Origin of the sequence: Algibacter pectinivorans, from assembly GCF_900112595.1 — a bacterium.
GTDB classification, from domain to species: Bacteria; Bacteroidota; Bacteroidia; order Flavobacteriales; family Flavobacteriaceae; genus Algibacter_B; species Algibacter_B pectinivorans.
Genome location: NZ_FOMI01000003.1, coordinates 461,369 through 508,928, shown reverse-complemented (window position 1 = coordinate 508,928; position 47,560 = coordinate 461,369). Strand labels below are relative to the sequence as shown.

Annotated in this window: 46 protein-coding genes (1 of these 46 only partly in view); 13 read left to right on the top strand and 33 right to left on the bottom strand. The window is 32.1% G+C overall.

Annotated features, from left to right (window positions below; translation table 11 throughout):
* On the top strand, positions 1-652 hold a 652-nt coding region (locus BMY96_RS07210), incomplete at its 5' end, for a T9SS type A sorting domain-containing protein (RefSeq protein WP_139205230.1).
* Between the two features lie 238 nt (positions 653-890).
* On the opposite strand, the gene leuB is transcribed toward BMY96_RS07210, so the two are convergent.
* From leuB to leuC, 4 genes are all read right to left on the bottom strand, one after another.
* On the bottom strand, positions 891-1,949 hold the full coding sequence (leuB, locus tag BMY96_RS07205) for a 3-isopropylmalate dehydrogenase (protein WP_092850894.1): 1,059 nt from the start codon (positions 1,947-1,949) through the stop codon (positions 891-893).
* Between the two features lie 309 nt (positions 1,950-2,258).
* Positions 2,259-3,779: an alpha-isopropylmalate synthase regulatory domain-containing protein gene (locus BMY96_RS07200; RefSeq protein WP_092850892.1), complete on the bottom strand. Its 1,521-nt coding sequence runs from the start codon at positions 3,777-3,779 to the stop codon at positions 2,259-2,261.
* Positions 3,780-3,782: 3 nt separating this feature from the next.
* Entirely contained in the window at positions 3,783-4,379 is a 597-nt protein-coding gene (gene leuD, locus BMY96_RS07195; protein ID WP_092850891.1) for a 3-isopropylmalate dehydratase small subunit, read from the bottom strand.
* A 118-nt stretch (positions 4,380-4,497) separates the two neighbouring features.
* A complete protein-coding gene (leuC, locus tag BMY96_RS07190; RefSeq protein WP_092850890.1) occupies positions 4,498-5,892 on the bottom strand; it encodes a 3-isopropylmalate dehydratase large subunit in 1,395 nt (464 codons plus the stop codon).
* Between the two features lie 435 nt (positions 5,893-6,327).
* Between leuC and BMY96_RS07185 the strand changes: the two genes are divergently transcribed.
* Positions 6,328-8,160, top strand: a complete 1,833-nt coding sequence (locus BMY96_RS07185) for a phage tail-like protein (protein WP_092850889.1) — start codon at positions 6,328-6,330, stop codon at positions 8,158-8,160.
* 114 nt (positions 8,161-8,274) lie between these two features.
* On the opposite strand, the gene BMY96_RS07180 is transcribed toward BMY96_RS07185, so the two are convergent.
* Positions 8,275-8,661, bottom strand: coding sequence for an acyl-CoA thioesterase (locus tag BMY96_RS07180; RefSeq protein WP_092850887.1), 387 nt, complete (start codon positions 8,659-8,661; stop codon positions 8,275-8,277).
* A 120-nt stretch (positions 8,662-8,781) separates the two neighbouring features.
* On the opposite strand from BMY96_RS07180, the gene BMY96_RS07175 reads away from it, so the two are divergent.
* Complete coding sequence (locus BMY96_RS07175; RefSeq protein ID WP_092850885.1) at positions 8,782-9,198, top strand: glyoxalase; 417 nt, start codon at positions 8,782-8,784, stop codon at positions 9,196-9,198.
* A 53-nt stretch (positions 9,199-9,251) separates the two neighbouring features.
* On the opposite strand, the gene BMY96_RS07170 is transcribed toward BMY96_RS07175, so the two are convergent.
* The 5 genes from BMY96_RS07170 to BMY96_RS07150 form a co-directional block, all read right to left on the bottom strand.
* The gene (locus BMY96_RS07170) at positions 9,252-9,935 is read right to left on the bottom strand and encodes a DUF2461 domain-containing protein (protein ID WP_092850883.1); all 684 of its coding nucleotides are present in this window, start codon (positions 9,933-9,935) and stop codon (positions 9,252-9,254) included.
* 83 nt (positions 9,936-10,018) lie between these two features.
* Positions 10,019-10,582, bottom strand: coding sequence for a hypothetical protein (locus BMY96_RS07165; RefSeq protein WP_092850881.1), 564 nt, complete (start codon positions 10,580-10,582; stop codon positions 10,019-10,021).
* Positions 10,583-10,631: 49 nt separating this feature from the next.
* Positions 10,632-11,534: a mechanosensitive ion channel family protein gene (locus BMY96_RS07160; protein WP_092850879.1), complete on the bottom strand. Its 903-nt coding sequence runs from the start codon at positions 11,532-11,534 to the stop codon at positions 10,632-10,634.
* A gap of 52 nt (positions 11,535-11,586) precedes the next feature.
* Positions 11,587-12,090, bottom strand: a complete 504-nt coding sequence (locus BMY96_RS07155; protein WP_092850877.1) for a Dps family protein — start codon at positions 12,088-12,090, stop codon at positions 11,587-11,589.
* 202 nt (positions 12,091-12,292) lie between these two features.
* Positions 12,293-13,069 (bottom strand): tRNA pseudouridine synthase A, encoded by a 777-nt coding sequence (locus BMY96_RS07150; RefSeq protein WP_092850875.1) that lies wholly within the window; start codon positions 13,067-13,069, stop codon positions 12,293-12,295.
* Between the two features lie 96 nt (positions 13,070-13,165).
* On the opposite strand from BMY96_RS07150, the gene BMY96_RS07145 reads away from it, so the two are divergent.
* Positions 13,166-13,585, top strand: coding sequence for a hypothetical protein (locus BMY96_RS07145; RefSeq protein ID WP_092850873.1), 420 nt, complete (start codon positions 13,166-13,168; stop codon positions 13,583-13,585).
* 44 nt (positions 13,586-13,629) lie between these two features.
* Here the strand turns inward: BMY96_RS07145 and hisIE are convergent, their stop codons facing one another.
* The 18 genes from hisIE to BMY96_RS07055 form a co-directional block, all read right to left on the bottom strand.
* A complete protein-coding gene (hisIE, locus tag BMY96_RS07140; RefSeq protein WP_092850871.1) occupies positions 13,630-14,223 on the bottom strand; it encodes a bifunctional phosphoribosyl-AMP cyclohydrolase/phosphoribosyl-ATP diphosphatase HisIE in 594 nt (197 codons plus the stop codon).
* Positions 14,224-14,276: 53 nt separating this feature from the next.
* Positions 14,277-15,032, bottom strand: coding sequence for an imidazole glycerol phosphate synthase subunit HisF (gene hisF, locus BMY96_RS07135; RefSeq protein WP_092850869.1), 756 nt, complete (start codon positions 15,030-15,032; stop codon positions 14,277-14,279).
* Positions 15,032-15,766 carry a 1-(5-phosphoribosyl)-5-[(5-phosphoribosylamino)methylideneamino]imidazole-4-carboxamide isomerase gene (hisA, locus tag BMY96_RS07130; protein ID WP_092850868.1) on the bottom strand — a complete coding sequence of 245 codons (735 nt, stop codon included), beginning with the start codon at positions 15,764-15,766 and terminating at the stop codon, positions 15,032-15,034. Before hisA ends, hisF begins: the two co-directional genes overlap by 1 nt.
* A 1-nt stretch (position 15,767) precedes the next feature.
* Positions 15,768-16,349: an imidazole glycerol phosphate synthase subunit HisH gene (gene hisH / locus BMY96_RS07125; protein ID WP_092850866.1), complete on the bottom strand. Its 582-nt coding sequence runs from the start codon at positions 16,347-16,349 to the stop codon at positions 15,768-15,770.
* Entirely contained in the window at positions 16,349-17,485 is a 1,137-nt protein-coding gene (gene hisB / locus BMY96_RS07120; protein ID WP_092850865.1) for a bifunctional histidinol-phosphatase/imidazoleglycerol-phosphate dehydratase HisB, read from the bottom strand. Before hisB ends, hisH begins: the two co-directional genes overlap by 1 nt.
* Positions 17,486-17,495: 10 nt before the next feature.
* Positions 17,496-18,548 carry a histidinol-phosphate transaminase gene (gene hisC, locus BMY96_RS07115; RefSeq protein WP_092850864.1) on the bottom strand — a complete coding sequence of 351 codons (1,053 nt, stop codon included), beginning with the start codon at positions 18,546-18,548 and terminating at the stop codon, positions 17,496-17,498.
* The gene (gene hisD, locus BMY96_RS07110; protein WP_092850862.1) at positions 18,545-19,828 is read right to left on the bottom strand and encodes a histidinol dehydrogenase; all 1,284 of its coding nucleotides are present in this window, start codon (positions 19,826-19,828) and stop codon (positions 18,545-18,547) included. The genes hisC and hisD overlap by 4 nt, the downstream gene beginning before the upstream one ends.
* 9 nt (positions 19,829-19,837) lie before the next feature.
* A complete protein-coding gene (gene hisG / locus BMY96_RS07105) occupies positions 19,838-20,695 on the bottom strand; it encodes an ATP phosphoribosyltransferase (protein WP_092850842.1) in 858 nt (285 codons plus the stop codon).
* A gap of 322 nt (positions 20,696-21,017) precedes the next feature.
* Positions 21,018-21,830, bottom strand: a complete 813-nt coding sequence (locus BMY96_RS07100; RefSeq protein ID WP_092850840.1) for a prohibitin family protein — start codon at positions 21,828-21,830, stop codon at positions 21,018-21,020.
* 9 nt (positions 21,831-21,839) lie between these two features.
* Positions 21,840-23,873 (bottom strand): hypothetical protein, encoded by a 2,034-nt coding sequence (locus tag BMY96_RS07095; RefSeq protein WP_092850839.1) that lies wholly within the window; start codon positions 23,871-23,873, stop codon positions 21,840-21,842.
* A gap of 61 nt (positions 23,874-23,934) precedes the next feature.
* Entirely contained in the window at positions 23,935-24,681 is a 747-nt protein-coding gene (fabG, locus tag BMY96_RS07090) for a 3-oxoacyl-[acyl-carrier-protein] reductase (protein WP_092850838.1), read from the bottom strand.
* Positions 24,682-25,039: 358 nt separating this feature from the next.
* Entirely contained in the window at positions 25,040-25,912 is an 873-nt protein-coding gene (sucD, locus tag BMY96_RS07085; protein WP_092850836.1) for a succinate--CoA ligase subunit alpha, read from the bottom strand.
* Between the two features lie 56 nt (positions 25,913-25,968).
* Entirely contained in the window at positions 25,969-26,910 is a 942-nt protein-coding gene (locus tag BMY96_RS07080; RefSeq protein ID WP_092850835.1) for a UDP-3-O-(3-hydroxymyristoyl)glucosamine N-acyltransferase, read from the bottom strand.
* Positions 26,911-26,994: 84 nt separating this feature from the next.
* Positions 26,995-27,561 carry an elongation factor P gene (efp, locus tag BMY96_RS07075; RefSeq protein WP_092850834.1) on the bottom strand — a complete coding sequence of 189 codons (567 nt, stop codon included), beginning with the start codon at positions 27,559-27,561 and terminating at the stop codon, positions 26,995-26,997.
* A gap of 46 nt (positions 27,562-27,607) precedes the next feature.
* Positions 27,608-28,393 carry an acyl-ACP--UDP-N-acetylglucosamine O-acyltransferase gene (gene lpxA / locus BMY96_RS07070; protein ID WP_092850833.1) on the bottom strand — a complete coding sequence of 262 codons (786 nt, stop codon included), beginning with the start codon at positions 28,391-28,393 and terminating at the stop codon, positions 27,608-27,610.
* Positions 28,394-28,395: 2 nt separating this feature from the next.
* Positions 28,396-29,802: a bifunctional UDP-3-O-[3-hydroxymyristoyl] N-acetylglucosamine deacetylase/3-hydroxyacyl-ACP dehydratase gene (locus BMY96_RS07065; RefSeq protein ID WP_092850832.1), complete on the bottom strand. Its 1,407-nt coding sequence runs from the start codon at positions 29,800-29,802 to the stop codon at positions 28,396-28,398.
* Positions 29,789-30,814: a UDP-3-O-(3-hydroxymyristoyl)glucosamine N-acyltransferase gene (gene lpxD, locus BMY96_RS07060; protein WP_092850830.1), complete on the bottom strand. Its 1,026-nt coding sequence runs from the start codon at positions 30,812-30,814 to the stop codon at positions 29,789-29,791. Before lpxD ends, BMY96_RS07065 begins: the two co-directional genes overlap by 14 nt.
* Positions 30,815-30,871: 57 nt before the next feature.
* Complete coding sequence (locus BMY96_RS07055) at positions 30,872-32,092, bottom strand: HD domain-containing protein (RefSeq protein WP_092850829.1); 1,221 nt, start codon at positions 32,090-32,092, stop codon at positions 30,872-30,874.
* Positions 32,093-32,191: 99 nt separating this feature from the next.
* Between BMY96_RS07055 and porX the strand changes: the two genes are divergently transcribed.
* From porX to BMY96_RS07040, 4 genes are all read left to right on the top strand, one after another.
* On the top strand, positions 32,192-33,739 hold the full coding sequence (gene porX, locus BMY96_RS07050; protein WP_092850828.1) for a T9SS response regulator signal transducer PorX: 1,548 nt from the start codon (positions 32,192-32,194) through the stop codon (positions 33,737-33,739).
* Positions 33,740-33,833: 94 nt separating this feature from the next.
* A complete protein-coding gene (gene tsaE, locus BMY96_RS07045; protein ID WP_092850827.1) occupies positions 33,834-34,247 on the top strand; it encodes a tRNA (adenosine(37)-N6)-threonylcarbamoyltransferase complex ATPase subunit type 1 TsaE in 414 nt (137 codons plus the stop codon).
* A 192-nt stretch (positions 34,248-34,439) separates the two neighbouring features.
* Complete coding sequence (locus BMY96_RS15980; RefSeq protein WP_175473531.1) at positions 34,440-34,583, top strand: hypothetical protein; 144 nt, start codon at positions 34,440-34,442, stop codon at positions 34,581-34,583.
* 13 nt (positions 34,584-34,596) lie between these two features.
* Positions 34,597-35,067 (top strand): hypothetical protein, encoded by a 471-nt coding sequence (locus tag BMY96_RS07040; protein WP_245750555.1) that lies wholly within the window; start codon positions 34,597-34,599, stop codon positions 35,065-35,067.
* A gap of 3 nt (positions 35,068-35,070) precedes the next feature.
* On the opposite strand, the gene BMY96_RS07035 is transcribed toward BMY96_RS07040, so the two are convergent.
* Positions 35,071-37,497, bottom strand: coding sequence for an outer membrane beta-barrel protein (locus BMY96_RS07035; protein ID WP_092850823.1), 2,427 nt, complete (start codon positions 37,495-37,497; stop codon positions 35,071-35,073).
* A gap of 174 nt (positions 37,498-37,671) precedes the next feature.
* Here BMY96_RS07035 and BMY96_RS07030 point away from each other — a divergent pair, with 174 nt between their 5' ends.
* From BMY96_RS07030 to BMY96_RS07015, 4 genes are all read left to right on the top strand, one after another.
* Positions 37,672-38,874 carry an alanine dehydrogenase gene (locus tag BMY96_RS07030; protein ID WP_092850821.1) on the top strand — a complete coding sequence of 401 codons (1,203 nt, stop codon included), beginning with the start codon at positions 37,672-37,674 and terminating at the stop codon, positions 38,872-38,874.
* A 32-nt stretch (positions 38,875-38,906) separates the two neighbouring features.
* Entirely contained in the window at positions 38,907-39,281 is a 375-nt protein-coding gene (locus BMY96_RS07025) for a hypothetical protein (protein WP_092850819.1), read from the top strand.
* A 1-nt stretch (position 39,282) separates the two neighbouring features.
* Positions 39,283-39,876: a sugar transferase gene (locus BMY96_RS07020; RefSeq protein ID WP_092850817.1), complete on the top strand. Its 594-nt coding sequence runs from the start codon at positions 39,283-39,285 to the stop codon at positions 39,874-39,876.
* 100 nt (positions 39,877-39,976) lie between these two features.
* A complete protein-coding gene (locus tag BMY96_RS07015; protein ID WP_092850815.1) occupies positions 39,977-41,041 on the top strand; it encodes a polysaccharide biosynthesis protein in 1,065 nt (354 codons plus the stop codon).
* On the opposite strand, the gene BMY96_RS07010 is transcribed toward BMY96_RS07015, so the two are convergent.
* On the bottom strand, positions 41,034-42,209 hold the full coding sequence (locus tag BMY96_RS07010; RefSeq protein ID WP_092850813.1) for a proline dehydrogenase family protein: 1,176 nt from the start codon (positions 42,207-42,209) through the stop codon (positions 41,034-41,036). The two genes, BMY96_RS07015 and BMY96_RS07010, sit on opposite strands and share 8 nt — an antisense overlap.
* Positions 42,210-42,302: 93 nt before the next feature.
* On the opposite strand from BMY96_RS07010, the gene aroB reads away from it, so the two are divergent.
* Positions 42,303-43,370: a 3-dehydroquinate synthase gene (aroB, locus tag BMY96_RS07005; protein ID WP_092850812.1), complete on the top strand. Its 1,068-nt coding sequence runs from the start codon at positions 42,303-42,305 to the stop codon at positions 43,368-43,370.
* A gap of 80 nt (positions 43,371-43,450) precedes the next feature.
* Here the strand turns inward: aroB and BMY96_RS07000 are convergent, their stop codons facing one another.
* The 3 genes from BMY96_RS07000 to BMY96_RS06990 form a co-directional block, all read right to left on the bottom strand.
* Positions 43,451-45,832 (bottom strand): GumC family protein, encoded by a 2,382-nt coding sequence (locus tag BMY96_RS07000; RefSeq protein WP_092850810.1) that lies wholly within the window; start codon positions 45,830-45,832, stop codon positions 43,451-43,453.
* Positions 45,833-45,841: 9 nt separating this feature from the next.
* Positions 45,842-46,630 (bottom strand): polysaccharide biosynthesis/export family protein, encoded by a 789-nt coding sequence (locus BMY96_RS06995; protein ID WP_245750554.1) that lies wholly within the window; start codon positions 46,628-46,630, stop codon positions 45,842-45,844.
* 69 nt (positions 46,631-46,699) lie between these two features.
* Positions 46,700-47,560, bottom strand: the final stretch of a protein-coding gene (locus BMY96_RS06990) for a nucleoside-diphosphate sugar epimerase/dehydratase (RefSeq protein ID WP_092850808.1). The gene runs 1,092 nt beyond the window's last position; only the last 861 of its 1,953 coding nucleotides appear in the window; its start codon lies off the right edge, out of view; it ends in the stop codon at positions 46,700-46,702.

Below are 47,560 nucleotides of genomic sequence, written 5' to 3'. Positions count from 1 at the left end.
TTGTAATGGAAGTTCTAATGGAGCTGCAACAGTTAATGTAACAGGAGGAACTACGCCTTATACTTATGTATGGAGTAACGGTGCAACTACGGCAACAATTACAGGTGTTAACGCAGGAACTTATAATGTAACAGTTACTGATGCTAACGGATGTACTTCTGATACTTCGGTAACAATAACAGAACCAATTATAATTGATAATAATATTACTCAAAACGCAAATATATTAACAGCAGATCAAGAAGGTGCTAGTTACCAATGGTACTCATGCCCAAACACTTTATTAACAGGAGAAACAAACCAAAGCTATACTGCGACAAGTAATGGTGATTATAAAGTAGTAATTTCTAATGGAAGTTGTTCGGCAGAGTCTTTATGTGTTAGTGTAACTTCTTTAAGTATTGATTCTTTCACTAACAACTTTAAATTCTCAATGTACCCTAACCCTAGTAGTAATAATGTAACAATTAAAACAACTACAGGTGGAGATTTTAATATTACAAATCAATTAGGTCAAATAGTTAAAAGCTTTAAGGCAAATGTTGGTGTTGAAACTAATGTTTATGTAGGTGATTTAAGTGAAGGTATGTATTTTGTAAGATCAAACAATACAAATGCATTCTCTAAAAAGTTAGTTATTAAAAAGCAGTAATAGTTGTTTTATTAAAAGACAATTAATGCATAAAAAAAAGCGTGGATTCTAAACTAGAATTCACGCTTTTTAATTTGGATATCCTTTTAAATGCAGACTAATTTTAGGCAATAACATTATTTTATTACATAAAAAAATACGACTACAAGGTTTTATTTTTAAAAAAAATAGTTAAGGATATATAACAAAAAAAAAGGTGAATTATAAAATTCACCTTTTTTTTATTGTATTAAACTAATTAAATATTAACAGCTAAAAAGTCACCAACTTCTTTAGTTCCGTAGGCTTTACCACCATTGGCTAAATCTTCAGTAACAACACCTTCAGCTAAAGCTTTATTTACCGCATCTCTAATCGCTTTACCTTCTTCAGGTAAATTAAAAGCAATCTCAAACATCATGGCTGCCGATAAAACCATAGCCATTGGGTTAGCAATATTTAACCCCGTTGCTTGTGGGTAAGATCCGTGAATAGGTTCAAATAAAGAAATAGATTCTCCCATAGATGCCGATGGCATTAATCCCATAGATCCAGAAATAACCGAAGCCTCATCCGTTAAAATATCACCAAATAAGTTTTCAGTAATTAATACATCGTAGCTATTTGGCCATTGTACCAAACGCATAGCAACTGCATCAACCAACTCATAACTTACTTCAACTTCAGGATAATCCTTTTCCATGGCCTGTACAGTTTCTCTCCATAAACGAGACGTTTCCATAACGTTGGCCTTATCAACACAACATAATCTTTTAGAACGGGTCATGGCTAATTCAAAACCTTTTTTAGCCAAACGTTGTACTTCAGCACGTGTATAAACACAGTTGTCAAAAGCCGTTTCTCCACCATCTCTTCTACCCTTTTCACCAAAGTAAATACCACCAGTTAACTCACGTAAAAACACCAAATCGGTACCTTCAATTCGCTCTTGTTTTAACGGCGACTTATCCAATAACGACGGAAACGTAAATGTCGGACGTAAATTAGCAAATAAACCAAGTTGTTTACGCATTTGTAGCAAACCATTTTCTGGTCTCACTTTTGCCGAAGGATCATTATCAAATCTTGGCAAACCAATAGCACCAAATAAAACAGCATCCGAAGCCAAACAAACTTGATGCGTACTATCTGGGTAAGGTTCTCCAACCGCATCAATTGCCGCTGCACCTGTTAATGCTGGTTTCCACGTAATTTCATGTCCAAATTTCTTTGCAACCGCTTCACTAACTTTTTGAGCTTGATCCATTACTTCAGGTCCAATGCCATCACCTGCTAAAACTGCAATATTAAATTTCATCTTTATTTATTTTAATCTTTAATTTATAATTTTTGTTATTTTAAGTGTCCCGATTTTATTCGAGCATTTGGGCGTTCCTTTTTACTCATACCTACAAGGTTTTAAAAACCTCGCAGGATCGCAAAAAGTCGGGCTTTCACTACTCGCTTCCTCCTACCGTCGGCGAGCTCAAACATGCCGTTCAATACCTAACGCGGGCAAGTTTACAGGCTTCAGTTATAGCCCCCGATTTTCAGTAATCCGTCTTCAGTCATTTCTTCAAAATCAAGATAACTTCCGTCTTCCGTCACCCGTCTTCGGTCATTAAACTTAACTCACAATAATATTCAGCATCTTCTCTGTTGCCTTTATTGCCGACACCGTTTGGTCACTATCTAAACCACGTGTTTTAAATTCGCCATTACTATTTCGCCATGTAATAATTGTTTCACATAAGGCATCCGAGTTACTTCCTGGTGGAATTCTAACCGCATAATCAATTAAAGCGGCCAGCTCCAATTTCTTCTTTTTAAACACCCTTTTTATGGCATTCATAAAAGCATCAAATTGTCCATCGCCTTGCGAGCTCTCTTCAAAAGTCTCATTATTTATGGTAATAGAAACTGTTGTAGATGGCTTTAAACCTTTAGAGTGTGTTAAAACATAGCTATTTACCTTAACTTTTTCTTCGTAAGTTCTATCTAAAACATCCGAAATAATATATGGTAAATCCTCCTTGGTAACCACTTGTTTTTTATCGCCCAACTCAATAATACGTTGGGTGACTTTCTTTAAGTCTTCATCATTAAGCTGAAGTCCTAATTCCTGTAAATTCTTCTGTATATTGGCCTTTCCAGACGATTTTCCTAACGCATATTGGCGTGTTCTACCAAAACGTTCTGGCATTAACTCGCTAAAATACAGGTTGTTTTTATTATCGCCATCGGCATGAATACCGGCTGTTTGCGTAAATACATTAGCACCAACAACTGGTTTGTTAGATGGAATCATTACACCAGAAAACGTTTCAACCAATTTACTAATGGTAAATAAAAACGTTTCGTTTACACCAATTTCTATCTCTGGCATAAAATCGTTAATTACAGCAATACTACTTGCCATAGGCGCATTTCCTGCACGTTCGCCCATACCGTTTACAGTTAAATGTAAACCATCGGCACCAGCTTTTAAACCTTCCATTACGTTCGATACGCCTAAATCATAATCGTTGTGCGCATGGAAATCAAAATGTAAGTTTGGATATAAATCCTTTATTTCTTTTATAAAATCGTAAGATTCCTGTGGTGTTAAAACACCCAAGGTATCTGGCAGCATTATACGCTTAACGGGTTGCGTAGATAAAAACTCTAAAAACTCAAAAACATAAGCTTTAGAGTTGCGCATACCGTTACTCCAATCTTCCAAATAAACGTTGGTAGCTATACCATGCTTTTTAGCTAATTGAATATTCTCTTCAATTTCACTAAAGTGCTGATTAGGTGTTTTTTTAAGCTGATGAGTTAAATGATTTAATGAACCTTTGGTTAATAAGTTTTGAACCTTTGCTCCCGCCTCAAGCATCCAATTAATCGACACGCCTTTATCTACAAAAGTTAAAACTTCAACCGCCTGTAAAAGATTGCTACTAGATGCCCAATTGGTAACGGCTTTAACCGCCTGAAGTTCACCTTCACTCACACGTGCCGATGCAATTTCAATACGATCTACCTTTAACTCTTCAAGTAAAAGTTTCGCAATTGTAAGTTTCTCAGAAGCAGAAAACGACACGCTCGAGGTTTGCTCACCATCGCGCAATGTCGTATCCATTATTTCAATTCGTTTTACCGCCATTATTTAGAAAGGACGAGATTCAGTAAATGTTTCAATCTCACTTTTCATGTTTTGTAAATAGTCGATATCATCAAAACCATTTAACATGTTCTCTTTTTTGTACCCATTAATATCAAAAGATTCAGATGTACCAGAAGATAATAATGTAATGGTTTGTTTCTCAAGGTTTACCTCTAATTCTGTGTTAGCATCGGCATAAATAGCCTCAAAAATTTCGTTAGAAAATTCTGGACTAATTTGCACTGGTAAAACACCAATATTTAAACAGTTATTTTTAAAAATATCTGCAAAGAAACTAGATACTACACAACGGAAACCATAATCGTATACCGCCCATGCAGCATGCTCTCTAGAAGATCCAGAACCAAAATTCTTTCCTCCTACTAATATTTTTCCTTTGTAAATAGGGTTGTTTAAAACAAAATCTTGTTTTAATGTATTGTCTCCATTGTATCTCCAATCACGAAATAAGTTATCTCCAAAACCTTCACGTTTTGTAGCTTTTAAAAAACGTGCTGGTATAATTTGATCGGTATCTACATTCTCAATTGGCAATGGAACTGCAGTACTCGTTAATGTTGTAAATTTATCGTAAGCCATAATTTTTAGTATTCAGTTGCCAGTCTTCAGTTGGCAGTCAATAATATGTTTTAATAATTTTGCTACAGTATCAATTTTCCTCTATTTGACTGAAAACTGCCTACTGCAAACTGAGAACTTATAAAAGCTCTCTAGGATCTGTTACCACACCCGTTACCGCAGCAGCCGCAGCTACTAATGGACTGGCTAATAATGTTCTAGATCCTGGTCCTTGACGTCCCTCAAAGTTTCTGTTTGATGTACTTACTGCATATTTTCCAGCAGGTACTTTATCATCGTTCATTGCTAAACAAGCCGAACAACCTGGTTCTCTTAAAACAAAACCAGCTTCTTCAAAAATATCAAGTAAACCTTCTTCTTTAATTTTAGCTTCAACTATATGCGAACCTGGAACTAACCAAGCGGTTACATTATCGGCCTTTTTTCTTCCTTTAACAATAGATGCAAACGCTCTAAAATCTTCAATACGACCATTCGTACAACTACCAATAAATACGTAATCGATTTTCTTACCAATCATTTGCTCATTTTCTGAGTAACCCATGTATGCTAAAGACTTATCGTAAGTTGCCTTACCACCTTCAACAGCTTCTGCAGTTGGAATATTATTAGAAATTCCCATGCCCATACCTGGATTTGTACCATATGTAATCATAGGTTCAATATCATTAGCATCGAAAGTTATTTCTTTATCAAAAACAGCGTTTTCATCTGTTTTTAATGTTTTCCAATATGCCATAGCGGTATCCCAACCTTCACCTTTAGGTGTTTTTGGACGACCTTTTATGTAATCGAAAGTTTTTTCGTCTGGAGCAATCATACCACCACGTGCACCCATCTCTATAGATAAGTTACAAACCGTCATACGACCTTCCATAGTCATGTTTTCAAAAACATCACCGGCATACTCTACAAAATATCCAGTAGCACCAGAAGTTGTTAATTTTGAAATAATATATAAACCAACATCTTTTGGTGTAACACCTTTATTTAATGTACCATTAACGCTAATACGCATTTTCTTTGGCTTAGGTTGCATAATACATTGTGTTGTAAGCACCATTTCAACCTCCGAGGTACCAATACCAAAAGCAATAGCTCCAAAAGCTCCGTGAGTTGATGTATGTGAATCTCCACAAACAATTGTTGCTCCAGGTACTGTTATACCATTCTCAGGACCTACAACGTGAACAATACCATTATTTGCATGACCTAATCCCCAGTGGCTAATACCGTACTTATTAGCGTTATCTTCTAATGTTTTTAATTGATTAGCGGATAACGGATCTTCTACTGGTAAATGTTGGTTAATAGTTGGTGTATTATGGTCGGCAACAGCAAATGTACGCTCCGGATATAAAACACTTAAACCTCTACTTTCTAACCCAACAAAAGCTACAGGACTTGTAACTTCATGAATTAAATGACGGTCTATATACAATACGTCTGGTCCATCTGCAATATTTCTAACAACATGCGAATCCCATACTTTGTCAAACAATGTTTTGCTCATAAATAATTTAAATTTTTAAAAGTCTACAAAGTTAAATTATAATACAGATAATCGAAAGTTTAGACCACATTGTTATTTTATTTTTATAAAATAAATAATGGATGCATGATTCATTGCATTTTATGCAATAAAATCAAAAAAATGATTATAATTTTTAAAGATAAATTGAATTATCTATCCTTAATCGAGTATTTACGCATTCAATTTACCTAATACTCCTATTTGTTTACTTTCAATTTTCAAACCTATAAAAAGCATAATATGGCACTATAAAAGATCTTTTTTTATCGAGAAACATACTAATTAGATATTATTTTGAATAAAAATATTTGTTTTTCATTTGAAATAATAATTTTTATTGGTTTATTAACCGTATTGTATTATTTTTATAAAATAAATTCAATGAATCCCCTCATTCTTAACAATTAATCTACAATGAAAAAAACTATAACCTTAGGATTACTATCCTTTTTTTTTCTTATACAACAAAATATCAATGCACAAGTAGGTATTGGAACAACAAGTCCCAAAGCTTCTGCAGTTTTAGACATTAGTTCGCCTGATAAAGGTCTATTAATTCCTAGAGTACCTTTAGCATCAAAAACAGATATTACTACAATTTTGACCCCAGAAGCTAGTTTGTTAATTTATAATACTGCAAATGTTGGTGGAGTTACTCCGGGTTATTACTATTGGAATGGTACCGAATGGTTAAAATTTGTAACCGACAATACAACTAATACGAATTGGGATATTCTAGGAAATGCAGGAACCGATGACACTCTAAATTTTATTGGAACTATTGATGATGAGGATCTAATTTTTAAACGAAACAATATTGTTGCAGGTTTACTAGACCAAACTAGTACTGGTTTTGGTGTTAACGCACTTTCATCTGTGTTGGCAGGCAGACGTAATACAGCATTAGGTCTAAATTCACTAAGTTCTAACACCAATGGTTATGAAAACACTGCAATTGGCGTTAATAGCTTAGTTAATAATACCACGGGGAGCTATAATACAGCTAGTGGTGCTAATGCATTAAGTAGTAATACCACTGCAAGCTTTAGTACTGCAATTGGGTACAATGCTCTAACCGCAAATACCACAGGAAGCAGTGTTACTGCTATAGGCGCTAATTCACTTTTTACTAATGAAACAGGAGCAGGTAATACTGCTGTTGGAGCTAACGCCCTTTATTCTAATATATCAGGAGCTAATAATACTTCTATAGGAAGTGGTTCTCTTAGAGAAAATGAAACTGGAAACAGTAATACTGGAACAGGAGTAAATGTTCTTAATAAAAACACAACAGGTCATAGTAATACTGCTAGTGGTGTAAATTCAATGTTAAATAATGAATCGGGAACTGGTAATACAACAAGTGGTGTAAACTCACTTTTAAATAACTTAACGGGACTTTTTAATACAGCTATTGGTTTTGGTGCTATGTCATCGAATTTAGGCGGAAATTACAATGTTTCTGTAGGTGTAAACAGTTTACGAACAAATGAATATGGGAATTTTAATACAGCATTAGGAAGTAGCTCACTTTTAGCAAATTCATCAGGGATTGGTAATACGGCGTCTGGTTACAGTGCATTGCCAAATAACACGATTGGAAACTACAATACAGCAATGGGATATATTGCTATTAATGATAACACGGAAGGGAATTTTAATTCAGCTTTTGGTTATCAATCTTTAAGACTAAATACAACAGGAAATAACAACACAGCAGTTGGGTATAGAGCCCTAGATAATGTGACTTCAGGTAGTAACAATACAGCTATTGGCTATTTATCTTCTGTTCCAGATCCAACCGCAAGTAATCAAGTACGCATTGGTGGTACTGCTATAACTTATGCAGGAGTACAAGTCGCTTGGACAATTACTTCTGATAAAAGATGGAAAAATACTATTAAAGATTCAAATTTAGGCTTAAAATTTATAAACGACTTACGCCCTGTATCTTATTATAGAAATAACGATGAAAACAATAGAATTGAATATGGTTTTATTGCTCAAGAATTAAAAGATGCCTTTAAAAAGAATAATACCGATAGTAATGGTGTAATAACTAAGGATAAAGAAGGCATGTTAAGTGTTCGATATAATGATTTTTTTGCACCTATTGTTAAAGCTATCCAAGAGCAAACGCAAGAAATTGAATTGTTAAAAGCGCAAAACGAAACCTTAACTCAAAAACTACATCTATTAGAAAAAGAATTAGAAGACATTAAAAATCTTCTAAAAAACAAAAACTAATTATATTTTATATCCTTTATAAAATAGTAACAAAACAACACTCTTTGAGTCCTATTAAAAAAGCTATTTTAATTAATTAAAGCAGCTTTTTTTAATATCTAATTATTCACAAGGTTATCCCAATCTATCCGCAACATATTCTACTTCCGTTTTTCCATGTGGCAAAGCCTGCCCATTAGGACCAATATTTACCATAACAATGTTGGATATGGTTATTATGGTTTCTCGAGTTCTCATATTCCTAACCTCGCAACTTAGGGTTAAAGATGCTTTACCAAATTTTATAGCTTCGATACCTATTTCGACGACATCGCCTTGTTTTGCCGACGTTTTAAAATCTATTTCACTAATGTATTTAGTAACTACTTTTTGATTTTCTAATTGCACTATAGAATATAATGCCGCTTCCTCGTCGATCCATTCTAATAATCTGCCACCAAATAAGGTGCCGTTGGCATTTAAATCTTCTGGTTTAATCCATTTTCTGGTATGAAATCTCATTGTTTTAATTTTTGTTTAAAGATAGAAAAATCTTAAATGTTGATAACCTCGTTAACAATTAAAATGGTAAAAATTAAATGCAGCTGCTATAATCGATAATTTTAGTAAAAATCTAAAATAATGGACTCTAGACAATTCAACCTTAAAAGTATTCGACCTGAAATTTTAAGTACTACCATTAACGACAATATGAGTGCCGATGAGCGTTTTCAAAACTTAGTACTGCGCCCAACCATAAAATTTCAAAACGATTTATTAATTGAAGTTTTTAAAAATTACATTACCAAACACAAATCCGTGTTTTATGATTTAAGCTTAGAAAAGCGTATGGATTATATTGAAAATGCCATTCAAAAAGACATGAAACTTCGAAACTCCATGAAGGGAATGATTATTGGTATTTTTACTGTTGAAGAATATACTATTTATATTAAAAACTCTTCGGCTTTAAATAAACGCATGATGAATATTGTTAAAGAACGCTTACTAAGCCATATTCAATTATTTGAAAAGCCCGAATTATTAACAGCCGTTTAAATGTGGTTAAACAAACTTATGTTTAAGATTACGCATAAGTAGCGTTAGTTTCCTTAATCAATTAACGAAACGCCATTTAAATCTGTGGTTAAAACATCGCTCATATAATCGAAAAAAGGACGAATTGCTTTAAACGCGTTATCAATTTCATTAATAAAATTAGCATCTAATACTTCCTTATCGCTATAGTGTTTAGTGAAGATGTATTGTTTTTTCTTTATTAAATCGATAGCTGGATGGTCTTTTGGAAATCCGCGTGGAGCAGATTTTACTTCGTCGCCAATAAAGTGGTCTGCCCAAATAGAATTAAAATCTTTGCTGGATAAAATTGCTCTTATTTCAGAATCGTCCATTTCAAATTCTTTTCGAATACGCAATAAATCTTCTTTTTCCGGTTGCCAAAACCCAGTAGCTATAAAACTTTCGTTATTTGGTTGCAAATGCACATAGTAACCCCCTCTTAATTTGGGCTTAACCCTGTTATAAGATCCGCCAAAATGTGTTTTGTAAGGGAGTTTGTTTTTTGAAAAGCGTACATCGCGATATATTCTAAAAACTTTTAATTTATCTACTTCGTCATGCTTGTTAAGATTATCTAACACAGTATTATAAAAGACTTTAACCTCTTTCTCGGCCGCTTTAAATTCTGGTTTGTTATCGTTAAACCAATCGCGATTATTATTTTTTTCTAATTTTTTGAAAAATTTAAAAACGGACTGTGGTACCTGTACACTCATAGCTAAATTTAGTTTTACAAGGTTCTAAAATACAAAAAGTCCCGAATGAATCGGGACTTTTAATTTATCTTATCATAAAAATATTATTTCGAGCTACTAACTGCTTTATTGTATTTAATTTTCATGATATCTTTTAAATTGTAATCGTAATACTCTACCACAAAGTTTCCTTCGCTATCAAAATAGCCAATACCATTTTTGTTCTCTCCACTTACAATGTAATGACCATTTGTTGAAGATTTCCATGCATTACCTGTTTTTACAAACTGGTTTGTGTTGTTGTTAAATGCAATATCAAACCCTTTTTTGTTGGGTGTAAATTTATAGTTTTTATCGCCAGAAATATAAAAGGTTTCTTTGGTTAAAAAATCGTATTCTGGATCGGCATCATCATCTACCATAATCATTTTCTCTACTTTTTTACCAGTAAGCACACGATCTTGATTTACTTTATCGGCATCTGCACCTTGTAGTTTCACGTTAGATGTTTCGCGTGTAATAACCTTAACTTTACTCTCGGTAGTGTTATCACTATCTTTATATTTAATAGTTTTTACTTCTACTTCTTCCTTTACTTCCGATGGCTTTTCTTGAGCCATAATAGTTCCACTAAAAACCAATACTAATAGGTATACTAAATTTTTCATTTTTCTTATTTTTTATTAATTATTATTTCAATTTCAAAGATGCTATATCTTAATTATTTGAAAACTCTCCATTTACCACCTCTTTGTCGATGGCTAATTTATTATCAAACTGTAATGTTCTAATTGGGAATGGTATATTAATTCCTGCCTTATCGTAAGCTTTTTTAATAGCGATAATAGCATTTGTTTTTGCTTTTAACTTTTCAAGCATACTCTCTGAATCAATCCAAAAACGACATAGATAATTGATAGAACTTCCTCCAAACTCGGTGTAATAAAACTCTACATCTTCAGGTTTTTTAACCTGATCGAATTCATTAGAAATGGTTTGCTGTGTTAAACGTTTTACTTCGTCTAAATCTGATTCGTAACCCACACCACACTCAATAAATACACGCATTTTGGTAGTTAATGAATAATTTTTTAATGGATTTTCTAGTATCGATTTATTAGGAATTAAAACCATATTGTTATCGGCTTCCTTAATTACAAAGTTTTTTAAACTGATTTCCACAACTTCACCAGAATATCCGTTGGTTTCTACCCAATGGCCTAATTCTACACTTTTACGGAAACTAAGTACTATACCAGCAAAGGTATTACTTAACGTACCTTGCAAGGCTAAACCAATTACTAAACCAGATACACCGGCTGCTCCAATTAAGGTTTCTAAGGTTTTACTTAAGTTTAATACACCTAGTGCTAAAAATAATCCAACAGCTATAATGGCCACCGCAGTTATTTTAGTTATGATAGAAACCAAAGAATCTTGGTGCACTTTTTTAGACACCAACCTTCCTACAAGTTTTGAAACGTATTTGGAGATATAGTAAAATACCACCATAACAATAATGGCAATTAATAGGTTTGGCAAGTTGGCAATAATGGTCTCTAACCAACCTGTAAGTTTACCTGAAATGAGTTCGTATGCTTTATTAAATTCTTCTGTCATGATTATAAATGTTATAGGGTTAAAAGTTAAATATTAAGTTACTTAACTTGTTTTAGCTTATAAGCTCCTTTTTTTGAGGTTGCTCAATTTTGCTAGTCGCCCAAGCATTTAGCATCCAACTAGATTTTTCTAGTTCTCTTATGTATGCACCAATTAAATCGATAGTACCTTCATCTGAAATTTTATCTGCCTTTTCAATTACTTTAGACATTTGTTTCAATAAAATTTTATGATCATTCAAGGTTTCATCCACCATATCTTGATCCGATTTTATAGGTCTATCTTCGTGTATTGTAGCTGCTTCCAAATAATCCTTCATTTTACTCATAGGATTATATCTTAATGTTAAAACACGCTCTGCAATAGCATCGATTTTTATTTTGGCATCATTGTATAATTCTTCAAACTTTTCATGTAAATCGAAAAAGTTTATTCCGTTAACATTCCAATGATTACTTCGAAGTTTTTGATAGTATATATGATAATCTGCTAATAAAATATTTAATTCCATCACCACAGGTAGTACTTCTTCCTCATTCATATTTAAATAGTTCATAATTATATTTTTAAAGGTTAATATCTATTCAAAAGAAAGTTTTATGCTGTCTTTCTTTCTTACCGCTAAATTATAATATGAGTAGCAATACGGTTTGTTCGTATGATAAAAATCCTTGCTCATTTCAAAATGAAACAAGTAAAAAAGGAGGTGAAAACGCCGCAAAACGCCTTTTAAATATGCTGTTTAGAGTGCATTAAGATTATTCGAAATCTATTTTGTTTAATATTAAACCTGATGCAGGCGCAATATAATTCATCTTTATATTGCTATCTGGAACCAAACTATCTTGAATATCCTTAATGGTAAGTTTACCTTTACCTAAATCAATTAGTGTTCCCATCATTAAGCGGATTTGATTGCGCATAAAGCCTTTACCTCTAACGCGTAGTATATAAGATTGATCGGGAAAGTAATTGGCAGTATATAGATTGTTTTCTATTAACTCGCATGTTAATATGGTTCGTGTATAAATGCCATTATCGGTAGGTTTATAGCAATACGTTTTTAAATAGTTTTCGCCTTCAAAAATCTTAGCGCCTTGTTTCATGATCTCTATATCCAGCTCATCTAAAATAGTGGTCATAATTGGTGCACAAAACGGATGGCATTTTTGGCCATGGGCAAACAAATACAAGTATTCTTTAATCTTAGAGTTTTTTATAATATTGAACTCGGCATCAACTTCTTTTATGTTTAAGGCCCGAATATCTTGGGGTAAATTACGATTAAAAAGTTCTAAAAACGCGGTTAAATCTTCTATAGGTTCAAACAGAAAAAGTTCAATGGCTGCACATTCTGCCGAAACCATGGCATCTGTTCTACCCGAACTTAAACTTTTAAAACGCTTACCTTCTAAAATAAAATTTAATGTTCTATCTACCATTAAATGCAAGGTTTTTACATCTGGTTGTTTTTGCCAACCATGAAAGCGATAGCCTAAGTATTGAATAGTAATAAAGTAGAAGTATTTTTTCATTTTAAAATTAAATTGATGCGGAAAATAGGGTAATTATTAATTTTAACAAAAAAATTATAACTTGTAATACTAATAACTTACAAAATACCAAGTATTATGACCAACACATACTTTAATAAACCACCTATTTGGTTCTGGATTATCAGTATTATTGCGCTAGTTTGGAATGCTCTAGGCGTTGATGGATATTTAGGACAAGCCTATAATACAGAACGTTATAGAAATTCTTTTACACCAGAACAGCTTGAAATTGCTGCAAATGCCCCTTCTTGGACCATGGGCGCTTTTGCCATAGCCGTTTTTACCGGCGTTTTGGGAGCCATTTTTTTATTACTTAGAAAAAAAATTGCCACCACTTTTTGGCTTATATCGCTAATTGCCGTTTTATTACAAATGGGATATGCCTTAGTAACCGGTGAAGCCGCAAGCGTAGCTATGGTGCTTATAATTATTGTATTTGCTATAGCCTTTTTGGTATTTTCTAGATTTGCAGCCTCAAAACATTGGATAGCTTAAACTGATAATAAAAAAGGCCTTAGTTGTACTAAAGCCTTTTTTACTTATTTGTGTCTTCCTATTAATTCTTTCTCGATATCCTTTAGGGTAAATCCTTTGGCTTGTAAAAGCATTAGGTAATGAAACAACAAATCTGCCGATTCATATAAAAATAACTCATCGTTATTATCCATAGCCTCAATAACGGTTTCCACAGCCTCCTCGCCTACTTTTTGAGCTACTTTATTTATACCTTTAGCAAACAAACTAGCCACATAAGATTTTTTGGTATCCTTATTAGCTACACGCTCTGCAATAACATCTTCTAAAGTAGAAAAGAAACCATAATTAGATTTGTTTTCCTCTTTCCAACAGGTATCTGTACCGGTATGGCATGTTGGTCCTACTGGATTAACTTGAATAAGTAAAGAATCGTTATCACAATCATTTTTTATATCTACAAGGTTTAAAAAATTACCGCTTTCTTCACCTTTAGTCCAAAGGCGCTGTTTACTTCTACTAAAAAAAGTAACCTTCTTAGTTTCTATAGTTTTCTCGTAAGATTCAGCATTCATATAGCCCAACATTAACACATTTTTTGTTGTGGCATCTTGAATAATAGCTGGAACTAATCCGTTTGAGTCGTATTTTATGGTCATGATTATTTTTTATTATTGAAATGCCAAACCAAGTTAAGCATAACACGCGCGATTTATAATCGTACTTCTATATTATTACTTTTTAATTCTTTTTTTAATTCTGGAATTGGAATTTCACCAAAATGAAACACACTTGCTGCCAAGGCTGCATCAGATTTTCCTTCTTTAAAAGTGTCTACAAAGTGTTGTACATTTCCAGCTCCACCCGAGGCTATTATGGGAATGTTTAATTCTTCAGATAATCTAGCTAAAGCTTCATTTGCAAATCCATTTTTAGTACCATCATGATCCATTGATGTGAATAGAATCTCTCCTGCTCCACGTTCTTCGACTTCTTTTGCCCATTCAAATAAATCGATTTCTGTTGGAATACTTCCGCCTGCTAAATGTACTTTCCATTGGCCATCTATTTGTTTTGCATCAATAGCGACAACAACACATTGACTTCCAAATTTGTTTGATAATTCATTTACCAATTCTGGCCTTTTAACAGCAGAGGAGTTGATAGACACCTTATCTGCACCACATTGTAATAAAGCATCAACATGCTCTACGCTAGAAATGCCTCCACCAACGGTAAATGGAATATTAACTTGTTCGGCTACGTGTAAAACCATGTCTAAAGTGGTTCCGCGACCTTCTAAAGTAGCAGAAATATCTAGAAATACTAATTCGTCTGCCCCTTGATTTGCATACTGTTTAGCCAATTCAACGGGATCTCCTGCGTCTCTTAAATCCACAAAATTAACACCTTTTACAGTTCTTCCGTTTTTAATATCTAAACAAGGTATAATTCTTTTTGTTAGCATTATACAAATTTTTCTAGTTGGTGTAGTTTAATTCTATTTTCGTAAATCGCTTTTCCTATAATAACGCCTTCGCATCCTAACTCGATTAATTTAGGTAACTCATCGATATGAGAAATCCCTCCTGATGCTATAAGTTTTATAGACTGTCCGCTACTACTGTTACTGCAAGAATCAATAATTTCTTTATATAAATCGAAAGAAGGACCTTCTAACATACCATCTTTAGAAATATCTGTACAAATAACATATTGAATACCTTTCTTTTGGTAGCCTTTAATAAATGGAATAACATCTTCTTTACTTTGTTCCATCCAGCCACTAATAGAAATTTTCCCTGCATCGCTATCGGCACCTAAAATAATTTTGTTTCCGCCGTATTTAGATATCCAACCTTCAAAAGTTTCAGCATCTTTAACCGCAATACTACCTCCTGTAATTTGTCTAGCTCCAGAATTAAAAGCAATATGTAAATCTTCGTTAGTTTTTAAACCACCACCAAAATCTATTTTTAATTTGGTTTTTGAAGCTATTTGTTCCAAGACTTTATAGTTGACAATATGCTTCGCCTTGGCACCATCTAAATCTACTAAATGTAAATACTCAATGCCGGACCCTTCAAACATTTTGGCAACCTCCAAAGGGTTTTCGTTATATATTTTTTTAGTATCGTAATCTCCTTTTGTAAGGCGAACACATTTTCCGTCTATAATGTCAATGGCTGGTATTATTCTCATATTATAATTCTAAAAAATTCTTTAATATTTTAGCGCCCTCAACGCCACTCTTTTCTGGATGAAACTGCACACCGTAAAAGTTTTCGTGTTGCAAAGCAGAAGCATAATTAAGACCGTAATCTGTTTTAGCAATAGTTTCGTTACAATGCTCTGCATAATAACTATGCACTAAATACATGTATTCACTTTCTTTAATGCCTTTAAACAAATCAGATTTTAAATCTTTAATGACATTCCAACCCATTTGCGGCACTTTCACCTTGTTTGTGAAGCGTTTTACATTGGTTTGAAATATGCCAATACCTTTAGTGTCGCCTTCTTCTGTGTGTTTACACAATAATTGCATACCTAAACAAATGCCTAAAACCGGTTGTTTTAAGGTAGGAATTAATTTATCTAACCCACTTTCTTTAAGCATATTCATAGCAGTACTCGCTTCGCCTACACCCGGGAAAATTATTTTATCGGCTTCTTTAATTTCATCTGGATTATTAGATAAAATAGCATCTACACCCAGTCTTTTAAAGGCAAACTGAATACTTTTTATATTTCCAGCACCATAATTTATTATAACTAATTTCATTAAAGCATTCCTTTAGTTGATGGTAAAAACATTTTGTTAGGGTCTCTTTTTACAGCCATTTTCATTGCTTTTGCAAAAGCCTTAAAAATACCTTCTATTTTGTGGTGTTCGTTAATACCTTCTGCTTTTACATTTAAATTACATTTAGCACCATCTGTAAATGACTTAAATAAATGGAAAAACATTTCGGTTGGCATATCACCAATTTTTTCACGTTTAAATTCGGCATCCCATTCCAACCAATTTCTACCTCCAAAATCGACAGCAACTTGGGCTAAACAATCGTCCATTGGTAAACAAAATCCGTAACGTTCAATACCTAATTTATTACCTAAAGCTTTATTAAATAACTCGCCTAAAGCAATCATAGTGTCTTCTATAGTATGGTGTTCGTCAACTTCTAAATCGCCATCAACTTTTACTGTTAAATCCATGGCGCCGTGGCGACCAATTTGATCTAACATATGGTCGAAGAAAGACAGTCCTGTATCTATATCATTTTTACCTGAACCATCTAAATTTAATTTTATATAAATTTTGGTTTCATTGGTGTTACGCGTAATTTCTTCAACACGACTTTCAAGTTTTAAAAACTCATAAATAGCCGACCAATCTGTACTTGTTAAGGCAATACAATCTTGAATATCTTGTTTTGAAGTTTCAATTTCATCGGCTCCTAATTCTGGGTTTTCAGATAAATAAATACCTTTTGCTCCCAGATTTTTTGCCAATTCCATGTCTGTAATTCTATCTCCTAAAACGAATGAATTTTCTAAATCATAATCTTCAGAAAAATACTTAGTTAATAGGCCTGTTCTAGGTTTACGCGTTTCTGCATTTTCATGAGGAAACGTTTTATCTATAAATACTTCAGAAAACACCACGCCTTCCTTAGCAAAGGCATCAATTATTTTGTTTTGGGCTGGCCAAAAGGTATCTTCTGGAAAGCTATCGGTACCTAAACCATCTTGATTTGTAACCATAACCAACTCATAATCCAACTCATTGGCTATTTTAGCCATGTATTGAAATACTTTTGGAAAATATTCTAGCTTCTCTAAACTATCTAATTGATAATCAACAGGTGGTTCTAAAACCAATGTCCCATCTCGGTCTATAAAAAGTACTTTTTTCATATTTATGCTTTTAGCTAATTGCTAACTGCCTTAAAGCAGAAATTAATGTTTTATTTTCAATTTCGGTTCCAACCGTAAAACGTAATGTGTTTTTACATAATGGTTGGGTTGTTCGGTTTCTAATAACAATACCGTTTGCTATTAACTGGTTGTATCGTTTAGTAGCATCATCTACCCTAGCCAAAACAAAATTAGCTTCGGTAGGAAAAATGGTTTCTACAAAATTGATATTTTTTAAAGCTTCAATTAATATATCACGTTCTTTTAAAACCGATTTTACTTCTTCCTTTACCGCTTCTAAGTTCGAAATACGCTCTAATGCTCGTTTTTGAGTTAACTCATTAACGTTATACGGCGGTTTGATTTTATTTAAAACTGAAATAATTTCCGCGGAAGCGAAACACAGACCTAAACGAATTCCTGCCAAACCATAAGCTTTTGATAGCGTTTGAGTAACGATTAAATTCGGGTAATTACTTAATTCTGAAACCCAACTATCTTGATTTGAAAAATCGATGTAGGCTTCATCAATGACTACTAAACCATTAAAATTTTCAAGTAATGTTTTAATTTTATCTGAAGCAATAAGGTTTCCTGTTGGGTTATTAGGCGAACAAATGAAAAGCATTTTTGAGTTTTCATCTATGGTGTCTAGAATGGCTTCAACATTTGGTTGAAAATTTTCATTTAACTCCACTTTACGCTCCTCAACTTCGTTTAAATTAGATAACACGGTATACATACCGTAAGTTGGAGGTAATGTGATGATATTATCTTGCTTTGGCTCGCAAAAAGCTCTAAACAATAAATCTAAAACTTCATCGCTTCCATTACCAAGTAAAATTTGATTTTCTGGAACATTTTTTTGTTCCGATAATACAGATTTTAATGAACGCTGAAGCGGATCGGGATAACGATTTACACCATTCTCGAATGGATTTTCGTTGGCATCTAAAAAAATCATTTTAGAACCATCGGAAACATATTCGTCTCGCGCCGAACTATAAGCTTTCATAGCTTTTACGTTCGCTCTAATTATATTTTGGATGTTAAACCTTATCATTTTAAATCTTTTAAACGAATACTTACAGCATTTTTATGAGCCTGTAAACCTTCTGCTTCTGCCATTAACTCAATAGTTTCGCCAATATTTAAAAGGCCTGCCTTTGATATTTTTTGAAACGTCATGCTCTTTAAAAAGCTATCTAAATTAACTCCGGAATAGGCTTTAGAAAAGCCATTAGTTGGTAATGTATGGTTGGTTCCCGAGGCATAATCGCCAGCACTTTCTGGTGTATAATCCCCAATAAAAACGGAACCTGCATTGCTTATACCATCTACATACAAATCTTCATTTTTAGAACAAATTATAAAATGCTCCGGACCGTATTCGTTAATTAATTCGAGGGCAATAGTATCGTTTTCAACATAAATCAACTTTGAGTTGGCTATGGCTTTTTCGGCAATTGCTTTACGCGGAAGGACATTTAATTGTTTTTCAACTTCATCCGAAACATTATCAATTAATGTTTTAGAAGTCGCCACTAGTATTACTTGACTATCTGCACCATGCTCAGCTTGACTTAACAAGTCTGAAGCGATATAAGACGCATTAGCCGTTTCGTCGGCCACAATTAGTAATTCACTTGGACCTGCAGGCATATCGATAGCCACACCATGTTTAGTTGCTAGTTGTTTGGCAACGGTTACAAATTGATTTCCTGGTCCGAAAATTTTATAAACCTGCGGAATAGTTTCTGTGCCAAACGTAAGTCCAGCAACGGCCTGAATACCTCCTACTTTTATAATTTTAGTAACGCCACAAAGTTTGGCAGCAAATAAAATTTCGGGTGCTAATTCGCCTGCTTTATTTGGTGGCGAACATAGCACAATCTCTTTACAACCCGCAATTTGAGCAGGAACCGCCAACATTAAAACGGTTGAAAACAAAGGCGCTGTGCCACCAGGGATATACAAACCTACTTTTTGAATAGGTCGTTTTTCCTGCCAACATTGTACACCTTTAGTAGTTTCAATAGCTACTTTTTCTGTTTTTTGGGCGGTATGGAAAGCTTCAATATTACCTTTGGCCTTAATTATAGCATTTTTAAGGTTTTCTGGTACTTTAGCAATGGCATTTTCAATTTCTGAAACTGAAACTTCATTATTTTCTAAACGAATACCATCAAATCTTTCGGTATATGTTTTTATCGCGTCATCGCCGTTAATAGAAACATCTTTAAATATCTCGTTAACGATGGATTCTATATCACCAACTGTCTGCGTTGGTCGTTTTAAAACATCCGACCAACTTTCTTTATTTGGATTATTTATAATTTTCATGATAAGCGATTAAAGCACCATTTTTTCAATTGGACACACTAAAATACCTTGTGCTCCATTTGCTTTTAAACCCTCTATGATATTCCAAAAGTCATTTTTAGGAATTACCGAGTGTACAGAGCTCCAGCCTTCTTGCGCTAATGGCAATACTGTTGGGCTCTTCATACCTGGTAATAAAGCAATAATGTCTTCCAACTTATCATTAGGCGCGTTAAGCAAAACATATTTAGAATCTCTACCTTTTAAAACAGATTGTATTCTAAATTGAATAGTATCTAAAATGGCTTGTTTTTCATCATTTAAAATTGGGGAAACAGCCAATACAGCTTCAGATTTTAATAAGACTTCAATCTCTTTTAATCCATTTTTAAATAAAGTACTACCACTAGAAACGATATCGCATATACCATCGGCTAAACCAATGTTTGGCGCAATTTCTACCGATCCGTTAATGATGTGTAATTGGGCATCAATATTTTGTTCTTTTAAAAACTTTTTAACAGTTTCTGGGTACGAAGTTGCTATTTTTTTACCGTTTAAGTCCTTTAAAGAATTATCCTTTGAATCTTTAGGAACGGCAATAGAAACTTTACATTTCGAAAAGCCTAAACGCTCTACAAACTTTAAGTCGTTTCCTTTTTCAATTAAAACATTCTCGCCAATAATAGCGGCATCTACTACGCCATCTTTTAAATACTGCGGAATGTCGCCGTTTCTTAAATAGAATACTTCAACAGGGAAATTTCTAGCCGAAGCTTTTAATTGATCTTTTCCATTATCAATAGAAATACCAATGTCTTTTAATATTTGCATCGAATCTTCATTTAAACGACCCGATTTCTGTACTGCAATTCTTAATTTACTCATTATCTTGTTTTTATGAGTTTGAAACAATCTAGTTGGCATTAGAATTAAAAAACCCGCTTGATTGTCTCAAACGGGTTTAGAAATATATGCTGATTTTACTCAATACATTTTCACTTCGCTTGAGAGCAAATATGAAAATGATGATGTAATTGAATAAAAGTCATGTTCTTTTTTTTATCTGAACAAATATCTAAAATTTATATGAATAAATCCTAATAATAAATGTAATTATTAAAACAATTCAATAATTTTAAATATTATCACTTAAAAAATTCAAAATTTTTAAAGGATTGCTTTAAAAGCTGAATTATTTAATGCCTTTTTACTGATTACCTAAAATGATAGGTAAGCCCGTATCTCCAGAACCAATTATAATAGTTTTACTATTAGGCGATTCCGATAGTTTAACCGTAGCTTCAATACCTTTATCCTGCAAAATTTTATCGGTTAAAGAAGCGCTTAATATCCTATTAGCATCCGCTTTACCTTGCGCCTCAATAATTACTTTTTCGGCCTCTTTTTTAGCGGTTACTAATCTAAATTCGTACTCTAAAGACTCTTGCTCTTGCTTTAGTTTACGCTCAATAGCATCTTTAATGGTAGTTGGTAATTTTACATTTTCAACAAGTACACGTTTAACGTTAACATATTGTCCGTCGAGTTCGTTTCTTACTTCTTCTAAAATTTCCAACTCAATAATATCTCTTTTACTGGAGTATAATTGCTCTGGTGTATAACGTCCTACTACACTTTTTGCAGCGGCGTTAATAGCTGGATTTAGTAATTCTCTAATGTAATCTTCTCCTTTGGTTTGTATTAATAAGCCTAAATTTTTAAATTCTGGCTCGAACCAAATCGTTCCGCTTACAGTAATATCCAGTCCGTTTACAGACAGTACATTCATGTTCTCTGAAATGGATTGCTGACGCACTTTTTGGACAATCATGTCGTTCCAAGGTGCAACAATATGAAATCCCTCTCCGTATGTTCTTTCGGTATTAATACCATCTCCAAGCGGCTCAAATAACACGCCACCTTCACCAGGACCAATAGTAACTAGCGATTTTGATATGATAATAAAAAGTATAACTGCCCCAATAATTAAAGGCATTGCAATTTTTGGTAATTTTTCCATTTTTCTTATTTATATTAATCCGTTAAATTTTCTTAAAAACCATTCTAAACCTAAGCTTAACGCTATTATGGCTAATAAATATTTCCAATCTATCAAAGGTATGGTATTTTTACTGCTTTTCTGTATTGGCGTATAACGATTATCGTTTAATAATTCTTGAACTATCTGTTCTGTATTAGCAATAAAGTTGCTTTTACCACCACTGTTAGTTGCTAATTTTTGCAACTTTGTTACATTGGCATTTAAAAATTGTTGCTCGACATTATATTCAATGATCTGGAAACTACCAGACTTGGCCATGTTTTCCTTAGTAGCTTTTACTGTAAAATTATATTCTGAAGGATTTAAACTACTTAAATCTACTTGATAATAATTGTTTTTTAATATTAAAGGCATGGTTTTACTAGCCTTTGAAACCTTATTTGTTACCGTAATGTTTAATGCTTCTCTTGGGTCGAAAACATAATTTTTATCGAAAAACTCAGCTTTAATAATTACATTTCTGCTCCCTGTGTAAAAGGATTCGTAATCTAAATTTAGTCTGCTTTTTTGTTTGTTTGAAGCTAAATACTGAATTAGCCTACCCATAAAATCATCGAAAGGATTAAACGATTTTTCATTTAAATAACTTTGCGCACGCCATTGCCAAATATTTTCGCCAAATAATAGAGCTTCTCTCCTGCCCTTAGTTTCGAAGGTTGCTAATAGCGGTTCATCAATTGCAACCCCGTTAATGGATTTGTTTAATAGGGTTTGATAAGGTATTTTGAAATTAACCTGACCATAGTTGGATAACAATGGTGGAAAGGATTCGAAATTTATATCTTCAATACGATAAGGGGAATAATTAGTATTTAGCTCCGGTAGATAATTTTCTGTTTGACGCGTAATAAGATGAGAATAATTTTCTGTTACTTTATTTAGAAAATTTAGATCTGTTTTAGAGCCAATTATGGTAAACGTATTACTATTTAATGCCTTTATTTTAGTGTACAAATCATTAAATCTTATATTTGGTTGATATATTATAATTAGTTGAAAATCATTTATTTGATTAATTATTTTTTTTGAATCTAGAATAGTAACTGAACGTTGCTCGTTACTTTCAATACTTTTTTTAAGCATGCCTAAATCTGGATGCGAATAATCGCTAACAAGTGCTATTTTGGTTTGCTCGTTTATAACTTCTACGGCAAAATTCTTAGTGTTATTTATGGTGTTTTTTTCACCGTCTAGCGGAACTAATGTGGCGCTATAATTACCTACACCTACACTATTGGCAGGCAACATAAAATTAACAACACTTGAGTTTTTATTTTTTGAAAAACTAATGGCTTTTGAAAATACCGTAGTGTTTCCTTTTTTTACAACAAGCTTAGAGTTTGCGTCTTTGTTTCCGTTGTAAACTAGAATCGCTTCGACAGGAAACTGATTTTTTAAATACGCATATTTATTAACGTTTAATTGCTCAATTTTTAAATCGGTATACGTAATAGTATCCCCTAAAATTATAGGGTAAATAGGCTGCTTGTATGTATTTGTAGAGAATTGGTAATCGTTACCATAGGTTTGGTTACCATCGGATATTAAAATGGTTGGACTTATGGTTTGTTTGTAAACATCATGTAATTGGTTAAAGGCCGTTGCTATATTGGTTTGTTGCCCCTTAAAATTAATAGAATCGAGTGTTTGTAAACTTTCGTTGAAGGTAAAATAGTTGACGTTAAATTTGTTTTGAATGTCTGCATTTGCTTTTAAAGCATTAACAAAATCCAAAGCATTTTTATCCTGTTTTAAATGTTTTATAGAGCTAGAATTATCGACAGCTATAACTAAATTTGGTTTTTCTGTAGTTACCTTAACTTGATTGAAAGTAGGATTTATAATTAAAAGTAATACAGAAAATATGGTAAGAAATCTTAAAAAAGAGAAAAGCATGTTGATTTTAGACATGCCTTTCTTTTTATTAATATACTGAAAAAGGGCTAAACCTAGAGCGACTATTCCAGCGAGTATGATGTATAATAGAGTTTCTGAACTCATTAAAAAATTTGATATATTTTATGAGATTCCCTCCTTTGAGGGAACCGCCAAATAAGTTTGTTTATGTTAGCATTCCGCCATCAACGTTTAATGTTTGTCCTGTAACATACGCACTCATGTCGCTACCTAAAAATACACAAACATTAGCGATATCTTCTGGTGTTCCTCCACGTTTTAATGGAATTCCTGCGCGCCATCCTTTAACTGTTTCTTCATCTAACTTAGCTGTCATTTCGGTTTCGATAAAACCAGGAGCCACTACGTTACTTCTAATATTTCTTGACCCTAACTCTAAAGCTACAGATTTAGAGAAACCAATAATTCCTGCTTTTGAGGCTGCATAATTGGTTTGTCCTGCATTACCTTTTACTCCAACTACCGAGCTCATGTTTATTATTGAGCCTTTACGTTGTTTAAGCATGGTTCTTTGAACCGCTTTTGTCATGTTGAATACAGACTTTAAGTTAACTTCGATAACGGTATCGAAATCTTCTTCTGAAATACGCATTAATAAATTATCTTTTGTAATACCAGCGTTGTTTACTAGAATATCGATGCTACCAAATTCTTTGGCTACTTCTTCTGCTAGTTTTTGAGCTTCGTCAAAACTGGCTGCGTTACTTTTATATCCTTTAGCTTTTACACCTAAGGCATTTAGTTCTTTTTCTAATTCGTTAGCAGCATCAACAGATGAGCTGTATGTGAATGCTACATTTGCACCTTGTTGAGCAAAAACTTGCGCAATTCCTTTTCCAATTCCACGACTAGCACCAGTAACAATTGCTGTTTTACCTTCTAATAATTTCATGTTTATAATTTTATTTTTTTTAAATGGTATGTTACACCTTAAGCATTTATTGTATTTACCTTTTGTGCTTTATTATTGATGTACAATGCATTTAATGGTTAGTTTTTAAACGGGTTTTTGAACATAATCAAATATAACAAATACCTGTGTTATGTTGAAATAAACCGTGTTGTTTTTAACTTGTTATGATTATGCGTTAGGGATTGCGGCATTTGTTGAAGCTCTTTTTGTGTTGTTGCACATATGCAACACAAAAAAGCGACTGCCAAAAGCCCGCCCCTTGTGGTAACGCCCAAATTATTTAAAAAAAAATCCGTTAACTAAAATAGCTAACGGATTTATTTATATGTTTTAATGATTATCCTAAAACTTCGGCAATCTTTTTTCCTATTTCGGCTGGAGAATCTACAACGTGAATTCCACATTCTCTCATAATGGCTTTTTTAGCTTGAGCAGTATCATCGCTACCACCAACTATGGCACCAGCGTGACCCATTGTACGACCTGCAGGAGCAGTTTCGCCAGCGATAAAACCAACAACTGGTTTTTTACTTCCGCTTGCTTTATACCAATGTGCAGCATCTGCTTCTAATTGACCTCCAATTTCACCTATCATTACAACAGCTTCTGTTTCTGGGTCGTTAATTAATAACTCTACCGCTTCTTTAGTTGTTGTTCCAATAATTGGATCGCCACCAATACCAATGGCTGTAGTAATACCTAAACCTTGTTTTACAACTTGGTCGGCAGCCTCATAAGTTAATGTTCCCGATTTAGAAACAATACCAACTTTTCCTTGTTTGAAAACGAAACCTGGCATAATACCAACTTTTGCTTCGCCTGGCGTAATTACACCTGGACAGTTAGGACCAATTAATCTACAGTCTTTACCTTTAATGTAGCTTGAAGCCGTAATCATATCGGCAACAGGAATACCTTCTGTAATAGTAATAATTACTTTTATTCCAGCATCGGCAGCTTCCATAATCGCATCGGCAGCAAATGCTGGCGGAACGAAAATAATGGTAGTATCTGCACCAACTTTTTCTACAGCATCTTGTACTGTATTAAAAACCGGACGATCTAAATGTGTTTGACCTCCTTTTCCTGGAGTTACACCACCAACAACGTTGGTACCGTATTCAATCATTTGACCTGCGTGAAACGTACCTTCACTACCTGTAAATCCTTGTACTATAATTTTTGAATCTTTGTTAACTAAAACACTCATATTTTCTTATTTGGATATTGTTCTACAAATGTAATTTTTTGAAATCACTTTTTATATTAAATCTCTTTATTTTTTATTCGTTTTAAAAGATTAGGGATTTGTTTAACAGCTGCCATTTCTCTTAAATGGTTACGAACTTCTTGCGCTGGTGTTCCCCAATAGATTTTTCCGCCTTCTATAGACTTTGTAACTCCAGATTGCCCTTGAACTACTGCTTTTTTACCAATAGTTATACCGCTTGTAGTACCTACTTGCCCCCAAAGTATTACTTCGTCTTCTATAACAACGCAGCCAGCAATACCAACTTGTGATGCTATTAAACATTTTTTACCAATAACGGTATCGTGACCAACTTGAATTAGGTTGTCGAGTTTTGATCCTTCACCAATTATGGTATCGCCGGTTACACCTCTATCGATGGTACATCCTGCACCTATATCGACATGATCTTTTATAACTACGCGTCCGCCAGATTTTAATCTATCGAAACCTTCTGGTCTATTTTTGTAATAAAATGCATTCGCTCCTAAAACGGAGTTAGCATGAATGGTAACATTATTTCCAATTACAGCATCGTCATAAATACTAACGTTGGAATGGATAACACAATTATCGCCAATGGTAACATTATGACCAATAAAACAATTGGGTTGAACTACTGTGTTTTTTCCAATTTTTGCTGAAGCTGAAATTGCTGAATTTGAAGCTTGAAAAGGTTTAAAGTGATTTGTAAGTGTATTGAAATCTCTAAACGGATCGTCGCTTACAAGTAATGCCTTCCCTTCTGGACAGTCTACCTCTTTATTAATTAACACAATTGTAGCCGCCGACTCTAAAGCTTTGCCGTAGTACTTAGGATGGTCTACAAACACAATATCTCCAGGCTCTACAACATGAATTTCGTTCATGCCTAAAACTTGAAAATCTGCATTTCCAACAAAATTGCAATCAATTAGATCTGCAATTTGTTTTAGTGTGTATGGTTTTGGGAATTTCATATTCAGTGGTCAGTACTCAGTTAGCAATTTACAATGTTTAATTAAGACCTGCTTACTTAACAATGCAAACTGCGGACTGATTATTTATTCTTTAACACGTTCTTTATACGTACCTTTTGCTGTTTCTATTTTTATTTTGTCGCCCTCGTTTATAAATAATGGCACATTAACTTCGGCCCCTGTTTCAACAGTTGCTGGTTTTGTAGCATTAGTAGCCGTGTTTCCTTTAACTCCAGGCTCTGTGTGGGTAACTTCTAGAATTACACTTGCAGGTAAATCTACCGACAAAGGTGCGTTATCTTCTGTGTTTATTAATACGGTAACAACCTCTCCCTCTTTCATTAAACCAGGATTATCTAGAGCTGCTTCTAATAAACGGATTTGCGTATAATCGGCTTCATTCATAAAATGATAAAATTCACCATCATTATATAAATATTGAAATTTATGTGTTTCTACACGAACGTCTTCTAATTTATGTCCTGCCGAAAATGTATTATCTAATACTTTTCCGCTAGTAACACTTTTCATTTTTGTTCTTACAAACGCTGGACCTTTACCTGGTTTTACGTGTAAAAATTCAATTATTTTATAGATATCGTTGTTGTAACGTATACATAATCCGTTTCTAATATCACTTGTAGTTGCCATAATGCTTTTATTGTAAAATTGTTATTTAATAAGCTGTTTTAAAATTCTAGTTAGATTTGAAATATCCTTTCATGATACCTCGATGCGAATTTTTAATAAATTGAAGAATTTCGTCGCGTTCTGGAGTTGCTTCCATTTCCGCTTCAATAATTTCTGCAGCTTGAGTATTATTATAGTTTTTTTGATATAAAATTCTAAATATATCTTGAATTTCTCTAATTTTTTCGGTGGTATACCCACGGCGCCTTAAACCAACCGAGTTAATACCAACGTAAGATAAAGGCTCTCTTGCCGCTTTTACAAATGGTGGCACATCTTTTCTAACTAAAGAACCTCCTGTTACAAAAGCGTGGTTACCAACAGAAACAAATTGATGTACCGCCGTCATACCTGCTAAAACCACAAAATCTCCAATAGTAATGTGTCCTGCCAAAGTACTGTTATTTGAAAAGATACAGTTTTTACCAACAATACAATCGTGAGCAATATGGCAATAGGCCATTATTAAACAGTTATCGCCAACAACAGTTTTCATTCTGTCGGTTGTACCTCTATTTATAGTAACACACTCTCTAATGGTAACGTTGTTTCCAATTTCGACCGTGGTATCTTCATCGTTATATTTTAAATCTTGAGGGACAGCAGAAATTACCGAACCTGGAAAAATGTTACAATTTTTACCAATTCTAGCACCTTCCATTATAGTTACATTACTACCTATCCAAGTGCCTTCGCCAATTATTACATTATTATGAATGGTTGTAAAAGGCTCGATAACTACATTCTTTGCAATTTTTGCTCCTGGATGTACGTAAGCTAAGGGTTGGTTCATATTTATTTTACTTTAGATATTTGAGCCATTAATTCTGCCTCTGCACATAATTTACCATTAGCATAGGCATAACCTTGCATATGGCAAATACCACGACGTATAGGAGTAATTAACGAACAATTAAAAATTAATGTATCTCCGGGACTTACTTTTTGTTTAAACTTAACATTATCCATTTTCATGAAAAATGTTAAATAATTTTCGGGGTCTGGTACTGTATTTAAAACTAATATACCGCCGGTTTGAGCCATGGCTTCTACTATTAGAACACCAGGCATTACCGGTGCACCAGGAAAATGACCTTTAAAGAACTCCTCGTTCATGGTAACATTTTTGGTAGCCACAACATGGTTATCTGTAAGTTCGAATACTTTATCTATTAATAAAAATGGTTGTCTGTGAGGTAACATATCCATAATTTGAACCACGTCCATTAATGGCGGAGAATTCAAATCTATATTGGGCACATTATTTCTACGCTCATTTTTAATGATTTTAGAAAGTTTTTTTGCAAACTGTGTATTAACAAAATGCCCCGGTTTATTAGCTATAACTTTACCTCTAATTCTGGTTTTTACTAAAGCTAAGTCTCCTAACACATCAAGTAACTTATGTCTTGCCGCTTCATTGGGGTGATGTAGAGTAAGGTTATCTAATATACCATTAGGTTTAACAGCTATAGAGTCTTTTTTAAAAGCAACTTTTAATTTCTCCATAGTTTCCTCAGATAGTGCTTTATCCACATAAACAATGGCGTTATTTAAGTCACCTCCTTTTATTAATCCATTTTCTAGTAGCATTTCTATTTCGTGCAGAAAACTAAAGGTTCTAGAATCTGATATGTCTTTTTTAAAATCAGATAAGGTATTTAGAGTTGCATTTTGGGTTCCTAAAACTTTTGTACCAAAATCAACCATGGTTGTTATTTGATACTCATTTGATGGCATTACTAAAATTTCACTTCCTGTTTCTTCATCGACATAAGACACAATATTGGTAACCACAAATTCTTCTCTAAAAGCATCAAGTTCTACAACACCTGCTTTTTCAATAGCTTCAACAAAATATTTAGAAGACCCATCCATAATAGGTGGTTCTGAGGCATTTAGTTCAATTATAATATTGTCAATATCTAATCCTACTAAGGCTGCTAATACATGTTCTGACGTTTGTATGGTTACACCGTTTTTCTCTAAACAAGTGCCGCGTTGAGTATTTGTTACATAGTTAGCATCTGCTTCAATTATTGGCATGCCCTCTAAATCAACTCTTTTAAAAGAAAATCCTGTATTAGCAGCAGCAGGTTTAAATGTTAGGGTAACATCTTTTCCTGTATGCAGCCCTACTCCGGTTAAAGAAACTTCTTCTTTAATAGTTTTTTGCTTTATTGTAGTATTAACTATTCCCATTTATCTTCTTTATATCGTTTATATTTTTAACAATACTTGGCAAGTTCTTAAAATGAACGTAAGCCTTATTATAATCGCTTAATTTTATGGCTGGAGAGCCTTGTAAAATTTCGTTATCCTTAACATTTCGGCCAATACCGGACTGTGCTTGTATTTTAACGTTATTCCCAATAGCTATGTGTCCTGCAATACCAACTTGACCACCTATTTGGCAGTTTTCGCCAATTTTAGTAGAACCCGCTATACCCGTTTGAGCCGCTATTACAGTGTTTTTGCCAATTTCTACGTTATGAGCAATTTGAATTTGATTATCTAATTTTACACCTGTTCTTATAATTGTGGAGCCTAATGTTGCACGATCAATAGTAGTAGCCGCACCAACATCCACAAAGTCTTCTATAATTACATTTCCTGTTTGAGGTATTTTTTTATAACTACCATCTTCGTTTGGAGCAAAACCAAAACCGTCTGCACCAATAATAACTCCAGAGTTTATAATGCAGTTTTTCCCAATAATTGTTTCAGAATAAATTTTGGCTCCAGAAAAAACAATTGTATTATCGTTAATAACCGTATTATCTCCTATAAATGCATTTGGAAATACTTTTACATTATCGCCTAGAATTACGTTAGAACCTATGTAGCAAAATGCACCTATGTAAACGTTATCTCCATATTTAGAAGAATCAGCAATAAAACATGGTTGCTCTACTCCTACTTTATTTAACTTAACAGAATTATAATATTCAAGAATTTTTGAAAAGGCTAAATACGCATCATCAACCTTAATTAATGTTGTTTTTAAGTCATGTTCTGGCTTAAAAGTTTTATTAACTATAGTAATCGATGCATTTGTAGAGTAAATATGCGAGGTGTATTTTGGGTTAGCTAGAAAGGTTAATGTACCTTTAAAGCCTTCTTCTATTTTAGCAAGTTTAGAAACTTCTATATTTGGATTACCAACTACATCACCTTCTAATATGTCTGCTATTTGTTGTGCTGTAAATTTCACACTTTGTAGTTTGTTGTTGTTTTTTGTTTGATTGAACGCAAAAATAGGAAAAATGTGTTAAAGTTTAACCTTGGGGTAACATATATAATATTTAGTTACAGGTTTTGAGAGTGCTTTTAAGTTTAATTGATCTGAAGCTTTTACAATATCTTGAATTTTACCAGACTTATGTAATATGTTAATTCGTTTAGTATTTAGTTGATATGCTTGGTTTGAAATACTACCTTGAAATACAAAATACTCGGCTTCCTCATTAGAGATATTGAAATTTCTCATAGTAAATTCTAAATGTTTCTTAAGACTGTTTTCTTTAATTTTTTTGTTTTTTAGCTTTACTTTAAGCAAGTTTCTATTAATAATCATTTGGCATAGTTTGCTTAATACAAAATCATCATAATATTGCCACTCTTTCATAGCCGATAAAATATCATAATCGTCTAAATGCGAAAACACTAAAAGTGTTTCATCGTTAAAATTATTAGGGGTTATTTTGTTTTCTAAAAAATAAAGCAAGGCATTGCTAGCTTTTAATTTATGTCCACGGTCATGTAATTCTTTTGCACGTTTTAAAACTCTTATAAGTAATTGTTCGGCAGCTAAACTTGTTTTGTGCAAATACACTTGCCAATACATTAACCGTCTAGCAATAATAAATTTCTCGACGCTGTAAATCCCTTTTTCTTGAACCACTAACTCATCATCCACAACATTAAGCATGGTAATTAAACGTTCGCTATTAATATTACCTTCAGCAACGCCTGTATAAAAACTATCTCTCTTCAAATAGTCGGCTCTATCCATATCGAGTTGCCCAGAAATAAGTTGACACATAAACCTTCTAGGATATTCGCCTTTAAAAATTTGAATGGCAAGCGTTAAACTTCCGTTAAATTCTTTATTTAAACATTCCATAAATAGTAACGAAATATCTTCATGAGATACATTATTTACTATACTGTGTTCCATAGCATGAGAGAATGGACCATGACCAATATCATGTAATAAAATAGCAACGTACAGTCCTGTTTCTTCTTCATTTGAGATATCTACCCCTTTAAAACGCAGTACGTTAACAGCTTGTTGCATTAAGTGAACACAGCCTATAGCATGATGAAACCTAGTATGGTGCGCACCTGGATATACCAAATAAGACATTCCCATTTGTGTGATTCTGCGTAAGCGCTGAAAATATTTGTGTTGAATTAAATCGAAAATTAGCGAATTTGGAATAGTAATAAATCCGTAAATTGGGTCGTTTAATATTTTAAGTTTATTCAAACTTTAATTTTTTACATTAAAAAAATACAAATATAATGATAAGGGTTTATAATGGCGCTTTCAATTAAAACGTTTTAATAATAAAATAAATACAGTAATATGATAAAGATACTTTGGGTTGATGATGAAATTGACTTACTAAAACCGCATATATTATTTCTAGAAAAGAAAAACTATCAAGTAACAACCTGTAATAGTGGTACAGAGGCTATAGATGTGTTGGAAGATCAAAATTTTGATATTGTATTTTTAGACGAAAACATGCCTGGATTAACAGGATTAGAAACCTTGCACGAAATAAAAGAGAAAAAAGATAATCTTCCAGTAGTAATGATAACTAAAAGTGAGGAAGAATATATAATGGAAGAAGCTATAGGAAACAAAATAGCCGATTATTTAATAAAACCGGTAAATCCTAATCAAATTTTATTAAGCCTTAAAAAGAATTTAGACCACTCTAGATTAATTTCAGAAAAAACAACCTCTAATTATCAACAAGAGTTTAGAAAAATAGCCATGGACCTCTCGATGGTAAATAGTTATGAAGAATGGGTAAATCTTTACCAAAAACTTATTTATTGGGAAATTCAATTGGAAGATATTGAAGATATAGGTATGTTCGAAATTTTAGAATCTCAAAAAAATGAGGCTAATAATCAATTTGGCAAGTTTATCGATAAAAATTATGCCAATTGGTTTGAGCCGCATACCGAAGCTCCAATAATGTCTCATACCTTATTTAAAGAAAAAATAGTACCAGAAATAAGTAAAGAACAACCAACGCTACTAGTTGTTATTGATAATTTAAGGTACGACCAATGGAAAGTTTTCGAGCCTATTATTAATAATTACTATAAAAAAGACAAAGAAGATGCTTTTTTTAGCATTCTACCTACAGCCACACAATATGCTCGTAACGCCATATTTTCTGGATTGATGCCAAGCGATATGGAAAAACTATTTCCACAATACTGGAAAAATGATACTGATGAAGGCGGAAAAAACCTTTATGAAGCCGAATTTTTAGAAGCACAATTAAAACGCTTAGGCCTAACGCATTTAAGTTATGAATACCATAAAATAACTAATTTAAAAACGGGTAAAAAGCTTGCAGAAAACTTTAGGTCTTTAAAAGACAACGACCTTTCCGTTATTGTTTATAATTTTGTAGATATGCTTTCGCACTCCAAAACCGAGATGGAAGTTGTTAAAGAATTAGCCTCAAACGATAAAGCCTATAGATCTTTAACTCTTAGTTGGTTTAAAAACTCACCACTTTTAGAGATAATACAGCAAGCCCAACAGTTAGGTTTTAAATTAATATTAACCACAGACCACGGCACTATTAATGTTAAAAACCCATCTAAAGTAATAGGAGATAGAGACACTAGTTTAAATTTACGCTATAAAACTGGACGTAGTTTAACCTTTGAGAAAAAAGATGTTTTAGCAACTAAAACGCCTAAAGAATTTCATTTACCTTCTATTAATATGAGTAGTTCGTATATTTTTGCGAAAAACGATTTGTTTTTTGCTTACCCAAATAATTACAATCATTATGTTAGTTATTATAGAAACACGTATCAACATGGTGGTGTTTCGTTGGAAGAAATGATTATTCCTTTTGTTGTTTTTACACCAAAGTAAATCTATGAATAACCTATTTTGCCGACGAACCGTTTAAAGCTTTAGGTTTTTTAAATTAAAAAGGTTATTATTGCATATATAAAATTATTAAAAGTTGGAAATTTTTTATGGATTAGATGATGTTGAGCAAGTTGCAAGACAAATCATTAAAAATTCGAATTCAAAAACGTTGCTTTTCTATGGAGATATGGGTGTTGGAAAAACAACACTTATAAAAAGTATTGTAGAATCATTAGGTTCTAATAACGAGGTTAGCAGCCCAACTTTCTCAATTGTTAATGAATATAATTTAAGTGAAGGTAAAATATTTCATTTTGATTTATACCGAATTAACGATGTTGAAGAAACTTATAATTTTGGAATTGAAGATTACTTAGACTCAGACTTTTGGAAACTTGTTGAATGGCCAGAAATAATAGAGTCACTATTAATTGAAACATTTACCAAAATTGAAATTAAATTAAAAAAAAATAATAAACGCTATTTAAGTTTAAAAAACGTTAATTAATCAACCAACCAACCAACCAAGCTTATGACAATTATTAAACATTCTTCCGAAACAAACTGACCATTTACGGTAATCCCGTAGCGAATAAATGGAATATCTATGTTTTTAACATAAAATTAACATTTAGGTAGTATATTCATTTTAGTCTTTGTATACTTTTGAGGTATTAATTCATTAAAATCCCTTAAAATTATGAAAACTAAAAAGTATTTAATTGCAGTAGCAATTTTCGGAGGCGTGTTATTCTTGGCTCAAGCAGCAAACCAGTTTAACGTCGATGCACAACAAACATCAAAAATCGAAAAAAACAGAATTAAAGTACCTGCAAGGGGATAAAAAAGGTTTAGTTATGGGTAGCATTGTTGCTACTTTAATAGCTATTACCCCCTATTTATTTTACTTATACGAAAGTGTTCCAGATGTAAAAAGTTGGAACACTTTTTTTGGTCAATATGATAGCAGATATAACGAAAGTGTCTTTGTTTTAGCTTGGACCTTAACAGGTAAAATAATACCTCTATATTTATTATTTATTTGGTTTTTTACGTGTAGGCATTGGTGGTATCATGTGCTACTTATCCCTATAATGATGTATAGCTACCAGATATTTTATGCCATTAAGCAGGATATTACTAATCTAGATTCAAACCAACTTATATATTTAATACCCGTTATGGCAGTAATAGTACCCTCCATATATTTAATACGCGCTAGAATATTTAATAAAATTAATGATGCCAATAAATCATTGGAAGATTTTGAAGCCGAGTTTAAAATAACCCCGAAAACGTTTTGGGGCTTAATAAAAAAATATTTTTAAGAGTTATTTATTTTCTAGTCGGTCGCGTTCCTGTAATTTAAATTCTTTTTCCTTGGCTTTTAAACTAGAATTCCCAAATTTATAATTAAAACCGAAGGTAATAAGTCGATTTTCAATGCGTGAATAAGAAGTATTGTCCTGATTTAAGTATTTAGTAGTCTGGCTTAAGTTTAAACCATTAAAGGCATCGGTTATTCCTGCGTTTACAGATGCTTTATTGTTCCAAAAGGTTTTTCTAAAATTAATATCCAAACTAGATCTAGAACTATATTCCGATGGACCGTCTACTATACTAGATAAATAAAACAAAGAAACATCAGCTGTTAAACTTTTGTCCTTCAAAAAAGAAAAATAATTAATAATTTGCCCATATAAACTCCACTGGCTTTTATTAACCAAAGCATTTTCACTCTCAATAGCGAAAAATTGATTGTCATAATAAAATATAGACGATAAAAGGTAGATATTCCAATAATTATTAAGAACTGCTGTGTACGATGTAAAATCTAATCCGTAAGAAATATTTCTATCAATATTAGTGTTTACATATTTTAAAATGTTGTTAGTATTATCCTGAAACGTTATTTCGATTGTAGGATTATTTTCATATCTATAATAAGCTTCAAAAGTATATTTTTGATTTATTGTATAACCCAAAGTAAAAGCATCATCTATTTGCGGCACTAAATTAGGGTTACCCGTTATATATGAATTGTCGTTTAAAAAATATTTATACGGGTTTAATTGGTTATATCTTGGCCTGTAAATACGTTTGTTATAGTTTAAGTAAATTTCGTTTTTATCATTTATAGTATGAAGCAAATGTAAGGATGGAAAAAAATTTGTGTATTTATTGTTGTTTAACGTATTACTTGATAATGAATTTCCTTTAATGTTTGTAAACTCTGTTCTTAAACCTACTTTTAGGTCCCATGAATTCCATTCTTTCGATAAACTAGTATAAAGCGCAAAATTAGTTTCATCATATAAAAACACATCAGAATTTTCTATATCTTCAACCTTAAGACCATTTATAATATTGTTTTGCTGTAATTCACTTTTAGAATTTATGCTAGATACCTTTATACCCGACTCAAAAAAAGTAGAATTGTCTATAGGTAATTCATAGTCCATTTGACTTGTATATAACTTTATTTCTTGACTTGAAAATGTTTGGAAATTATTGTTTCTCAAAAAGGAATTATCTGGTAAAAAGTACTTGGTGTCGACATCTTGAAAACTAGAAAAACTATAAGCTGTATGGTGTGTATTAACCGATAATTTTTCGCCTTCTTTATTGAATTTATGAATATAATCTAGTGTAAATGCTAAATTTAAATTTTCATCTACTTTTAAGTTATTGGTTATAAAAGTAGAATCTAATATTTTATTAGCATTAAATACCCTAGTGGTAGAATTTACCTGGTTTTGGGTTTGTTTTCTTGGTGCTAGTAGCATGCTTGCAGAAAAACTTAGGCTATTTTTTTTATTAAATTCGTAGTCAACATTGGTATTAATGTTTTGATTTGAGCTTTTACGTACCCTTTCAAAATCTGTATCCCAACTAGTAGTGTTTAAGTTGTTTTCAAAAAAATTAACAGACTCTTCATTATTTCTAAACTCTTTTTTAGGACTTTTACTATAATTTAAGTAAAAATTCATTTTTTTAGTTTTAAAATAATGGCTCGTACCAAACGCGTATTTAGGAAATTTAGAGCCTTGTTTATAAGTACCATATATACTACCATTATACCCAGCAATAATATTTTTACTAGTTATAATATTTATTACAGATCCACCTTCTGCTTCGTATTTTGCGGGTGGATTTGTAATTACTTCAATAGACTTAATATTACTAGCAGAAGTTCCTTGTAAAAGCTGTTTAACTTCATTCGAAGATAAATTTACGCGCCTATCATTGATATAAATTGTTGGTGTACCTTGTTTTACGGTAATAGTTTCATTCATAACTAAAACCCCTGGTGTATGTTTTAAAACATCAAAAACGTTATTATTAGAAAGTGTTGAGTTTTCTACATTAAAAACCAACCTATCCACCATGCGCTTAATCGTTGGTCTTTGCGCCACAATTGTTACTCCATTAAGTTCTTCAACGTTTTCCTTAAGAGTTATGGTACCTAATTGTTTATCTTCTTTTATTTCTAATGTTTTTATATATTTCTCGAAACCTAAAAAGCTAATACTTAAAATATATTCGCCGTTACTCAAATTATCAAACTTAAAATAACCATTATCATTTGTAATAACTCCATTTATATCCTGTGGTAAATCGGTATTATAAATGGTTACATTAGCATACGAAATAGGAGTTTTATAAGAATCTACAACCGTTCCAGCAACAACAAAATGTTGAGAAAAACAGAGTGAAGTGAGGGTTAAAAAATAGAAAGAAAATATTTTTTTAAACATGTGCTAATTTATAAAAATTAGATTATAACAATATAGTACTTAGTCTAAAAAAGTAAGTTTTTTACTAAAATTTCAGTAATTATAAAAAATGATATAAAAAAAAATTAGTTTAACAGAAATTTTTCTCATTAGAAAATTTATTTGTAATTTGAAATTTAATAATTTGATTTAAACATGTCGAAACAACCACTTTCGCCTTTTACCAAACAACAGCTTTTACCACAGGAAGAAACGCTTGAAATCTATAAAAAAAAAGGAGAACTTTTTATAGGTGTACCTAAGGAAACAGCTTATCAAGAAAAACGAATTTGTTTAACTCCAGATGCTGTATATGCCCTTGTTAGCAACGGACATAGAGTTTTAATTGAATCTGGTGCTGGTGAAGGTGCAAGCTTTAGCGATAAGGATTATAGTGAGGCCGGAGCCGAAATAACTAAGGATACAGCTAAGGTTTTTTCGTGCCCAATGATTTTAAAGGTAGAACCTCCTACTCTCGATCAAATTAAGCTTATTAATCCGCAAACTATTTTAATATCTGCTTTACAACTTAAAACACAAAGTAAAAAATATTTTGAAGCTCTAGCCTCAAAAAGAATAACAGCCTTGGCATTTGAGTTTATTAGAGATACTGATGGCAGTTATCCTGCAGTGAGATCCTTAAGCGAAATTGCAGGAACAGCATCTGTATTAATTGCTTCGGAGTTACTTTCGGATACAAAAACGGGAAATGGTTTAATGCTTGGTAATATTAGTGGCGTGCCTCCTATTGAAATTGTTATTTTGGGAGCAGGAACTGTTGGCGAGTTTGCTGCTAGAAGTGCATTGGGTCTTGGTGCTGGTGTTAAAATATTCGATAATTCAATAACTAAATTAAGACGCATTCAGGCACAACTTGGGCGACCTCTATTTACGTCAACCATACAACCTAAAAATTTATTAAAAGCTTTAAAACGATGCGATGTAGTTATTGGCGCTGTTAGAGGTACTAACAGAGCACCTATAGTTGTTTCAGAGGAGTTGGTTCGCTCAATGAAAAAGGGAGCCATAATAATAGATGTTAGTATAGATATGGGCGGTTGTTTTGAAACTAGCGATGTAACTTCACACAGACAACCTACATATATAAAACACAACGTAGTACATTATTGTGTACCAAATATACCTGCAAGATACCCTAGAACAGCTACAGTATCCATTAGTAATATATTCACTCCTTATTTGCTTAAAATAGCAGAAGATGGCGGTATAGAAAATTCTTTAAGATTCGACAAGGGTTTAAAAAATGGATTGTACTTTTACCACGGTATTTTAACAAGTAAATCTGTTGGCGAGTGGTTCGATTTAAAATATAGTGATATTAATTTACTAATATTTTAAACCATTACTTTAAACAACACTAAAATTTTTAAATGAGTTTAATTCAGCGTATTGGTTATTATTTGGGTGGTTTTTCATTAGGCTTAATCATTTTGGCATTTTTTTTAAATGGAAAAAAAACGTCCTGTAGTTATGGTCCAGATTCTAGAGTTTTAAAAAACATTAACTCTAAAAACCTTATTTATAGTGAAAATATTTCTCAAGCTTTATTAGCTAAAGACATAGATTCTCTTGGTGTCGCCTATATTTTAAAAAAAGGAGATATCAATTTTTCTGAAAGCACACCCAGACAAGAGCCTTGTGGGGTTTATACTATTGATGCAAACTATAATGAAAAAGAACTGAGTTTAGTGGTTCAAAACTGTGATAGTATAGCTACGCTTCAAAATTTAATAATCAAAAAATAGTATGACTAAACGACTTTTTGATGTTGTTTTTTCTATAATAGGATTATTAGTGCTATCTCCTATTCTATTAATAATTGCCATTCTAATAAAACTAGACTCTAAAGGCCCAGTACTTTTTATTCAAGAGCGTGTGGGTAAAAACAATATAAATTTCAATATTTATAAATTTAGAACCATGCGAACGGATTCTAATAAAAAGGGACTACTAACTCTGGGTAACAACGATTCTAGAATTACTAAAATAGGTTATTTTTTAAGGCGATTTAAAATAGATGAATTTCCGCAACTTATAAATATTATAAAAGGAGATATGAGTTTTGTTGGTCCTAGACCAGAATTACGTTACTATGTTAACTTTTATACCGAAGATGATCTTAAGATATTTAAAGTTAGACCCGGAATTACTGGATTAGCATCCTTGAAGTATAGAAACGAGGTAGAACTTTTAAAGGCAGCTAAAGATCCAGAAGCGTACTTTATTAACACAATAATTCCCGATAAATTAAGATATAATAAAGAATACGTAAAACGAAAAAGTTTTTTATTCGATTTAAAACTTATTGCTAAAACCATTATTAAAGTTATAACTAAATAAAGTTGAAAATTTAATTTACTTATAGCATTATTATTAATAAATTTCAAAATAACTTCTAAACAATTAAAAGTTACTTAAAATAGCATAGTAATTCTTCAAAATGAACACAGAAATTAAAAATTATATTGACGAATTACTTAATGACTCAGGATTATTTTCCCTGAATACTTCTACAAAAAAAGACTGTGAGTTTGACTTCTCTAACGATGTTATTTTAATTACCGGTGCTGCAGGCTCTATAGGCAGCGGACTAGTACACCAATTAATTAACTGCAAATACAAAAAACTAATATTAATTGACAATGCAGAATCGCCACTTTACCAATTAATTAAGGAACTAGAGTTTAAAGCTATTAAAAATGTAAACTTTAAATTAATTGACATTACAGATGTAGACGCTGTAAAACTTATATTTATTAAATATAAGCCAACCATTATTTTTCATGCGGCAGCCTACAAACATGTACCATTAATGGAAAGTAATGCCTATAGAGCAGTAAAAGTAAATGTTTTGGCAACTAAGCAACTTGCCGATTTAGCACATGAATTTAATATTAAAAAATTCATTTTTATTTCTACAGATAAGGCGGTTAACCCAATTAATGTTATGGGATTATCTAAAAAAATTGGAGAAAACTATATTACGTTTTTAAACTCTAAAAGTGACACTTTATTTATTAATACAAGGTTTGGTAATATATTAGGGTCCAATGGTTCTTTAGTTCCTTTATTAAAAAAACAAATAGACTTTGGTTACCCAGTAACTATAACAGATAAAAACATTTCTAGATACTTTATAAGCAAACATAAGGCATGTAAGCTCATTTTAAAACTTGCTTATAATAATTATCAAGAAACAACCTATACTTTTAATATGGGAAACCCCATTAAAATTATGGATATAATTAATAGACTAATTATAAAATGTAACAAAAAATCTATTGACATAGAACTAAAAACAACTGGTTTACGCCCTGGCGAAAAATTTAGCGAAGAAATAATAACTAATAATGAAATACTAGTTCCTACAAGTAATAGTGGTATACTTGTGGTAAAGCAAAAATCAAAAGAGAAAATTATTGCTATTAATTTTCAAGACTTAGAAAAAGTTACCCCAAAAACTCCTAATAAAGACATTAAAGCATTGTTGCAAAAGCTTATATAGATTTTCGCCGCTTTTTCTCCTTAGTTAATAGAGCTAATTCTCTTCCTGTTTGTCCAGCCACCGATGTGTTTTCTTCTGCCCTACGTATTAAATAAGGCATGACATCTTTAACGGGACCAAATGGCAAGTATTTAGCAACATTATAGCCTTTATTAGCCAAATTAAAACTAATATGATCACTCATACCGTACAATTGGCCAAACCATACACGCGGGTCATTGTGTAATAAACCTTTGTTCTTCATTAAATCCATTAACAAATACGAACTATCTTCATTATGTGTGCCAGCAAAAATAGACATGCAATCTAAATTATCCATTATATATCTAACACCCTTATTAAAATTCTCATCGGTTAATGCTTTACTACCACAAATTGGCGATTGATAACCTCCTGCTTCTGCCCTATCTTTTTCTTTTTCCATATAAGCGCCTCTAACCACTTTATAACCAAGAAAATATTTTGCTTTTTTTGCTTTTTCGTGCTCTTCCTGTAAAAAAGCTAGTCTATCGTGTCTGTACATTTGTAGCGTATTAAACACTATAGGTTTTTCTGTGTTATACTTTTGCATTAAAGTAGTTACTAAATTATCAGCTGCTGTTTGTATCCAACTTTCTTCGGCATCAATTAATACTGCTACATCAATTTCTTTAGCCTTACTACAAACCTTTTCAAACCTACTAATTATACGTTGCCATTCTTGCGCTTCCAAGTTACTTAACTTCTCATTTTTTGAAAGTTTTTCATATATCGCAACACGACCAAAAGCAGTAGGCTTAAATACAGCAATAGGAATGGCGTCAATTTCTTTAGCAAATTCAATTATTTTTACAATCTTATCGCATGCGGCATCAAATTCATTTTCAGCTTCTTTTCCTTCTACCGAATAGTCTAAAACCGAGCTAACACCTTTAGTAAACATATTATTGATAACTGTTAAACAATCATTTTCGCTAACACCTCCACAAAAATGATCGAAAACAGTTGACCGAATTAAGCCTTCAATTGGTAAATGTGCCTTAATTGCAAAATTTGTAGCTGCAGTTCCAATGCGCACTAAAGGCTCAATAGATATCATTTTAAATAAAAAATAAGCACGTTCTAATTCGGAGTCCGACTTTAAAGAAAAAGCAACTTCGGTATTATCAAAAATTAAATCGGTATTCATTTCAAAAAATTTGCATAAATATAATTATATCTAAGTTACCTTTTTATCTAAAAACTCCTTAATTTCACAGCCTTAAAAAACAACATTTATTTTATGGATTCTATAAAGGCTAATGATAGTATTGTACATTTTAATGAAACGTGTTACAATAATATAAATGAGCATATTAAAAACAGTAATTTCTCGAAAATTTTTATTTTAGTTGATGAAAACACACATGAACATTGTTTGCCTAAGTTTTTAAACCGACTTGAAACAGATAAAATAATTGAAATTATTGAAATTGAATCTGGCGAAGTAAACAAAAATATAGACACTTGCGTTGGTGTATGGAATACCTTATCTGAACTTAATGCAGACCGTAAGAGTTTAATGATAAACATTGGTGGTGGGGTTATTACCGATTTAGGCGGGTTTGTGGCCTGCACCTTTAAGCGTGGTATTTCTTATGTAAACGTGCCAACAACATTATTATCTATGGTAGATGCCTCTGTTGGAGGTAAAACAGGTGTAGATTTAGGGCACCTAAAAAACCAAATTGGTGTAATAAGTAATCCTGATTTGGTGCTTATTGATACATCTTTTTTAGACACTTTATCTAAAGAACAAATGCGTTCTGGATTGGCCGAAATGCTTAAACATGGTTTAATAACCGGAGAGAACTATTGGAATAAATTTCAGGATTTATCGAAATTAACTCTAGATAATCTAGATGAGCTAATACACGAGTCTGTTATTATTAAAAGAAATGTTGTTGAAGAGGATCCTTTTGAAAATGGCCTACGTAAAACTTTAAATTTTGGTCATACTTTAGGACACGCTATAGAATCTTATTTTTTAAGTAATGAAAACAAGACCACATTATTACATGGTGAAGCTATAGTTGTGGGTATGATTTTGGCGAGCTATATTTCAACCGAATTGTTAGGTTTTCCAAAACAAACCACTCAAGATATAAAAGATTTATTTCTTAGCTATTATGATAAAGTAACTTTTGAAGATAAGGATTACGAAGCTATTATAGAGTTATTAAAATACGACAAAAAGAATAACCATGGAAATATTAATTTTGTGCTTTTAGAATCCATTGGTACTTGTAAGATAGATTGTTTAGTTGATAATAAAGTGATTTTAGACGCTTTTCAATTTTATGCAAATTAAGAACATGTAATTATATAATAACCAATAAAAAAAAGCATCTATTTAAATAGATGCTTTTTTTGTACTTAAACTTAGTGAGATTAAGATTTTTTAAATCGTCCAAATAATCCTTTCTTTTCAGGAGCTCCATAATAACCATATTTTGCACCATATCCAAAATTAGATTGTTTAACATCGTTCACTACAAGCATCATATTATTTAACTTATTTTCAGCATGCAATTCTTTTGCGAAGTTTAGTATTTTCTTTTCGGTATAATCTGCTCTAGTAATATAAGCGGTATGTCCGGCATATTTACTAATTAATAAGGTATCGGTAACTAACATGGCTGGAGCGGTATCCACAATAACATAATCGTAATGAGCAGAAACCTCTTCAAATAATTGTTTTAATCTATCACTCATTAACAACTCTGCAGGATTTGGAGGTACTATACCAGATAGGAGTACATCAAGATTAATATTATTAATATTTAATTCATTAATAGTTTCCTTTATAGTAATAGAGCTATCTCCCAAATACTCTGTTAAACCTCTATCTACAATGTTTTTTGCGTTCTTTTTAATTGCAGAAAATATTTGTGGATTTCTAATATCTGCACCTATTAACAATACTTTTTGATTTGTATTAGCAATAGTAAGTGCTAAATTTGAACTAAAAAAAGACTTTCCTTCATTGTTAATGGTTGAAGTTACAAAAACAACATTATTAAACGCTTTAACATCTTTACTTCGTCTAACAAAATCTAAATTGGTTCTAATTATTCTGAAAGACTCAGATAGAATGGATCTATCGTTTTTCTGAACTAGATGGTTATCTCCATTACTTAGCTTTGGAATTTCTCCTAACACGGATATGTTTTTAACTTCTCGTTCTAGGTCTTCTTTATTATGAATTTTTGTATCTAATAAACCTTTAATATAAATGATTCCAAAAGGTACAGCTAGTCCAAAAAATAAAGCCGCTATATAAGCTATTTTTTTATTAGGGGAAACAGGTCCACCATTGCTATTATAAGCTTCATCAATAATTTTTGCACTAGGCGATGTTGCCGTTAAGGATATGGCCGCTTCTTCCCTTTTTTGTAATAAATATAAATACAGTTGTTCTTTAATACCCTGTTTTCTCTCTATAGATCGTAATTTACTTTCTTGTCCTGGAACTGATAAAATTTTGGAATTAATCCTAGAGGATTGATTTTGTAGATTATTAATTCTAATTTTTAATGAATTACTGGAGTTATCAATACTCTGTGTTAAATTTTGACGAATACTAGAAAGTGTTTGATCTAGTTCAACTACTATGGGGTTTTGTTCTCCTGCACTTTTTAATAATGTCTTTCTTCTTTGTAATAACTCATTATACTTACTAGAAAGTCCTGCAATAGCAGCATCTCCCAATCCTAAGTTAGAAGGTACCGGTTGAAATTTTGCCGCATCATTTCCTAAAGCACCCTTCATTGAATTTAGTAAACTTAATTCTATTTTAGATTGATCCATGTCTTGCTGATTCATAGTACTGGATTCTAAAAATTTCATAGCTTCATTACTAACATCGGTTAGTTTATTACCAGTTTTAAAGCGTACAATACTATTATCAACATTTACAAGGTCTTCAGCAATTAACTCTACACGTTCATTAATAAAATCTGCAGTGTTATTGGATATTTCATTTTTTTTATCAATTGTAGACCTATTATATTCATCAATTAGTGTATTTATTATATCCTTGGCTTTTTGTATTACCGGATCTGTTAAACCAATACTAATTACTTTGGAAGATTTTCCAGAAGGTGCAATTTTAACTCTATTTTTTAAAGACTCTGAAAGACTTTCTAATTTCGCTATGTTTACTTTAATAGTGCTACCTATATAATTATTTAGTGTGGCTTCTACAGGAGTAACTATTATTCCTCCAAAATTTGTAGATATGGTTTCGCCAAACGTATATTTTTTAGCAATGGCATCCTCTTTTATCTTATATGTAAACTCAGTATTAGATAGTACTTGCACATAAAAACTAAAGCTTATATTATCTATAATAGAATCCGACTCAATAAAGTTTAAAGTAATAGGCGATTTTTTGTATAACTCTATTTCTTGTATTCTACCCTTAGCGTAATAGGTAACATTTAAATTAAGTTTTTTTATTATGTTTCTTAAAAAACTTCTAGATTTAATTACCTGTATTTCATCATCAACTTTGGCATCTTCTTTCTCAGAAAAAAGAGCCAAATCTTTTAAAGCTCCAGACGACTTGTCACTATCATCAATAAGCATAATCTTAGCAACTGCAGAATATTGAGGTGTTGTATAACGTAACTTAAAAAAAGTTAATGCAACAAATACAATACAGCTAAAAACAAACCATTTCCATTGTTTTAAGTATGTAAATAGCATTTTCTTTAAATTAAAATCCTCAGAATTGCTATTAGATAAATTTTCATTTTCTATTAAAGCCATGTGTAATGTCTAATTTCTAGTAATCAATAATAATGAAGTTGTAACAAGGAAAGATACAACAGAAATAATGGTGCCAATTCTTGCATCACTAACAGATCCACTAATGGCAGATTTATTAGGCTGCACGTAAACCACATCATTTTGTGTAAGATAATATACAGGTGAATTAAATAATTCTTTACTTGTCAAGTCAAATCTAGAGTAGGTTTTTGTACCATTAAAATCTCTAATTACCAATACATTCTTTCTTTCTCCTTTTATAGTTAAATCACCGGCCATGGCTATGGCTTCAAGCAATGTTATGCGTTCTCCCGACACCTCATATCTACCAGGGTTATCTACTTCACCTAGAACAGATATTCTAAAGTTTAGAATTCTAATATTTACAATAGGGTCTTTAAGATAGTCAGAAAGTTTTTCTTTAAATAAAGTTTTAGCTTCTTCAACTGTTAAACCTAATAATTTAATTTTACCTAAAACAGGGTAATCAATATTTCCATTAATATCTATTACATAATCAACAATTTCTGCTTGATTTTCTGTTGTACTCTTGTACATGTTAAAAGGCTTTACAGCCTCCAAATCGAATGTAGAAACAAATACACTTACAATGTCATTAACTTTAAATTTAGGTGTAAATGTATCGGTATCCACTAAGGTTTCGAAGTCCTTAGCGTTTTGAAAATAAATAATGTCTTTTTTAGAACCACAAGAGGTTAATAAAAAAATGAACATTAGAATTGATAATAATTTTTCCTTACAAGGTAATAATGGAATATTCATACTTATTTTAATCATTTAGGGCTTTAACCGAAATAAATATACGAGTTATTTATTTATAAATTAATCTTTATAAAAATAACTAATTTAAATGGTGCGTTTTTTTGTACTATTAGGTTTATTTAATATTCCTTTTGCTTTTTTATATGTTTTAACTCGAGCATCAAATCTTTCGTATTCAGAGTTATTAGATTTATACTCAGGAATTAAATTTTTCATTTTCATTACAATATTATTGCTTTGAAAACGATTTGTTATACAAAGCTCTTCAATTTCAGATTTTACTTTAGCATAATCAAGTTCCCTTGTTTTACTTATTAATATTTTTTTATGGTATGTAGACAAGGTGTTTTCACCATTAGCTAACAATTCTTCATATAACTTTTCTCCAGGTCTAAGTCCTGTAATTTTAATATCGATATCTTCGGGGTATCTTAATCCAGATAGTTTTATCATATTTTTGGCAAGGTCATAAATCTTAACAGATTCTCCCATATCAAAAATAAATATCTCTCCACCTTTACCCATAGTTCCTGCTTCTAATACTAATTGTGCAGCCTCAGGAATAGTCATAAAATATCTGGTAATATCTTTATGAGTTAAGGTTAAAGCACTACCTGCCTCTATTTGTTTTTTAAATAAAGGTATAACAGAGCCATTTGATCCTAATACATTACCAAAACGTGTAGTAATAAACTTGGTTTTACTTTCCTTTTGAAGACAGCTAATATACATTTCTGCCATACGTTTAGTAGCCCCCATTACACTAGTAGGATTAACGGCTTTATCTGTAGATACAAAAACAAATTTTTTCACATTATATCTCGACGCAGTATCTGCAAGCAATTTGGTGCCGTTTACATTAATTTTTATAGCTTCATAAGGCGATTTTTCCATTAAAGGGACATGTTTATACGCAGCGGCATGAAAAACCATAGTTGGTTTGTG

What these genes read in the sequence shown, in the direction of transcription:
- leuB (WP_092850894.1), bottom strand. Translation starts at nt 1,949, where the DNA reads ATGAAATTTAATATTGCAGTTTTAGCAGGTGATGGCATTGGACCTGAA.
- BMY96_RS07200 (WP_092850892.1), bottom strand. Translation starts at nt 3,779, where the DNA reads ATGGCGGTAAAACGAATTGAAATAATGGATACGACATTGCGCGATGGT.
- leuD (WP_092850891.1), bottom strand. Translation starts at nt 4,379, where the DNA reads ATGGCTTACGATAAATTTACAACATTAACGAGTACTGCAGTTCCATTG.
- leuC (WP_092850890.1), bottom strand. Translation starts at nt 5,892, where the DNA reads ATGAGCAAAACATTGTTTGACAAAGTATGGGATTCGCATGTTGTTAGA.
- BMY96_RS07185 (WP_092850889.1), top strand. Translation starts at nt 6,328, where the DNA reads ATGAAAAAAACTATAACCTTAGGATTACTATCCTTTTTTTTTCTTATA.
- BMY96_RS07180 (WP_092850887.1), bottom strand. Translation starts at nt 8,661, where the DNA reads ATGAGATTTCATACCAGAAAATGGATTAAACCAGAAGATTTAAATGCC.
- BMY96_RS07175 (WP_092850885.1), top strand. Translation starts at nt 8,782, where the DNA reads ATGGACTCTAGACAATTCAACCTTAAAAGTATTCGACCTGAAATTTTA.
- BMY96_RS07170 (WP_092850883.1), bottom strand. Translation starts at nt 9,935, where the DNA reads ATGAGTGTACAGGTACCACAGTCCGTTTTTAAATTTTTCAAAAAATTA.
- BMY96_RS07165 (WP_092850881.1), bottom strand. Translation starts at nt 10,582, where the DNA reads ATGAAAAATTTAGTATACCTATTAGTATTGGTTTTTAGTGGAACTATT.
- BMY96_RS07160 (WP_092850879.1), bottom strand. Translation starts at nt 11,534, where the DNA reads ATGACAGAAGAATTTAATAAAGCATACGAACTCATTTCAGGTAAACTT.
- BMY96_RS07155 (WP_092850877.1), bottom strand. Translation starts at nt 12,090, where the DNA reads ATGAACTATTTAAATATGAATGAGGAAGAAGTACTACCTGTGGTGATG.
- BMY96_RS07150 (WP_092850875.1), bottom strand. Translation starts at nt 13,069, where the DNA reads ATGAAAAAATACTTCTACTTTATTACTATTCAATACTTAGGCTATCGC.
- BMY96_RS07145 (WP_092850873.1), top strand. Translation starts at nt 13,166, where the DNA reads ATGACCAACACATACTTTAATAAACCACCTATTTGGTTCTGGATTATC.
- hisIE (WP_092850871.1), bottom strand. Translation starts at nt 14,223, where the DNA reads ATGACCATAAAATACGACTCAAACGGATTAGTTCCAGCTATTATTCAA.
- hisF (WP_092850869.1), bottom strand. Translation starts at nt 15,032, where the DNA reads ATGCTAACAAAAAGAATTATACCTTGTTTAGATATTAAAAACGGAAGA.
- hisA (WP_092850868.1), bottom strand. Translation starts at nt 15,766, where the DNA reads ATGAGAATAATACCAGCCATTGACATTATAGACGGAAAATGTGTTCGC.
- hisH (WP_092850866.1), bottom strand. Translation starts at nt 16,349, where the DNA reads ATGAAATTAGTTATAATAAATTATGGTGCTGGAAATATAAAAAGTATT.
- hisB (WP_092850865.1), bottom strand. Translation starts at nt 17,485, where the DNA reads ATGAAAAAAGTACTTTTTATAGACCGAGATGGGACATTGGTTTTAGAA.
- hisC (WP_092850864.1), bottom strand. Translation starts at nt 18,548, where the DNA reads ATGATAAGGTTTAACATCCAAAATATAATTAGAGCGAACGTAAAAGCT.
- hisD (WP_092850862.1), bottom strand. Translation starts at nt 19,828, where the DNA reads ATGAAAATTATAAATAATCCAAATAAAGAAAGTTGGTCGGATGTTTTA.
- hisG (WP_092850842.1), bottom strand. Translation starts at nt 20,695, where the DNA reads ATGAGTAAATTAAGAATTGCAGTACAGAAATCGGGTCGTTTAAATGAA.
- BMY96_RS07100 (WP_092850840.1), bottom strand. Translation starts at nt 21,830, where the DNA reads ATGGAAAAATTACCAAAAATTGCAATGCCTTTAATTATTGGGGCAGTT.
- BMY96_RS07095 (WP_092850839.1), bottom strand. Translation starts at nt 23,873, where the DNA reads ATGAGTTCAGAAACTCTATTATACATCATACTCGCTGGAATAGTCGCT.
- fabG (WP_092850838.1), bottom strand. Translation starts at nt 24,681, where the DNA reads ATGAAATTATTAGAAGGTAAAACAGCAATTGTTACTGGTGCTAGTCGT.
- sucD (WP_092850836.1), bottom strand. Translation starts at nt 25,912, where the DNA reads ATGAGTGTTTTAGTTAACAAAGATTCAAAAATTATAGTACAAGGATTT.
- BMY96_RS07080 (WP_092850835.1), bottom strand. Translation starts at nt 26,910, where the DNA reads ATGAAATTCCCAAAACCATACACACTAAAACAAATTGCAGATCTAATT.
- efp (WP_092850834.1), bottom strand. Translation starts at nt 27,561, where the DNA reads ATGGCAACTACAAGTGATATTAGAAACGGATTATGTATACGTTACAAC.
- lpxA (WP_092850833.1), bottom strand. Translation starts at nt 28,393, where the DNA reads ATGAACCAACCCTTAGCTTACGTACATCCAGGAGCAAAAATTGCAAAG.
- BMY96_RS07065 (WP_092850832.1), bottom strand. Translation starts at nt 29,802, where the DNA reads ATGGGAATAGTTAATACTACAATAAAGCAAAAAACTATTAAAGAAGAA.
- porX (WP_092850828.1), top strand. Translation starts at nt 32,192, where the DNA reads ATGATAAAGATACTTTGGGTTGATGATGAAATTGACTTACTAAAACCG.
- BMY96_RS15980 (WP_175473531.1), top strand. Translation starts at nt 34,440, where the DNA reads ATGAAAACTAAAAAGTATTTAATTGCAGTAGCAATTTTCGGAGGCGTG.
- BMY96_RS07040 (WP_245750555.1), top strand. Translation starts at nt 34,597, where the DNA reads ATGGGTAGCATTGTTGCTACTTTAATAGCTATTACCCCCTATTTATTT.
- BMY96_RS07035 (WP_092850823.1), bottom strand. Translation starts at nt 37,497, where the DNA reads ATGTTTAAAAAAATATTTTCTTTCTATTTTTTAACCCTCACTTCACTC.
- BMY96_RS07030 (WP_092850821.1), top strand. Translation starts at nt 37,672, where the DNA reads ATGTCGAAACAACCACTTTCGCCTTTTACCAAACAACAGCTTTTACCA.
- BMY96_RS07025 (WP_092850819.1), top strand. Translation starts at nt 38,907, where the DNA reads ATGAGTTTAATTCAGCGTATTGGTTATTATTTGGGTGGTTTTTCATTA.
- BMY96_RS07020 (WP_092850817.1), top strand. Translation starts at nt 39,283, where the DNA reads ATGACTAAACGACTTTTTGATGTTGTTTTTTCTATAATAGGATTATTA.
- BMY96_RS07015 (WP_092850815.1), top strand. Translation starts at nt 39,977, where the DNA reads ATGAACACAGAAATTAAAAATTATATTGACGAATTACTTAATGACTCA.
- BMY96_RS07010 (WP_092850813.1), bottom strand. Translation starts at nt 42,209, where the DNA reads ATGAATACCGATTTAATTTTTGATAATACCGAAGTTGCTTTTTCTTTA.
- aroB (WP_092850812.1), top strand. Translation starts at nt 42,303, where the DNA reads ATGGATTCTATAAAGGCTAATGATAGTATTGTACATTTTAATGAAACG.
- BMY96_RS07000 (WP_092850810.1), bottom strand. Translation starts at nt 45,832, where the DNA reads ATGGCTTTAATAGAAAATGAAAATTTATCTAATAGCAATTCTGAGGAT.
- BMY96_RS06995 (WP_245750554.1), bottom strand. Translation starts at nt 46,630, where the DNA reads ATGATTAAAATAAGTATGAATATTCCATTATTACCTTGTAAGGAAAAA.